Source organism: Salinimicrobium aquimaris (genome assembly GCF_035607535.1).
In the GTDB taxonomy this organism is placed as follows: domain Bacteria; phylum Bacteroidota; class Bacteroidia; order Flavobacteriales; family Flavobacteriaceae; genus Salinimicrobium.
The window spans coordinates 57,672-115,342 of the sequence record NZ_JAYDZX010000001.1; the positions used below are offsets into that span (position 1 = coordinate 57,672).

Annotated in this window: 56 protein-coding genes (2 of these 56 cut by a window edge); 38 read left to right on the forward strand and 18 right to left on the reverse strand. The window is 42.1% G+C overall.

Translation table 11 applies throughout. The features are described 5' to 3' along the window. From hisD to hisIE, 7 genes are all read left to right on the forward strand, one after another. Positions 1-1,070, forward strand: the 3' portion of a protein-coding gene (hisD, locus tag VR862_RS00280) for a histidinol dehydrogenase (protein ID WP_324718930.1). 229 nt of this gene lie to the left of the window's left edge; 1,070 of the gene's 1,299 nt are visible here — the last part of the coding sequence; its start codon lies beyond the left edge, outside the window; the stop codon is at positions 1,068-1,070. Further along, a complete protein-coding gene (gene hisC, locus VR862_RS00285; protein WP_324718931.1) occupies positions 1,063-2,115 on the forward strand; it encodes a histidinol-phosphate transaminase in 1,053 nt (350 codons plus the stop codon). Before hisD ends, hisC begins: the two co-directional genes overlap by 8 nt. Further along, positions 2,112-3,248, forward strand: coding sequence for a bifunctional histidinol-phosphatase/imidazoleglycerol-phosphate dehydratase HisB (hisB, locus tag VR862_RS00290; protein ID WP_324718932.1), 1,137 nt, complete (start codon positions 2,112-2,114; stop codon positions 3,246-3,248). Before hisC ends, hisB begins: the two co-directional genes overlap by 4 nt. A gap of 72 nt (positions 3,249-3,320) precedes the next feature. Then, positions 3,321-3,905, forward strand: a complete 585-nt coding sequence (gene hisH, locus VR862_RS00295; protein WP_324718933.1) for an imidazole glycerol phosphate synthase subunit HisH — start codon at positions 3,321-3,323, stop codon at positions 3,903-3,905. A gap of 106 nt (positions 3,906-4,011) precedes the next feature. Continuing rightward, the gene (gene hisA / locus VR862_RS00300; RefSeq protein WP_324718934.1) at positions 4,012-4,731 is read left to right on the forward strand and encodes a 1-(5-phosphoribosyl)-5-[(5-phosphoribosylamino)methylideneamino]imidazole-4-carboxamide isomerase; all 720 of its coding nucleotides are present in this window, start codon (positions 4,012-4,014) and stop codon (positions 4,729-4,731) included. A 165-nt stretch (positions 4,732-4,896) separates the two neighbouring features. Continuing rightward, positions 4,897-5,652 (forward strand): imidazole glycerol phosphate synthase subunit HisF, encoded by a 756-nt coding sequence (hisF, locus tag VR862_RS00305; RefSeq protein WP_324718935.1) that lies wholly within the window; start codon positions 4,897-4,899, stop codon positions 5,650-5,652. 237 nt (positions 5,653-5,889) lie between these two features. Next, positions 5,890-6,495, forward strand: coding sequence for a bifunctional phosphoribosyl-AMP cyclohydrolase/phosphoribosyl-ATP diphosphatase HisIE (gene hisIE, locus VR862_RS00310; protein WP_324718936.1), 606 nt, complete (start codon positions 5,890-5,892; stop codon positions 6,493-6,495). A 156-nt stretch (positions 6,496-6,651) separates the two neighbouring features. On the opposite strand, the gene VR862_RS00315 is transcribed toward hisIE, so the two are convergent. Next, positions 6,652-9,213 (reverse strand): ATP-dependent Clp protease ATP-binding subunit, encoded by a 2,562-nt coding sequence (locus VR862_RS00315; RefSeq protein WP_324718937.1) that lies wholly within the window; start codon positions 9,211-9,213, stop codon positions 6,652-6,654. A 258-nt stretch (positions 9,214-9,471) separates the two neighbouring features. Here VR862_RS00315 and gyrA point away from each other — a divergent pair, with 258 nt between their 5' ends. Further along, positions 9,472-12,027, forward strand: coding sequence for a DNA gyrase subunit A (gene gyrA / locus VR862_RS00320; protein WP_324718938.1), 2,556 nt, complete (start codon positions 9,472-9,474; stop codon positions 12,025-12,027). Between the two features lie 21 nt (positions 12,028-12,048). Further along, positions 12,049-13,323: a tetratricopeptide repeat protein gene (locus VR862_RS00325; protein ID WP_324718939.1), complete on the forward strand. Its 1,275-nt coding sequence runs from the start codon at positions 12,049-12,051 to the stop codon at positions 13,321-13,323. A 52-nt stretch (positions 13,324-13,375) separates the two neighbouring features. Here VR862_RS00325 and VR862_RS00330 read toward each other — a convergent pair whose 3' ends face one another. Together VR862_RS00330 and VR862_RS00335 are read right to left on the reverse strand one after the other, a co-directional pair. Next, a complete protein-coding gene (locus VR862_RS00330) occupies positions 13,376-14,122 on the reverse strand; it encodes a C40 family peptidase (protein WP_324718940.1) in 747 nt (248 codons plus the stop codon). A gap of 26 nt (positions 14,123-14,148) precedes the next feature. Beyond that, the gene (locus tag VR862_RS00335) at positions 14,149-15,327 is read right to left on the reverse strand and encodes an acetyl-CoA C-acyltransferase (protein ID WP_324718941.1); all 1,179 of its coding nucleotides are present in this window, start codon (positions 15,325-15,327) and stop codon (positions 14,149-14,151) included. Positions 15,328-15,440: 113 nt separating this feature from the next. On the opposite strand from VR862_RS00335, the gene VR862_RS00340 reads away from it, so the two are divergent. After that, positions 15,441-17,486 (forward strand): HD family phosphohydrolase, encoded by a 2,046-nt coding sequence (locus tag VR862_RS00340; protein WP_324718942.1) that lies wholly within the window; start codon positions 15,441-15,443, stop codon positions 17,484-17,486. A gap of 2 nt (positions 17,487-17,488) precedes the next feature. Here VR862_RS00340 and VR862_RS00345 read toward each other — a convergent pair whose 3' ends face one another. Then, on the reverse strand, positions 17,489-17,941 hold the full coding sequence (locus VR862_RS00345) for a transcription elongation factor (RefSeq protein ID WP_324718943.1): 453 nt from the start codon (positions 17,939-17,941) through the stop codon (positions 17,489-17,491). A gap of 91 nt (positions 17,942-18,032) precedes the next feature. Continuing rightward, the gene (locus tag VR862_RS00350; RefSeq protein ID WP_324718944.1) at positions 18,033-18,440 is read right to left on the reverse strand and encodes a glyoxalase; all 408 of its coding nucleotides are present in this window, start codon (positions 18,438-18,440) and stop codon (positions 18,033-18,035) included. 158 nt (positions 18,441-18,598) lie between these two features. On the opposite strand from VR862_RS00350, the gene VR862_RS00355 reads away from it, so the two are divergent. Genes VR862_RS00355 through VR862_RS00365 form a run of 3 tightly spaced genes read left to right on the forward strand, consistent with a single transcriptional unit; the run spans position 18,599 to position 20,789 of the window. Then, positions 18,599-19,951, forward strand: coding sequence for an NAD-dependent succinate-semialdehyde dehydrogenase (locus tag VR862_RS00355; RefSeq protein WP_324718945.1), 1,353 nt, complete (start codon positions 18,599-18,601; stop codon positions 19,949-19,951). 7 nt (positions 19,952-19,958) lie between these two features. Next, complete coding sequence (locus VR862_RS00360) at positions 19,959-20,387, forward strand: NUDIX domain-containing protein (protein WP_324718946.1); 429 nt, start codon at positions 19,959-19,961, stop codon at positions 20,385-20,387. Positions 20,388-20,399: 12 nt separating this feature from the next. Next, complete coding sequence (locus VR862_RS00365; protein WP_324718947.1) at positions 20,400-20,789, forward strand: acyl-CoA thioesterase; 390 nt, start codon at positions 20,400-20,402, stop codon at positions 20,787-20,789. Here the strand turns inward: VR862_RS00365 and VR862_RS00370 are convergent, their stop codons facing one another. The 3 genes from VR862_RS00370 to VR862_RS00380 form a co-directional block, all read right to left on the reverse strand. Beyond that, on the reverse strand, positions 20,790-21,887 hold the full coding sequence (locus VR862_RS00370) for an endonuclease/exonuclease/phosphatase family protein (protein ID WP_324718948.1): 1,098 nt from the start codon (positions 21,885-21,887) through the stop codon (positions 20,790-20,792). 130 nt (positions 21,888-22,017) lie between these two features. Beyond that, entirely contained in the window at positions 22,018-23,298 is a 1,281-nt protein-coding gene (locus tag VR862_RS00375) for a mechanosensitive ion channel family protein (RefSeq protein WP_324718949.1), read from the reverse strand. A gap of 3 nt (positions 23,299-23,301) precedes the next feature. Beyond that, positions 23,302-23,586 carry a DUF3817 domain-containing protein gene (locus tag VR862_RS00380; RefSeq protein WP_324718950.1) on the reverse strand — a complete coding sequence of 95 codons (285 nt, stop codon included), beginning with the start codon at positions 23,584-23,586 and terminating at the stop codon, positions 23,302-23,304. A 217-nt stretch (positions 23,587-23,803) separates the two neighbouring features. Here VR862_RS00380 and galE point away from each other — a divergent pair, with 217 nt between their 5' ends. Then, complete coding sequence (gene galE / locus VR862_RS00385) at positions 23,804-24,841, forward strand: UDP-glucose 4-epimerase GalE (protein ID WP_324718951.1); 1,038 nt, start codon at positions 23,804-23,806, stop codon at positions 24,839-24,841. Between the two features lie 138 nt (positions 24,842-24,979). Here the strand turns inward: galE and VR862_RS00390 are convergent, their stop codons facing one another. Further along, complete coding sequence (locus VR862_RS00390) at positions 24,980-25,123, reverse strand: YqaE/Pmp3 family membrane protein (RefSeq protein WP_093112854.1); 144 nt, start codon at positions 25,121-25,123, stop codon at positions 24,980-24,982. Positions 25,124-25,334: 211 nt separating this feature from the next. Here VR862_RS00390 and VR862_RS00395 point away from each other — a divergent pair, with 211 nt between their 5' ends. Next, on the forward strand, positions 25,335-26,447 hold the full coding sequence (locus tag VR862_RS00395; protein ID WP_324719627.1) for a DEAD/DEAH box helicase: 1,113 nt from the start codon (positions 25,335-25,337) through the stop codon (positions 26,445-26,447). Between the two features lie 4 nt (positions 26,448-26,451). Here VR862_RS00395 and VR862_RS00400 read toward each other — a convergent pair whose 3' ends face one another. The 3 genes from VR862_RS00400 to VR862_RS00410 all read right to left on the reverse strand — a co-directional run bounded on the left by VR862_RS00400 (position 26,452) and on the right by VR862_RS00410 (position 28,472). After that, positions 26,452-27,342 (reverse strand): cation diffusion facilitator family transporter, encoded by an 891-nt coding sequence (locus VR862_RS00400; RefSeq protein WP_324718952.1) that lies wholly within the window; start codon positions 27,340-27,342, stop codon positions 26,452-26,454. 56 nt (positions 27,343-27,398) lie between these two features. Then, positions 27,399-28,025: a YqaA family protein gene (locus tag VR862_RS00405; protein ID WP_324718953.1), complete on the reverse strand. Its 627-nt coding sequence runs from the start codon at positions 28,023-28,025 to the stop codon at positions 27,399-27,401. Positions 28,026-28,094: 69 nt separating this feature from the next. Then, a complete protein-coding gene (locus VR862_RS00410; RefSeq protein ID WP_324718954.1) occupies positions 28,095-28,472 on the reverse strand; it encodes a hypothetical protein in 378 nt (125 codons plus the stop codon). 250 nt (positions 28,473-28,722) lie between these two features. On the opposite strand from VR862_RS00410, the gene VR862_RS00415 reads away from it, so the two are divergent. After that, complete coding sequence (locus VR862_RS00415; protein ID WP_324718955.1) at positions 28,723-29,442, forward strand: SDR family oxidoreductase; 720 nt, start codon at positions 28,723-28,725, stop codon at positions 29,440-29,442. A gap of 38 nt (positions 29,443-29,480) precedes the next feature. Here VR862_RS00415 and VR862_RS00420 read toward each other — a convergent pair whose 3' ends face one another. Both VR862_RS00420 and VR862_RS00425 read right to left on the reverse strand, forming a co-directional pair. Then, entirely contained in the window at positions 29,481-30,389 is a 909-nt protein-coding gene (locus tag VR862_RS00420; RefSeq protein WP_324718956.1) for an alpha/beta fold hydrolase, read from the reverse strand. A gap of 12 nt (positions 30,390-30,401) precedes the next feature. Beyond that, positions 30,402-31,079 (reverse strand): type 1 glutamine amidotransferase domain-containing protein, encoded by a 678-nt coding sequence (locus tag VR862_RS00425; RefSeq protein ID WP_324718957.1) that lies wholly within the window; start codon positions 31,077-31,079, stop codon positions 30,402-30,404. Between the two features lie 144 nt (positions 31,080-31,223). Here VR862_RS00425 and VR862_RS00430 point away from each other — a divergent pair, with 144 nt between their 5' ends. From VR862_RS00430 to cysM, 3 genes are all read left to right on the forward strand, one after another. Then, positions 31,224-33,515 carry an FUSC family protein gene (locus VR862_RS00430; protein ID WP_324718958.1) on the forward strand — a complete coding sequence of 764 codons (2,292 nt, stop codon included), beginning with the start codon at positions 31,224-31,226 and terminating at the stop codon, positions 33,513-33,515. Positions 33,516-33,819: 304 nt separating this feature from the next. Continuing rightward, positions 33,820-34,608 carry a serine O-acetyltransferase EpsC gene (gene epsC, locus VR862_RS00435; protein ID WP_324718959.1) on the forward strand — a complete coding sequence of 263 codons (789 nt, stop codon included), beginning with the start codon at positions 33,820-33,822 and terminating at the stop codon, positions 34,606-34,608. Next, a complete protein-coding gene (gene cysM / locus VR862_RS00440; protein ID WP_324718960.1) occupies positions 34,605-35,495 on the forward strand; it encodes a cysteine synthase CysM in 891 nt (296 codons plus the stop codon). Before epsC ends, cysM begins: the two co-directional genes overlap by 4 nt. A gap of 124 nt (positions 35,496-35,619) precedes the next feature. On the opposite strand, the gene VR862_RS00445 is transcribed toward cysM, so the two are convergent. Both VR862_RS00445 and VR862_RS00450 read right to left on the reverse strand, forming a co-directional pair. Next, positions 35,620-36,165 carry a hypothetical protein gene (locus VR862_RS00445; protein ID WP_324718961.1) on the reverse strand — a complete coding sequence of 182 codons (546 nt, stop codon included), beginning with the start codon at positions 36,163-36,165 and terminating at the stop codon, positions 35,620-35,622. Positions 36,166-36,252: 87 nt separating this feature from the next. Further along, the gene (locus VR862_RS00450; protein ID WP_324718962.1) at positions 36,253-36,966 is read right to left on the reverse strand and encodes a Crp/Fnr family transcriptional regulator; all 714 of its coding nucleotides are present in this window, start codon (positions 36,964-36,966) and stop codon (positions 36,253-36,255) included. A 183-nt stretch (positions 36,967-37,149) separates the two neighbouring features. Here VR862_RS00450 and VR862_RS00455 point away from each other — a divergent pair, with 183 nt between their 5' ends. After that, positions 37,150-38,667, forward strand: coding sequence for a DEAD/DEAH box helicase (locus tag VR862_RS00455; RefSeq protein WP_324718963.1), 1,518 nt, complete (start codon positions 37,150-37,152; stop codon positions 38,665-38,667). 221 nt (positions 38,668-38,888) lie between these two features. Here the strand turns inward: VR862_RS00455 and VR862_RS00460 are convergent, their stop codons facing one another. After that, a complete protein-coding gene (locus VR862_RS00460; protein WP_324718964.1) occupies positions 38,889-41,180 on the reverse strand; it encodes a transglycosylase domain-containing protein in 2,292 nt (763 codons plus the stop codon). A 165-nt stretch (positions 41,181-41,345) separates the two neighbouring features. On the opposite strand from VR862_RS00460, the gene VR862_RS00465 reads away from it, so the two are divergent. The 3 genes from VR862_RS00465 (at position 41,346) to VR862_RS00475 (ending at position 43,597) form a co-directional block, all read left to right on the forward strand. Beyond that, a complete protein-coding gene (locus tag VR862_RS00465) occupies positions 41,346-42,203 on the forward strand; it encodes an SdiA-regulated domain-containing protein (protein WP_324718965.1) in 858 nt (285 codons plus the stop codon). A 4-nt stretch (positions 42,204-42,207) separates the two neighbouring features. Continuing rightward, complete coding sequence (locus tag VR862_RS00470) at positions 42,208-42,918, forward strand: TVP38/TMEM64 family protein (RefSeq protein WP_324718966.1); 711 nt, start codon at positions 42,208-42,210, stop codon at positions 42,916-42,918. A gap of 256 nt (positions 42,919-43,174) precedes the next feature. Next, complete coding sequence (locus VR862_RS00475) at positions 43,175-43,597, forward strand: hypothetical protein (protein WP_324718967.1); 423 nt, start codon at positions 43,175-43,177, stop codon at positions 43,595-43,597. 62 nt (positions 43,598-43,659) lie between these two features. Here VR862_RS00475 and VR862_RS00480 read toward each other — a convergent pair whose 3' ends face one another. Further along, positions 43,660-44,946, reverse strand: coding sequence for a dipeptidase (locus VR862_RS00480; RefSeq protein WP_324719628.1), 1,287 nt, complete (start codon positions 44,944-44,946; stop codon positions 43,660-43,662). 202 nt (positions 44,947-45,148) lie between these two features. On the opposite strand from VR862_RS00480, the gene VR862_RS00485 reads away from it, so the two are divergent. The 15 genes from VR862_RS00485 to VR862_RS00550 form a co-directional block, all read left to right on the forward strand. After that, a complete protein-coding gene (locus tag VR862_RS00485) occupies positions 45,149-45,547 on the forward strand; it encodes a hypothetical protein (protein ID WP_324718968.1) in 399 nt (132 codons plus the stop codon). Positions 45,548-45,550: 3 nt separating this feature from the next. After that, complete coding sequence (locus VR862_RS15600; RefSeq protein ID WP_416384484.1) at positions 45,551-45,787, forward strand: PLD nuclease N-terminal domain-containing protein; 237 nt, start codon at positions 45,551-45,553, stop codon at positions 45,785-45,787. A 42-nt stretch (positions 45,788-45,829) separates the two neighbouring features. Then, entirely contained in the window at positions 45,830-46,360 is a 531-nt protein-coding gene (locus VR862_RS00490) for a GNAT family N-acetyltransferase (RefSeq protein ID WP_324718969.1), read from the forward strand. A gap of 109 nt (positions 46,361-46,469) precedes the next feature. Next, the gene (locus tag VR862_RS00495) at positions 46,470-48,356 is read left to right on the forward strand and encodes a S9 family peptidase (protein WP_324718970.1); all 1,887 of its coding nucleotides are present in this window, start codon (positions 46,470-46,472) and stop codon (positions 48,354-48,356) included. 112 nt (positions 48,357-48,468) lie between these two features. Further along, on the forward strand, positions 48,469-48,813 hold the full coding sequence (locus VR862_RS00500) for a hypothetical protein (RefSeq protein ID WP_324718971.1): 345 nt from the start codon (positions 48,469-48,471) through the stop codon (positions 48,811-48,813). Between the two features lie 111 nt (positions 48,814-48,924). After that, positions 48,925-49,401 carry a hypothetical protein gene (locus tag VR862_RS00505; RefSeq protein ID WP_324718972.1) on the forward strand — a complete coding sequence of 159 codons (477 nt, stop codon included), beginning with the start codon at positions 48,925-48,927 and terminating at the stop codon, positions 49,399-49,401. A gap of 30 nt (positions 49,402-49,431) precedes the next feature. Next, positions 49,432-49,911, forward strand: coding sequence for a CD225/dispanin family protein (locus VR862_RS00510; RefSeq protein WP_324718973.1), 480 nt, complete (start codon positions 49,432-49,434; stop codon positions 49,909-49,911). Beyond that, the gene (locus VR862_RS00515; RefSeq protein ID WP_324718974.1) at positions 49,901-50,281 is read left to right on the forward strand and encodes a DUF2752 domain-containing protein; all 381 of its coding nucleotides are present in this window, start codon (positions 49,901-49,903) and stop codon (positions 50,279-50,281) included. The genes VR862_RS00510 and VR862_RS00515 overlap by 11 nt, the downstream gene beginning before the upstream one ends. A gap of 56 nt (positions 50,282-50,337) precedes the next feature. Further along, positions 50,338-51,105 (forward strand): alpha/beta hydrolase, encoded by a 768-nt coding sequence (locus VR862_RS00520; protein WP_324718975.1) that lies wholly within the window; start codon positions 50,338-50,340, stop codon positions 51,103-51,105. 62 nt (positions 51,106-51,167) lie between these two features. Beyond that, positions 51,168-53,000, forward strand: coding sequence for an ABC transporter ATP-binding protein (locus VR862_RS00525; protein WP_324718976.1), 1,833 nt, complete (start codon positions 51,168-51,170; stop codon positions 52,998-53,000). Positions 53,001-53,155: 155 nt separating this feature from the next. Further along, a complete protein-coding gene (locus VR862_RS00530) occupies positions 53,156-53,626 on the forward strand; it encodes a hypothetical protein (RefSeq protein ID WP_324718977.1) in 471 nt (156 codons plus the stop codon). A gap of 11 nt (positions 53,627-53,637) precedes the next feature. Further along, positions 53,638-54,192, forward strand: coding sequence for a 2'-5' RNA ligase family protein (locus VR862_RS00535; RefSeq protein WP_324718978.1), 555 nt, complete (start codon positions 53,638-53,640; stop codon positions 54,190-54,192). Positions 54,193-54,298: 106 nt separating this feature from the next. Continuing rightward, on the forward strand, positions 54,299-55,438 hold the full coding sequence (locus tag VR862_RS00540; protein WP_416384485.1) for a putative porin: 1,140 nt from the start codon (positions 54,299-54,301) through the stop codon (positions 55,436-55,438). A 29-nt stretch (positions 55,439-55,467) separates the two neighbouring features. Continuing rightward, positions 55,468-57,090, forward strand: coding sequence for a BCCT family transporter (locus tag VR862_RS00545; RefSeq protein WP_324718979.1), 1,623 nt, complete (start codon positions 55,468-55,470; stop codon positions 57,088-57,090). 10 nt (positions 57,091-57,100) lie between these two features. Next, positions 57,101-57,671, forward strand: partial view of a universal stress protein gene (locus tag VR862_RS00550; RefSeq protein WP_324718980.1) — the 5' portion only. 287 nt of this gene lie beyond the right edge of the window; only the first 571 of its 858 coding nucleotides appear in the window; the start codon lies at positions 57,101-57,103; the stop codon falls past the right edge of the window.

Genomic DNA, 57,671 nt, shown 5'->3' on the forward strand with positions numbered 1-57,671 from the left:
AGCTTAAAGCTGCTATAGCTCTTGCTAAAGAGAACATCGGGAAATTCCACGCGGTTCAGAAAACGGAAAAAGTTTCCGTAGAAACTGTAGCCGGAGTCCAATGCTGGCAGGAAAAACGACCTATTCAAAAAGTAGGGCTGTATATCCCCGGCGGTACTGCGCCTCTGTTTTCAACCATTTTAATGCTTGCTGTCCCTGCACAAATTGCAGGATGTAAGGAAGTGATCCTATGTACACCCCCGGCTAAAGACGGTTCTGTTAATCCTGCGATCCTTTACACTGCAAAACTTTGTGGTATAGACAAGATATACAAGGTTGGAGGAATCCAGGCGGTTGCCGCCATGACCTTTGGAACCGAAACTATTGAAAAGGTCTCCAAGATCTTTGGACCGGGAAACCAGTATGTCACGGTTGCAAAGCAAATGGCCACCAAATACAATGTTGCTATCGACATGCCTGCAGGTCCTTCTGAACTACTTGTTGTAGCCGATGATACTGCCGATGCTGCCTTTGTAGCTTCCGATCTGCTTTCCCAAGCCGAACATGGTGTTGATAGTCAGGTGGTGCTGGTCTCCCTTTCAAAGCAATTGCTGGAAGATGTGGAGACCGAAATTCACGCTCAGATAAAGGAGCTTCCCCGAAAAGAGATCGCAGAGGCGGCAATAGAAAATTCCCGGTTTATCTATATGAGTTCTGCGGAAAAAGCTCTGGATCTCATCAATGAATATGCCCCGGAGCACTTTATTGTATGTACCTCCAAAAATGACTTTTTTGTGCAGAATATCATGAATGCGGGATCTGTGTTTATAGGGAATTATACTCCCGAAAGTGCCGGAGATTATGCATCGGGCACCAACCACACCTTACCCACAAATGGATATGCCAAACAATATAGCGGCGTGAATCTAGATAGTTTTACCAAGGCCATCACTTTTCAGGAGATCTCTTCTGAAGGAATCCGGAATATTGGGAAATCCATTGAGCTCATGGCCGAAGCTGAAGGTTTACAGGCTCACAAGAATGCCGTTACTTTAAGATTAAACAAGCTGAAATCTTCGGGAAATGAATAAGAATTTTGATCTGGAGCGCCTGGTGCGACCGAATGTCCTTCAAATGAAGCCGTATTCTTCGGCAAGGGACGAGTACAAAACAGACGGCCGAAAAATGACATTTTTGGATGCCAATGAAAATCCGTTCGAAAACGGAGTGAACCGCTATCCAGACCCGCAGCAGGGAAAAGTGAAGCAGGTGCTTGCCTCTCAAAAAGGGGTTTCTGAAACAAAAATATTGTTGGGTAACGGCAGTGACGAAGTCCTTGACTTGATCTATCGCGCATTTTGCCGGCCGCAGGTTGATAATGTCATTACGCTGCCGCCAACCTATGGAATGTACAAGGTACTGGCAGGTCTTAATGAGGTGGAAGACCGGGAAGTAGTTTTGAAGTCAAACTTTCAACCAGATGTGGAGGCAATTCTGGCGGAAGTGAATGAGCAGACAAAGATCATCTTTCTTTGCTCTCCTAATAATCCTACAGGGAATTCATTTTCAGAAGCTTCCGTAGAAAAGATACTAAAAGACTTCAGCGGATTGGTAGTAATTGACGAAGCCTACATCGATTTTTCGGCTGAAAATAGCTGGCTGGAGCGGCTTGAAGAATTCCCAAATCTGGTGATCACCCAAACGCTTTCCAAGGCTTATGGCATGGCAGGGATCAGGTTAGGGATCTGTTATGCTTCCGAAGAAATTATTGCGGTTCTCAATAAGATCAAGCCGCCCTACAATGTGAATGAGCTTACGCAGCAAAGAGCTTTGGAGCGGCTTTCAAAACCGGAGGAGGTGAACAGGGAAGTGCAGCTTATCCTTGAGGAAAGGGATCTGCTCGCAGCTAACCTCTCAAAAATGGCATTTGTGAAGGAGATTTTTCCATCAGACGCAAATTTTCTTTTAGCTAGAGTTGAGAATGCCGGCGAAAAATATGAGCAGCTAATCAAGGCCGGCGTGGTGGTACGAAATCGCAGCAATCAACAGCTGTGTGAGAACACTTTGAGGTTTACGGTAGGTACGCCCACAGAAAATCAGGAATTATTAAAGAAATTAAAAGAACTTGAAGCATGAAAAAGGTTTTATTCATAGATCGTGATGGTACAATAGTATTAGAGCCGGAAGATTTTCAACTTGATCATTTTGACAAGCTGGAATTTTATCCTGAAGTTTTTCAATACCTCTCAAAAATTGCACGGGAACTGGATTATGAGCTGGTGATGGTCACAAATCAGGATGGATTGGGAACAGATTCTTTTCCGGAAGATACTTTTTGGCCCGTGCAAAACTTTGTGCTGAAAGCCTTGGAAAATGAAGGAGTGAAATTTTCGGAAGTGGTTATTGACCGCACTTTTCCGGAAGACAATGCACCTACCCGAAAACCGGGCACAGGTCTGCTAAAGGCCTACTTTGATTCAGAAAAATATGATCTTCAAAACTCATTCGTGCTTGGCGACCGACTCACCGATATGGAGCTGGCAAAGAATCTTGGAGCGAAGGGAATATTTATTACCGGGCATGAAGAGCTGGGGAGTAATGAACTTTCAGTCAGGAAAGAGGAGCTTGAAAAATGTATAAAACTGGAGACTAACAGCTGGAAGGATATCTATGAATTCCTGAAACTGGAGGAGCGCACTGCTTCCATAAACAGGAAAACTAATGAAACAGATATTTCTATCGCTTTGAACCTCGATGGCACCGGGAAAAGCAAGATCGATACAGGAATTAAATTCTTTGATCACATGCTGGACCAGATCGCCCGTCACGGACAAATGGACCTGGAGATTAAAGTTAAGGGTGACCTTGAGGTTGATGAGCACCACACCATTGAAGATACTGCGATCGCCCTCGGAGAAGTTTTTTCAAAAGCTTTTGGAAATAAACTCGGAATTGAACGCTATGGATTTGCACTACCAATGGATGATTGCCTGGCACAGGTAGCCATTGATTTCGGCGGAAGGAACTGGCTGGTTTGGGAAGCCGATTTTAAAAGGGAGATGATTGGAGCAATGCCCACAGAAATGTTCTACCACTTCTTCAAATCCTTCACAGACGGAGCAAGAGCCAATTTGAACGTTAAAGCCGAAGGCACTAATGAACACCATAAGATAGAAGCCATTTTTAAAGCTTTTGCAAAAGCTATAAAAGTTGCGGTAAAAAGAGATCCCGATAAAATGATCCTGCCGTCAACCAAGGGAATGTTGTAGTAGACATTAGACATTAGACGGTAGACGGTAGACGGTGGACGGGAGACTTTAAATTTTAGACAAAGTTTAAACATGAAAATTGTAATTATAGATTACGGAGCGGGGAATATCCAAAGCATCAAATTTGCCCTGGAACGACTTGGCTACACGGGAATTTTAAGTAGCGATGCAGAAGAAATAAAGGCTGCCGATAAGGTCATTTTTCCGGGAGTGGGAGAGGCTAGTTCGGCGATGCGGAAGTTGAGAAGTACAGGATTGGATAAAGTAATTCCGCAGTTGAAGCAGCCGGTTCTGGGAATTTGCCTGGGAATGCAGTTAATGTGCAACTGGTCTGAAGAAGGGGATACTAAAGGATTGGGAATCTTTGATGTCGATGTGATCCATTTTGAAAAGACACTCAAAGTGCCGCATATCGGCTGGAACCGAATAAAGGACCTGAAAACTGACCTTTTTGAAGGGATAGCTGAAAGTGAGTTTGTTTACCTGGTGCACAGTTTTTACGCGCCCGTTTGTTCTGAGACCATAGCCAAATGTGACTACGGAGTGAATTATTCATCTGCCCTGCAAAAAGATAATTTCTACGGAGTTCAGTTTCATCCGGAGAAAAGCAGTGAAGCCGGGGAGAATATTCTGGGAAATTTTTTGAAGATTGGATAATTTGAAGATTTGGAAATTTGAAGATTTGAAGATGTAAATTAAGGACCTCTCGACTCCGCTCGAGGTGACAAATTGCACTATAACAATTAACAACTAACAAATAACAATGCGTATAATTCCGGCAATAGACATCATCGACGGGAAGTGTGTAAGGCTTTCCCAGGGCGATTATAATTCAAAGAAAATTTACAATGAAAATCCGTTGGAGGTGGCGAAGCAATTTGAGGATCATGGGATAAAGTATTTACACCTGGTAGATTTGGACGGAGCCAAGTCAAAGCACATTGTGAATTATAAAGTTCTGGAACAGATCGCTTCAGGCACCGATCTCCGGATCGATTTTGGCGGCGGACTGAAATCTGACAAGGATCTGGAAATCGCTTTTAACAGCGGAGCTGCCCAGATCACCGGCGGAAGTATAGCGGTAAAGGATAGGGAAACTTTTCTTTCGTGGCTCGAGAAATATGGCAGCGAAAAGATCATTTTAGGAGCCGATGCAAAGGATGAAAAAGTAGCGGTAAGTGGCTGGCTGGAGGACTCGAAGGAAGAACTGCTACCGTTTATAAAGAATTATTCTGAGAACGGAATAAGTTATGTGATCTGCACAGACATTGCTAAAGACGGCATGTTAGAAGGTCCGTCTTTTGACCTGTATCAAAAGATACTTGAGGAACTGCCAGATGTGAAACTGATAGCCTCCGGAGGAATTGCAGAATTTGATGATCTTCCGAAGCTTCAGGAAATTGGATGTGAAGGAGCCATTTTAGGAAAGGCGATCTATGAGAATAAGATTAGCTTAAAGCAGCTGGAGAAATTTGTTTTTTGAGAGACAAGAACCAAGAGCCAAGAGCCAAGACTATAAAAGCACCAAATCCCAAGCACCAAATTCCAATGATAACAAGCACCAAATTTCAATAATTAAATGAGAAGATGTATTAGCAAAAAGAATCCCACATCTCACATCTCACATCTCAAGTCTAATATCTAAATAATGCTGACAAAAAGAATAATTCCCTGTCTGGATATCAAAGACGGAAGAACAGTGAAAGGAGTCAATTTTGTGAGTCTGCGGGATGCAGGTGATCCTGTGGAGCTGGCGGAGATCTACTCAAAGTCGGGCGCAGATGAGCTGGTGTTCCTGGATATTTCGGCTACCGAAGAAAAGAGGAAAACCCTTGCAGAACTTGTGCGAAGGGTGGCAGCTACAATAAATATCCCATTTACGGTAGGGGGAGGAGTCTCCTCTGTGGAAGATGTGGATGTACTGCTTCAAAATGGTGCCGATAAAGTGGCTATTAATTCTTCTGCCGTAAAGAATCCGGAATTGATCAATGAATTGGCAGCCAAGTTTGGAAGGCAGTGTATCGTCGTGGCAATAGATGCGAAACAAGTAAGAAATAAATGGCTGGTGCACTTGGTAGGTGGAAAAGTCCCCACAGAAATCGACCTTTTTGACTGGGTAGTGGAAGTAGAAAAACGTGGAGCAGGAGAGATCCTTTTCACCTCTATGGATCACGACGGAACTAAAGCCGGATTTGCGAATGAGGCTTTGGAGAAAATTTCAAAACTGGTGAGAATACCTGTTATTGCTTCGGGCGGTGCGGGAAATAAAGAACATTTTTGCGAGGCCTTTAAGAAAGGGAAAGCGGATGCTGCCTTGGCTGCAAGTGTTTTTCATTTCAAGGAAATAGAAATAAAAGACCTGAAACAGGAGATGAAGGAGCAGGGAATTGAAGTACGGATCTAGTGTTCAGTGGTAGGTGGTCAGTGATCAGTGGTCAGTGGTCAGTGATCAGTGATCAGTGATGTTTAATTTGAAATCTGCGAAGATCTGCGGCATCTGCGGGAAATATTATTGGAGGTTGGGTTAATTAGGACTCGCATTTAGTAAGGTCCGGATCTTTATGAGAAGTATGTCCAACCAGACCACCACGCAGTTAATATCACTTGACAAAAATTGAAATTAAATGTAAAAAACAGGAGTATGAAGATAGATTTTAGTAAAGATAGGGACGGATTAGTTCCGGCGATAATACAGGATGCAGAGACAAAGAATGTTCTTATGCTGGGCTATATGAATGAAGAGGCATTCAGGAAAACGCAGGAGACCCGAAAAGTGACCTTTTTCAGCAGGAGCAAGCAGAGGCTTTGGACCAAAGGAGAGGAAAGTGGTAATTTTCTTCACCTTGAGGACATGAAGATAGATTGCGATAATGATACGCTGTTGGTCTTCGTGAATCCTGAAGGACCTACCTGTCATAAAGGAACTGACACCTGCTGGGGAGAAAAAAATGATTCAGAAATGTCATTTTTGACACAGCTGGAAACGGTGATCTCCGATAGAAAAATTAACCTGGAGAATGAAAAAAGTTATGTGGCCTCTCTGTTTAGAAGCGGAATCAATAAAGTGGCTCAAAAAGTAGGTGAGGAGGCTGTTGAAGTGGTCATAGAGTCCAAGGATGACAACGATGACCTTTTTCTAAATGAAAGCGCTGATCTTTTATTTCACTATTTGATCCTGTTGCAGGCCAAAGGCTTTAAGTTGGCAGATGTTACAAAGATCCTGGAGTCCAGGCACAGCACAAAATAAAAAAGAGCCTGTCTGAAAAGTGCATTTCGTCAAGCTGAACTTGTTTCAGCTTCCAATTTATTTTTCTTTTAAATTGGTTTTGATCCTGAAATAAATTCAAGATGACGTATTACATGCTTTTCAGACAGACTCTTTACAAATCTAATCTTCAAATTATTATTTAGAATCTTCGGAATTGGTTTCCTTTTTGGCCTTTTCAACCTTGATGGTCAATTCCTTCTTCTCTTCATCCAGATCCATGAAAACCTTGTCTCCTTCAGAAATATGGGAGGTGATAATCTCTTCGGCGAGAGCATCCTCGATATATTTCTGGATTGCTCTGTTCAAAGGTCTTGCACCGTACTGCTTGTCGAAGCCTTTTTCAGCTATATAATCTTTTGCTTTTTTGCTCAATTCAAGATCATAACCAAGAGCTCCAATTCTTCCGAAGAGTTTTTCCAGCTCGATATCGATGATCTTGTGAATATCTTCCTGCTCAAGCGGATTAAAGATCACAACGTCATCAACACGGTTCAGGAATTCTGGTGCGAAGGCTTTTTTCAATGCACTTTCTATCACTCCGCGGGCATTCTCGTCCATCTGGTTCTTTCTTGCAGAAGTTCCAAATCCAACTCCCTGTCCAAAATCCTTTAGTTTTCTCGCTCCAATATTGGAGGTCATAATGATGATGGTATTTCTGAAATCGATCTTGCGACCTAAACTATCTGTCAAATATCCGTCATCAAGGACTTGAAGCAGCATGTTGAAAACATCCGGGTGCGCCTTCTCAACCTCGTCCAGCAGGATCACCGCGTAAGGCTTTCTGCGGACTTTCTCGGTCAGCTGTCCGCCCTCTTCATAGCCTACGTATCCCGGAGGTGCTCCTATCAACCTGCTCACCGCAAATTTTTCCATGTATTCGCTCATGTCAATGCGTATCAACGCATCTTCATTGTCGAACAGCTCACGGGAAAGGATCTTCGCCAGCTGAGTCTTACCAACCCCGGTTTGCCCCAGGAAGATAAAGGAACCAATTGGTTTGTTCGGATCTTTAAGTCCGGCACGATTTCGCTGGATTGCCTTCACAACCTTGCCGACAGCTTCATCCTGGCCAATCACTTTGCCTTTGATCAATTCTGGCAGAAGAGCTAGTTTGTTGATTTCAGTTTGTGCAATTCTGTTAACAGGAACTCCTGTCATCATTGACACAACATCGGCAACATTATCCTCTGTGACCGTTTCACGGTGCATTTTGCTTTCTTCTTCCCAACGGGCCTGTGCCTGGGCAAGATCTTTCTCAATATTCTTCTCGTCATCACGAAGTTTTGCAGCCTCTTCGTATTTCTGCTTTTTGACCACAGTATTTTTAAGCTCCCTTACTTCCTCCAGTTTTCGCTCGAGTTCAAGGATCTGCTTAGGTACATCGATGTTCGTGATGTGCACCCTGGATCCTGCTTCATCAAGGGCATCGATAGCCTTGTCTGGCAGGAACCTGTCGGTCATATATCTGCTGGTAAGCTTAACACAAGCCTGAATGGCTTCATCTGTATAGGTAACGTTGTGGTGTTCTTCGTATTTGTCCTTTATATTGTTTAAGATCTCGATAGTTTCCTCAATCGAAGTTGGTTCGACAATCACTTTTTGGAAACGTCTTTCCAAAGCTCCGTCCTTTTCAATGTATTGCCTGTACTCGTCAAGCGTGGTAGCACCAATACATTGAATTTCACCCCTTGCAAGGGCTGGTTTGAACATGTTACTTGCGTCCAGACTTCCTGTTGCACCACCGGCACCAACGATTGTGTGGATCTCATCGATGAAAAGGATGATATCATCATTCTTTTCCAGCTCGTTCATGACGGCTTTCATACGCTCCTCGAACTGTCCGCGGTACTTTGTTCCTGCCACTAAACTGGCAAGATCAAGAGTGACGACACGCTTATCAAAAAGAATCCTTGATACTTTACGCTTTACAATTCTAAGGGCAAGACCTTCAGCAATTGCAGATTTACCAACACCCGGTTCCCCGATAAGAAGCGGATTGTTCTTTTTTCTTCGGCTTAAGATTTGCGAAACGCGCTCGATTTCTTTCTCACGCCCAACAACAGGATCAAGCTTATCGAGCTCTGCCAGGGCAGTTAGATCCCTTCCGAAGTTATCCAGAACGGGAGTCTTCGACTTCTTGGTGGATTTTCCGGGAGTACCGGCAAAAGGATTGCTTTTTCCGGAGTCATCCGAACTGGAATCCTCATCTGAAAATGATTCAGATGTTGGAGAGTCGATATAATCGTCGTCGTTAGTGATCATATATTTGAACTGATCTTTTACCCCATCATAGTCTACCTTCAGCTTATTTAGAAGCTTGGTAGTGGGGTCATTCTCATTTCTCAATATACACAACAGCAGGTGTGCTGTGTTAATGGAAGTACTTTGAAAAAGCTTGGCTTCCAAAAATGTCGTCTTCAAAGCTCTTTCTGCCTGTCTTGTTAAATGCAGGTTCCTTTTTTCATTAGATTCTACAGCTACATTGGGATTGGCGGGGCTTAGGATCTCGACCTTTCTTCTCAAATGAGTGAGGTCCACATCCAGGGCATTAAGTATATTAATGGCTTTACCATCACCATCTCTTAGAAGACCAAGCATTAAATGCTCGGTACCAATAAAGTCATGGCCAAGCCTTAGTGCTTCTTCCTTGCTATAGGCAATCACGTCTTTTACTCTTGGTGAAAAATTATCATCCATGTTAATTCCTTTCTCTCTTGTTATTTATGTACAGGTTTCAAAAACCGTACCCGATTCTCTGAACTGTGTTTATCTGAAGTAAAGCTAATTGACGAATTTGTGTCAATAAAACAAAGCAGAATGTAATGAACTTATTAACCAAGCACAACTAAAAATTTGTTAATAAAATACAAGAAAACCTCAATGTAGAGTGCCTGTAGGTGGGCTAAAATGCGTAAATTGGCACGTTAGATTTTTGAACCAAAATAATAGATATTTATGGCTGAAGGAGAAAAGTTAATTCCTATCAATATTGAAGATGAGATGAAGTCGGCTTACATTGATTATTCAATGTCGGTCATTGTGTCACGTGCCCTGCCAGACGTGCGTGACGGATTAAAACCGGTACACCGCCGGGTATTATATGGAATGTACGAGCTTGGAGTTCTTTCCAACAGGGCTCATAAAAAATCTGCAAGAATTGTAGGGGAAGTTTTAGGTAAGTTTCACCCTCACGGAGATTCTTCCGTTTATGACACTATGGTGCGTATGGCCCAGGAGTGGAGTTTACGTTATATGCTCGTTGACGGCCAGGGTAACTTTGGTTCTATTGATGGGGACAGTCCTGCAGCAATGCGTTACACCGAGGCCAGAATGCGCAAGATCAGTGAAGATATGTTGGCAGATATCGATAAGGAAACAGTCGATATGCAGCTTAACTTCGATGATACTATTCATGAACCTACTGTATTACCAACGCGTATTCCTAACCTTCTCGTCAACGGGGCAAGTGGGATCGCAGTAGGTATGGCTACGAATATGCCGCCTCACAACCTTTCCGAAGTTATTGACGGAGTTGTAGCTTATATCGACAACCACGACATAGAAATAGATGAACTTATTGAACATGTAAAAGCTCCCGATTTTCCTACCGGAGGTATCATTTACGGTTATGACGGAGTTCGTGAAGCCTTCAAAACTGGCCGCGGAAGGATTGTAATGAGAGCAAAGGCACAGACTGAAGAAGTGGCCGGAAAAGAAGCTATAGTTGTTACTGAAATTCCTTACCAGGTCAACAAAGCCGAAATGATCAAGAAAACCGCCGATCTTGTTAATGAGAAGAAGATCGAAGGTATTTCTCTTATCAGGGATGAATCTGACCGTAATGGAATGCGCATCGTGTATATTCTTAAAAGAGATGCTATTCCAAATATCGTATTGAATTTATTGTACAAGCACACTGCGCTGCAAAGTTCTTTTAGTGTCAATAATATTGCACTTGTAAATGGTCGTCCTCAAATGCTGAATTTGAAGGATATGATCTACCACTTTGTAGAGCATCGTCATGAGGTGGTGGTTCGCCGAACCGAATATGAGCTAAGAAAAGCTGAAGAACGTGCACATATTTTAGAAGGACTTATCATTGCTTCAGATAATATTGATGAGGTCATTGCACTGATAAGAGCTTCCGGCAATGCTGATGAAGCCCGCGTGAAGTTGATCGAACGCTTCGAGCTTTCTGAAATACAGGCCAAGGCAATTGTAGAAATGCGATTAAGACAACTTACAGGTCTTGAGCAGGATAAACTACGTGCCGAGTTTGAAGAGATCATGAAGACCATCGAAGATCTTAAAGATATTCTTGCACGCAAGGAGAGAAGAATGCAGGTGATCAAAGATGAGATGCTTGAGATCAAAGAGAAATACGGTGATGAAAGACGCTCCACAATTGAATATTCGGGTGGCGATCTCAGTATGGAAGATATGATCCCAGATGAGCAGGTAGTGATCACTATTTCACATGCCGGTTATATTAAGAGAACATCTCTTACAGAATATAAAACCCAGAACAGGGGAGGAGTAGGCCAAAAAGGATCTACAACAAGGAACGAAGATTTCCTTGAGAACCTCTTTATCGGTACCAACCACCAGTATATGTTATTCTTTACTGAAAAAGGTAAGTGTTTCTGGATGAGAGTGTTCGAGATACCGGAAGGAAGTAAAACTTCAAAAGGAAGAGCGATCCAGAACCTGATAAATCTGGAGCCGGATGATAAGCTTAAAGCCTTTATATGTACCAAGGACCTTAAGGACGAGGAGTACATCAACAGTCACTATGTCATGATGGCTACCAAGAAAGGTCAGGTCAAGAAGACTTCGTTGGAGCAGTACTCCAGACCAAGAACCAATGGAATTAATGCAATCACCATTCGCGAGGGGGATGAACTACTGGAAGCAAGGTTGACAACTGGTGAAAGCCAGGTAATGCTTGCACTAAAAAGCGGAAAAGCAATTCGTTTCGACGAAAGCAAGACCCGTCCTATGGGTAGAAATGCTTCCGGGGTGAGAGGTATTACTTTAGCAGATGACAAGGACGAAGTGGTAGGAATGATCACCATAGAAAATCCTATGGAAGAAACTGTGCTTGTAGTTTCTGAGAATGGATATGGAAAACGTACCTATATTGATGACCCCGAAGATGGGGAACCAATCTACAGGATCACCAACCGTGGAGGTAAAGGTGTGAAAACCATATCTATTACATCTAAAACAGGAAGTTTAGTTTCTATAAAAAGTGTGACCGATCTTGATGACCTTATGATCATCAATAAATCTGGTCTTGCAATTAGAACATCTGTTTCTAATTTACGTGTAATGGGACGTGCAACTCAAGGGGTGAGGTTGATAAACCTAAAGAATAATGACTCTATTGCTGCTGTGGCGAAAGTGATCAATGAAGAAGAGGATGTAGAGGACGTGGCAGGAGATGCAACCCCCGAGATCACTGATCAAAACCAGGATGGCACAACTATTGCAAACGATAGTGAGGAATAATTTTAATCAAAACCACAAAAGATGAAAACCAGAATTTTAACGGCAGCATTAGCTATGTTTTCTGTCGTATCATTTGCTCAAAAGAAGGAAATAAAACGAGCCGGAAAAGCGGTTGATAAAGGAGAATATCAGGAGGCTAAGAATTACCTTCAGCAAGCAGAAGCAAAATTGGCTAACGCCGATGAAGATGAAAAGGCCGACTACTACCTTTATAAGGGATATGCATTGGTAGGAACCGGAGAAAACGTACCAACCGCCGATCTTATGGCTGCGGCCGAGGCTATGAAAAAAGCCAAGGAGCTGGGGCATGATGAAGTTCAGCAGGGAATGGACGCTGTGAGTAATGCACTTGTTAATTCGGCAATTGCAGACCAGAATGCACAAAAATTTGGTGAAGCTTCTCAAAAACTGGAAGCCAGTTATAGAATGAACAACAGGGATACTGTTTATCTTTACTATGCAGCTTCAAACGCAGTAAATTCTCAGAATTATGATGAAGCTCTAAGATATTACACCGAGCTTCAGGATCTTGGTTTTACCGGGGAGGAGACTCTTTACCTTGCTGTGAATAAGGAAACAGGTGAGGAAGAGAGAATGGCTTCAAAAGAGCAGAGAGATCTTTTTGTAAAGTCAGGTTCTTACACTAATCCACGAGATGAAAAGGCTGAATCCAAAGAAGGGGAAATCGCCAAGAACATTGCTTTGATCTACATCGAAAAAGGTGAGAATGAGAAGGCAGTTGCTGCAATGGAGAGAGCTAAAGAAGCAAACCCAAACGATGCCAGCCTAATGCAGGCTGAGGCCGACATGTACTACCGTATGGGAGACATGAACAAGTATCGTGAAATTCTTGAAGAAGTTGTAAGGCAAAATCCTAATGATGCTACCTTGTATTATAACATGGGAGTAAGCTCTGCTCAACTTGGTGAGAACGATCGTGCAATAGAGTACTATAAGAAAGCTATTGAGCTTGATCCTGAAATGCACAATGCAAGAATCAATATCGCCTTTGTAATTCTTTCTAAAGAGGCACCTCTTGTAGAGGAAATGAACAAGCTTGGAATGAGCAAAGCAGATCAAAAGAAGTATGATGAACTTGCAGAAGAGCGTCAGGGAATCTATAGAGAAGCCTTACCACACCTTGAAAAAGTGATGGTTAACGATCCCGACAATGTTGAAGCTGCAAGAACGATGATGAACATCTACTACCAGTTGAACAACACTGCCAAGGCAGAGGAAATGAAAGAAAAAGTAGCTCAACTTGAAGCTAATGCTTCAGCTACTCCTAAGCAGTAAAGATTAGGAAATTGAAAATAAATTTAAGCCCGCTCATTTGAGCGGGCTTTTTTTATATCACTTTTTTGATAACTCTTAACTGGTGAGTATGACGCCTGAGTTCAGAATTGTAAATGCCGGAATGATCAATCCGGTCTAAACGGACCTTCCCGTCGGCATGCAGAATGTAATTGTCTCTCATCATTATTCCCACATGGTTTATTACTCCGTCGGGACCATCAAAGAATGCCAGGTCGCCGGGTTCACTTTCTTCAATAAAGCTCAGAGATTCTCCCTGCCGGGCCTGCTCTGCAGCATTTCTTGCCAGTTTATAGCCGTTGAGCTTATAAACCATTTGTGTAAAGCCACTGGCATCGATGCCCATTGGTGTTTTTCCACCCCACATATACGGAGCATTAAGGTAGAGGAAAGCAGTTTCAATGAGTTTTTCCTTTGGCTGATTTCCTCTTGCGGTAGTTCCTGAATGCTTATGAGCCAGGAGGGCTACTCCCTGTATTTCTGAACCCAGTGGAATTGGGATAAGTTGTTCTCCCGCTGTCACGAATTCCATAAGATCTGCAGCAAGTACTGATTGGCTCATTTGCAGATTCTCATATTCTGATTCAGAGATCTTGAAGATCTGGTTATTTTCTACCCATGCTTCCAGGGCATCAAATGAAGTCCGGATCCTGGACCATTTTGCTCTTGCCTCGAGGATCTTATAGGATTCGCCATAGAGCAACTGGCTTACCATTTCTGCGGTATGTGCAGGTTCTGCTCTTAATGGGACAACTCCCATGTTACAAATGGCATATTGCATTTAAAAAGGGGCTTACAAACCAGGTTTTATGGACGTTCTATGATCATTGCAGAAGCTCCTCCGCCACCGTTACAAACCGCAGCTGCACCTATCTTCCCGTTATTTTGTTTAAGTACATTGAGCAAAGTCACAATAATACGTGCGCCTGAACATCCCAGCGGGTGTCCAAGAGAAACGGCACCTCCGTTCACGTTGACATTCCTGTCCTCAAGACCCAATATCTTCATGTTTACCAATCCTACTACAGAAAAGGCTTCGTTAAACTCGAAGTAATCTACTTTGTCAATAGAAAGTCCGGCTTTATCCAAAGCTTTAGGCAAGGCCCTGGCAGGAGCTGTGGTGAACCAAATAGGTTCTGTGGCAGCATCTGCAAAGCTCTTAATGCTGGCAAGAACTTCAAGTCCAAGTTCGTCGGCCTTTTCACGGCTCATTAAAACCAGGGCTGCAGCACCGTCGTTGATTGTAGAGGCATTTGCTGCAGTTACAGTACCATCCTTGCTGAAAGCGGGACGTAAAGAGGCTATTTTATCCATCTTTACGTTCTTGTATTCTTCATCTTCCTTTACAACAACAGGATCTCCTTTTCTCTGAGGCACCTCTACAGGTACTACTTCGTCATTGAATCTTCCTTCTTCCCAGGCTTTTCTGGATCTTTCATAAGACTGAACAGCAAATTTATCCTGTTCTTCCCTGGAATAGTTGTGCTCTTTTGCACAATGATCTGCAGCGACTCCCATGGCATTGTGATCATAGGCATCTACAAGACCGTCCTTTTGCATACCGTCTTCCATTTGAGCCGGTCCGAATTTTTGTCCGTTTCTAAGGTGTAAGTAATGAGGGATAAGACTCATATTTTCCATACCCCCGGCTACAACAATGTTGGCATCCCCAAGAGCAATAGCCTGTGCTGCCTGCATGACAGCCTTCATTCCACTCGCACATACCTTGTTTACAGTGGTACAGGGAACACTTGTCGGGATTCCTGCACCCAGGGCCGCCTGTCTTGCAGGAGCCTGTCCTACACCGGCCTGTACCACATTTCCCATGAGAACTTCATCTACCATTTCGGGTTTGAGATCAATTTTATCAAGAGCTCCTTTTATTGCTATTGATCCCAGCCTGGTAGCGGGAACAGACGATAAGCTGCCCAAGAAACTTCCTATTGGAGTTCTTACTGCGCTTACTATAACTACTTCCTTATTCATGGTTTTGCGGATTTAAATTTCACTTTCGCGAATTTAATCATTTTATGAGGAAGAAACCAACGACTTCTCGACAGCCGGCTTTTTTTAGTACTTTTGAAAAGAATAGTCCCTGTATGAAATCTTTTATCAACAGCCTTTATAAAAATCAGGATCTCTTTTATAAGGTTTTTTTATTTCTCCTTACCACTTTTATAATAGTCTATTTGTTCCCTAAAGGAGGTAAGTTCAAGTATGAAATCCCTAAAGGAAAGCCCTGGCAATATGAAAACCTTTATGCCCCCTTTGATTTTGCCATTTTAAAGACCCCTGAAGAACTGGCTGCCGAAAAAGAGGAGATCAATAAGACTCACGTTCCATATTATGATTATAATCCGGAGGTTGTTCAGGATGTGGAAGCAGCTCTTGAGGAGCAATATGTCAGCATTTTTCCCGATACGCTTTCCCGCAGGGACAACAACAGGCTCAAAGCTTTTATAGCAGATACATTTGAGGAGATCTATGACGCCGGAGTGCTTCAGGAGATAGTACCGCTAAGCCCCGATCAACTGGTATATCTTAGAGAAGGAAATGAGGTGACAGAGGTAACCTATAAAAGTATTCTGAAACAGAATCAGCTGCGCGATTTTCTCAATCGCAGAATTGATCAGGCGCAGCTTCAAAATTACAGGGAAGAACTTATCAGTCTTTTTTTTGATACTGTAAAAACGAACGTTACCTATAATGAGGCCTTGACCCAAAGCGATCTGGAAAGCAAATACAACCAGATCTCCTACACCCGCGGGAATGTGGAAAGAGGTACTATCATTGTCGCCAAAGGAGAGGTAGTGGAGGGAGATAAACTCCAGATCCTCAATTCTCTCAAAGCCGAATATGAATCTCAGGTTTGGAGTGAGGCCAATTATAACTGGGTCATAGTAGGTTATGCATTACTCGTCTTCCTGGCCCTGTTAATGCTAATGCTCTTTATAAGGAAGTACAGGTATGACATTTTTCAGAACAATATAAAGGTGACCTTTATTTTCTTTAATGTCACTCTTATGGTGCTGCTCACAGTGCTTGTAATAAGATTTAATGTTGAATACGTTTACGTTGTACCGCTGTGTATCCTTCCGCTTACCATAAAAGGATTCTTTGATTCCCGGTTGGGTCTTTTTACCCATGTGATCACTGTCTTGCTGCTCGGGTTCATTGTGCCGGATAGCTATGAATATATGTTCCTGCAGATCATCGCCGGTATTGTTACCATCCTCACGGTTTCAGAACTCTATAAAAGAGCAAATTTGTTTATCACTGTTGGGCAAATAACTCTTGTTTATATAGTATCTTATTTTGCTTTTACCGTGATCCAGGAAGGATCGATTTACGAAGTGGAACCCGAAATATTTCTCATGTTCCTCCTGGGTGGACTGGCAACTCTTTTCGTACAGCCACTTATTTATGCTTACGAAAAGATCTTTGGTCTAATTTCCGACATGTCCCTGCTGGAACTTTCGGATACCAATACCAAGCTTCTTAAAGAGCTTTCAGATAAAGCCCCCGGTACTTTTCACCATTCTCTCAATGTGGCCAACCTGGCCGAGGCCGCAGCAAATGAGATTGGTGCGAATGCAATGCTGGTAAGGGTGGGAGCTCTTTATCACGACATTGGAAAAATGAGGAATCCTACCTATTTCACCGAAAACCAGACCACCTCTGTCAACTCTCACGACGAACTCTCACCAAAAGAAAGCGCAGATATAATTATCGAGCATGTAATTAACGGAATAGAAATAGCCAAGAAACGGAACCTGCCCGATCGAGTTATCGACTTTATACGCACCCACCATGGTACCACCACGGTTTACTATTTTCTCAAAAAAGCCATGGAAAATGACAGCGATGTCAATGAAGATGATTTTCGCTATCCCGGGCCCATGCCTTTTAGCAAGGAAACAGCTATTCTTATGATGTGTGATAGTGTGGAGGCGGCGAGCAGGAGTATAAAAGAACCTACCGCCAAAACAATTGATGAATTTGTCGAAAAGATCATCAGCAAACAAATGGAGGATGGGCAATTCCTCAATTCCAACATTACTTTTATGGAAATTCAGCAGGTCAAAAAGATCCTGAAGCGCAAGCTAAAGAACATTTATCACCTTAGGATCGAATATCCCGAATAGTGCTAGTGCACCTTAACTATGTCCACTTTTCCATCTCTGAAATTAAAGGAATCTCCGGCTTTTTTACCTTCCATTTCCTTGTAAATAGGAGCATCTGTTGAAATAGCATAGACCTTACTTCCGCTTTCCATATCTACTTCCCCTAAAGGGACAGAAACAAAATAGTAGCCATTTTCGGTTTCTACAACACTACCCGCTCGCACCACTTCACTTCGATGTTCAATATCAAGATTTGCCAGTGTTTCTTTCATGCTGCGCACCCTGTCAAGATAGGTGGCATTCTTTTCATACTCAGTAAGCATTTCTCCTTTATTACCGTACTCATCAAAGTCTGGATGGAATTTATGCTGCTCATTCTGGCCGCTGATGGTATCCATTTTTTCATTGTACTGGTCAATTCTATCGTTGACCATATCAAGACATTTGTTGAATAATTCTTCTTTGTTAATGCTCATTTTTTTTGCGTTTTCCTTAAAATTAGCCAACGCAGGATTCATAAAAGAACAATTAGCAAAAGTTTAATAAATACGAGGTTTTAACGCTGAATCAGACCGCCGGAAGGGAGTCCAGAAGCTGAATATTGCTCTGCAGTCTTTCCTTTACCAGGTTCATCATTCTTTTGTTCAAAGCCGAAGAATTCGTGATATAGTAAGTGTACTCTTCAATGGTGAACTGGCCAATGACCATTCCTTTAAGGCTGTTGCGGAATTTAATATCCTTCTGAATAGAATTTTCTATATAGGCCATTCTTTTTTCGATGCTCATTTCGTAGAAAACATTCTTATGTTTTTGCACGTAGTTCCTGAAGGCTTCCAGTAAAAGATCATTTTGAAGAAGTATTACAGGGCGTAGCGTTCGGTTTTGGAACTGCTCATCGGGAAGGGTCGAAGCATTGACTGTAGCAGATTCTATTTGCGGCCGTAAATCGAGGAGGAATTGATCGCGATCTTTCATAACGGGGGTTTTATTTAAATATACAAAAAGAAAGATCAATTCAGCTTTAGGTGTTCAGGACTTATAAACGTCTTGTGAACAACCTTACTTCAGTTAAAATCCTTTTAATAATTTCACCTGCTTATGAGTTCTTTTTACCTTTAAAAAAAGCCAATTTTATGATTGTTTCCAAAAATCCCTATTCCGGAGAGACCCTTCAGGAACATAGGGAATCATCCTCTGAAGATATTGACCAGGCCCTCGAAAAAGCAACAGCCGTTTTTAAGGAATGGAGAACCACGTCGTTTTCTTTTAGATCTCAACTTATGCTAAAAGCTGCGGAAGAGCTTCAAAAGAACAAGCAGGAATATGCCACAGTCATAACCCGGGAAATGGGTAAGCCTATACAGCAATCTATTGCTGAAGTAGAAAAGTGTGCATGGGTTTGTGAATACTATGCAGAAAATGCAGAGGAACATTTAGCTTCTGAAGAGATCAAAACAGATGCAGGAAAAAGCTATGTCAACTATGCTCCACTTGGGGTGGTCATGGCCATCATGCCCTGGAATTACCCTTTTTGGCAGGTATTCCGCTTTGCTGCTCCTGCGTTGATGGCAGGGAACGTTGGGGTTTTAAAGCATGCGAGCAACGTGATGATGTGCGGAAAAAACCTGGAAAAGGTTTTCATAAGAGCCGGCTTTCCTGAAGGTTGTTTTCAGAACCTGGTCATTGGTAGTAAAAAGGTTGAGGAGGTAGTAAAGGACGACAGAGTCAAGGCAGTTACTCTTACCGGAAGTGAGGGAGCAGGAAGCGCGGTAGCTGCAACAGCCGGTAAGGAAATCAAAAAATCTGTTCTGGAGTTGGGGGGAAGCAATGCTTTGGTGGTTTTCGATGATGCAGATATGGAAGAGACAGTAAAAACCTGCGTGCAGGCCCGGTTCCAAAATACAGGACAAAGTTGTATTGCCGGAAAAAGGCTATTGTTGCACCAAAACATTGCAGAAGAGTTCACTCAAAAATTTGTTGACAAAGTGAGGGAATTGAAATCTGGAGATCCTATGGATGAAAAAACATTTATAGGAGTGCAGGCACGCGAAGACCTGGCCGAGGATCTCGAGAAACAGGTGAAAAAATCGGTGGAAATGGGAGCTAAGATCTTAATAGGAGCGGAGCGAAAAAAGGCATTTTACGCACCTACTGTATTAGCCGACGTGACGCCGGAAATGCCCATGTTCAGGGAGGAAACCTTTGGGCCTGCTATTGGAATTACAACTTTTAGGTCCTATGATGAGGCCATTGAACTCATCAATGGTACCAAGTTCGGTCTCGGGGTTTCTCTGTTTACTAAAGATGCACAAAAAGCTCAAAAATTGATCCCACGAATAGAAGACGGAGCTGTTTTCGTGAACGAACTGGTAAAAAGCGACCCTCGGCTACCGTTCGGTGGTACAAAGAGATCGGGTTACGGAAGGGAATTGTCTAAGTTCGGCATCAGGGAATTTGTAAATATTCAGACAGTGTATTTTAAGTAGAGCATTTATGGCGAAACAAAATATTTCAGTAACTACAGATTGTGTGATATTTTTCGAAAATGAGAATAAGCCTAAAATATTACTGGTAAAGCGAAAAAAAGATCCTTATAAAGATCAATGGGCGCTACCCGGTGGCTTTCTGGAAGAGGATGAGCCACTGGAAGCAGGGGCAAAAAGAGAGCTGCAGGAAGAAACAGGTTTACGGGTAGAGAGGCTGGAACAATTACACACTTTTGGCACTCCGGGAAGAGATCCACGGGGCAGGACCATTAGCATTACCTATTGGGGAAAGGTGGACAGGCAGGAAGAGGTTAAGGGCAATGACGATGCAGCAGAAGCCTCCTGGTTTGAACTGAACGATTTGCCGGAGCTTGCTTTTGATCATTCAGAAATTATTCAGCTGGCTCAAAAAGTGTATTTTTCGAAACATCCTTAGAAAATAAATTTTATGAGATTTCATACCCGAAAATGGATTAAACCCCAGGACCTTAATCCAAACAGGACCTTATTTGGTGGCCGACTATTAGAATGGATCGATGAAGAAGCTGCTCTCTATGCTATCATTCAGCTGGAGAATCCCAGAACGGTGACCAAGTACATTAGCGAAATAGATTTTAAAAGCTCGGCAAAGGAAGGGGATATTGTGGAGATTGGAATGGATGTAGTGAAATTTGGAACCGCCTCTATTACCCTGCGCTGCGAAGTGCGGAATAAAATGACCCGGGAAGTCATCATTAGTATTGAGAAGATCGTGATGGTGTCTCTGGATGAAAATGGAAAGGCAAAGCCCCATGGAAAAACTCAAATAGAATTTGTAAAGGACCGGCTTAAGGATTGATTATTCCTTACCTTCAGCTTTTTCTTTCTTGTCCTTTTTGTCCTCTTTTTCTATCTGTTTTTCTGCTTCCTTCAACTCTTTTTCACTGGCAGGTTTAGCAGTCTGGACTGCTCTTACACCCGGCTCCAGGCTTAATTTTGCATAAAGAGGAAAGTGATCGGATTCTACGTCATCCCCCACTTCCATGGTTACCAGGCGGAATTCATCTGAAACAAATAAATGGTCCAGGGGCCATCTCATTAACCAGCTGTTAGCATTATAGGTGTTATAGAAGCCTCTCCCAATACGCGGATCCAGGAGCCCGCTTACATCCTTGAAGAGTTGGGTAGTCTCAGACCAGGCCACATCATTGAAATCTCCGGCAACTACTACAGGTAATTTGGATTCTTTTGCCATTTTAGCAACTATCATCATTTGAGCATCCCTGTCTGTTGAAGACGCGTCGTGTGGAGGCATGGGAGGTGTGGGGTGTATAACGTGTAGTTGAACAAGCTCTCTTGAGGGCATCACCAGCTTTGCGTGCATGGATGGAATACTATCTTCTAATAAAAACTTTATTTTAGGATTAAGTAGTTCCAACTTCGAGTACACCAGCATTCCGTAAGTGTTATCGAGCGGCATTTCCATCCGGTAATTGTAGTCATACTTTTTGAGCCGCTCTCGGAGTTCGTTTTGCCATACCGTATTTGTTTCAGTAAAAATGAGAAGATCGGGATCATATTTAAAGATCTCCCCAACCACCTTATCATACTCCTCATTCTTCTGCAACACATTCGTGGCAAGTATGCTCAACCCTTGCTGTGGATTGGCAGCAGTATGATACCTCACTTCAATCTCTGCAAAAGGAGTATAAGGGTAGATCTTTGAGAGCTGGAGGAGAAAACACACAGCCAGAACAATAACAAAGGTATAGTCTCTCCAGTTACGCAGGTCGAACCTAAAGAAATATACCAACAATGCTACAAGGGTGAGAACGGTGAGCTGTACGTGGGGAAAATCGAACATTCTAATCCACCAGTAATCGGCAGCCACAAATGGGAAAAGTGAGAGAATTACAGCAATGATCCCAAATGCCTGAAGAAATCCTTTAAGTTTCATTTAATTTACCTCAAATTGATCGTCTAAATTAGGCTTTTCAGGATTAACAGGAGCCACAGATTACAATTTTGCTTTTCCCTCGGTCCTTTGAGATTATCTTCCAAAAAAGTCATTTTTTGAACCTCTTTGTTCAATTCAATTGTAGTGGCTTAAGAGCTTTTATGATGTCGTCACCCGAGGGGGATTCGAACAGTTGCAGGTCAAAATAGGGAACTGCGGCTATGAGGTGATCAAATATATCTGCAGTTATAGCTTCGTAGAATTCCCACCGTTTGTCTGCGCTAAAGCAGTAGATTTCGATAGGAATACCTTGTGTGGTTGGAGCGAGATGGCGTACCATCATGGTCATTTCCTGGTGGATCTTTGGGTGAGATTTCAAATAGGAAAGTGCATACTGCCGGAAGACCCCCAGGTTGGTTTGATGTCTCCCATTGATAAGGTGTTTTTTATTTATTCCTAATTTCTGGTTATAGGTATTGATTTCTTCCTGCCGTTCCTTGATGTAAGGCGCAATTAAACCGAATTCTTCAAATTTCTCAATATCCTCATCATTGACAAACCTAATAGAATTCTGCTTGATATTGAGGGAACGCTTTATACGTCTCCCCGGAGATTCCTGCATTCCGCGCCAGTTGTGGAATGAATCTGAAATAAGATTATAGGTGGGAATAGTGGTGTAAGTGTTGTCCCAATTCTGAACTCTTACTGTCGCCAGATTGATTTCAGTTACAAACCCGTCGGCTCCATATTTGCTGAAGGTGATCCAGTCACCTATGCGTACGATGTCATTTACTGAAACCTGAATGGAGGCTACAAAGCCCAGGATCGTATCTTTAAAGATCAACAGTATAACTGCTGAAGCTGCTCCCAGGGTAAACAGAAATCCAACAATAGACCTTCCTGTAATTTCTGAAAAAATGAACATGAAACCTATTGCCCAGAAGACGATCATCAAAACCTGGGTATAGCTCTCGATTGGTTTATCGTGATAGCGCTCATGCCTCTTCATATACTCGGTAGTAGTACGCAGAAGGCTTCGGCAGATGAATACTATAAGAACAATAATGTAGATATCTACCAGCTTTTCAAAAATATTGAGCAGTTTGGGGTAATCCTCAAATACTACCGGAATGGTAAGGATGAGAAGGAGTAGCGGCAGAATATTGCTTACGTAACGTGGAAAATTACTTTTGACCAGGTAATCGTCAAAAGTAGTTTTTGTTTTATTAGTAAAGTTTTGAAACGAAGTGAGAACAAGCTTCTTAGTGATGTAGTGAATGACATACCACAGTACAGAGACCACGGCAATGTTGATGAGCATGTTGAGGAAATGGGCAAGATCCACGTCCATTCCCTGCTCAATGAAATAATTAGCTAAATAACCTCCCAGATCCCTTATCTGTTCTCTCATGGTCTAGAGATATTTTTTCTCTACATAAAATGGTCCTAAAGGCAAAACCGAACTTAAACATACAATAGCCAAAGTTTTGGTTTTCCATTTTAAAGGTTTGAATAAGTAAAAAGCTCCGAATATATAAGCTACAAACAACCAGCCATGAGCCATACCTACAATTCGTACCATTTCGGGCGCGTCCCAGATGTATTTTAACGGCATTGCGATCAGTAATAGTACGAGGAAAGATATTCCCTCAAAAATGCTGATCCATCTAAAGATTTTTACCTGTAATTCCAGTGACATATTCTTCTTTTTTCTGGGTGCAAATATACTTCAAAAGCAACCAAATACAGGTGGGATTACCATGAAATTTTGCTAGAAATATAATCCCTAATTCAGCTTAAATGATGAGTATGAGTACTATACCTTAAGCAAGTAATCATCTGCCATAAATTGCGGTAAACTCCCTTTTTACTCAATGTTAATTTCTTAAATTGCGGAAGATTCAGAAAAAAAGAAAATGAGCAAGAAAATACTGGTCACAGGCGGCCTGGGATATATTGGATCTCATACCGTGGTGGCACTTCAGGAGAAGGGTTTCGAGGTAGTAATTATTGATAATCTTTCTAACTCTTCTATAGAGGTATTGGGTGGGATCACAAAAATTACCCGTATCTCTCCACAATTTGAAAATTTTGATCTCAGGGATAAACAGGCTGTAAAGCAATTTTTCGAGAAATATCCCGAAATTGAAGGAGTGATCCATTTTGCGGCATCAAAGGCAGTGGGTGAGAGTGTTGAGAATCCTTTATTATACTACGAGAACAACCTGAATACGCTTATTTATTTACTGCAACAGTTGAAGGAGAAAGAAGCTCCAAAGTTCATTTTTAGCTCTTCCTGTACGGTATACGGACAGGCAGATGAATTGCCAATTACCGAAAATGCCCCGGTTAAAAAAGCAGAATCTCCCTATGGAAATACAAAACAGATAGGGGAAGAGATCATTTTTGACACCTGTAAAGTAGTACCCAATTTAAAAGCTATCTCTCTTCGGTATTTTAATCCAATTGGAGCACATCCTTCTGCCAATATTGGGGAATTGCCAATAGGTACTCCGCAGAACCTGGTGCCATTCATTACCCAGACAGCTGCAGGCAAAAGAGAAAAGTTATCGGTTTGGGGTAATGATTATCCCACTCCCGATGGTACCTGTATAAGAGATTATATTCATGTAATGGATCTTGCTAGGGCTCACGTGGTAGCTCTTGAACGATTGCTTGACAATGAGCAGTCCGGTAATTATGAAGTATTCAATCTTGGTACCGGAGAAGGTAATTCGGTTCTTGAAGCGATAAAAGCTTTTGAAAAAGTTTCAGGCAAAGAGCTTCCATATAGTTTTGCCGATCGAAGGGAAGGGGATGTCATAGCTGCTTATGCCGATACTACTAAAGCTAACGAAGTACTTAAGTGGAAGGCCGAGTACAACATTGAAGATGCTTTAGAAAGTGCATGGAAGTGGCAACAAAAGCTTGAAGAAAAGACAGAGGAAGAATAAATAAAAAACTGTCTAAAATATAAGCTTAAAGGCTAATTCAAACTTAGTGGATACCTTCTCGGAGAGAAGGTCGATGCTTCCAATTTCTCACCTTGGAAACATTGAGGGGATTTACATTTTAGACAGTTTTTACTTCTACTAGTTCACTATAAACGCATGGATCACTCCAGGCAACCAACCAATTAATGTAAGGATTATGCTTATCAACAGTGTGGTTCCTACTCCGTGGTTTAGATATACGGCTAAAGGTGGTAATAGGATATTCAAAATGATAGTCAGCATGTTTCTTTTTTTAGTGGTTATACAACCAAATTAATGATAAATTCTCAATTTTTTATATTGATATATTTGCTTTAGCTTCAATTTAACATGCAGATTATTAATCTCTTAAGAGCTTTGTAATTTGAGGCAAGAACGGGCGCGGCTTTGGGATATCTTTGACGTTCCCAAAGGCTGTTAATGATTATACCTTATCTTCGCAAAAAATTTGATGATGACATTTAAAGAGTTGGGAGTATCTGAAGACCTGATCAAAGGCTTAAAAGAAATGGGGATAATCAATCCCACAAAGATCCAGGAGGCGGCCATTCCCGTGCTAACGGAAGGAGGTGTTGACTTTGTAGGTCAGGCCCAGACAGGTACCGGAAAAACTGCGGCTTTTGGTCTTCCTATTCTCGCACAAATTGATCCTGCGAAAGACGAAGTGCAGGCTTTGATCCTTGCTCCAACCAGAGAGCTTGGACAGCAAATAGCAAAACAGCTTTTTAAATTCACAAAATACACCGACAAGGTATTTACAGAAGCAGTTTATGGTGGAGAAAAGATCGACATACAGATCGCCCGACTCAACAGGCCAACCCAGATCATTGTGGCTACTCCGGGTAGATTGATCGACCTAATGAAGCGTAAAGCTGTGGATATTAGAAGTATAAAAACCCTGGTGCTCGATGAGGCAGATGAAATGTTGAGCATGGGCTTCAAACAGGATCTAACAAACATTCTTGAAGCTACTGCTTCCAAAGAAAGGAATGTCTGGTTGTTCTCTGCCACCATTCCGCAGGAACTTAATGAGATCATTAATAAGTATGTCAACAAAGGAGCCCGACGGGTTAGTATAGATAAACAGGACGCAGTAAATACCGGGATCCAGCATCAGTTCGTTTCAGGAGATGACAACAGTAAACTAGATACCCTCGCCTACTTCCTGAAGAGTCAGGGAAAGAAACGTGGTATTATTTTTACGAAAACCAAGACAGCTGCACGAACTTTGGCCAAGCAGCTCATCGCCAAGAATCACGAAGTAGGCCTGTTGGAAGGGGATATGCTCCAAAAGGATCGCGATAAAGTGATGAGAGCTTTTAAGAGTAAGAAGCTGCGACTTCTGGTTTCTACAGATGTTGCTGCCAGAGGTATCGATGTGGCCAATTTAGCTTTTGTAGTTCACTACCAGTTACCAGACCAAACAGAGTACTACACTCACAGGAGTGGCCGTACAGCAAGAGCGGGTAATACAGGATTGTCTCTTGCTCTTGTCAACCAGTATGAGTTGAAAAAGCTTCGTCAAATTGAAAGGGAACTAAATATTAGGTTCAGCCAGATCCGTTGATCTTTTACAGGAGATCACAGGATTCTTCATCAAGTTCGGTTTCGATTGTATAGTGGTCGAACCTGTACTCCTGCAGTACATTCTTTACAGAACGCTTTACATCCAGCAACTGCTGGAAGTGGGTAATGTTCTTTAGCTTAATATGAGTGGTGAAAACGTGGTCTGTCCCTTCAAGGGACCATAAATGGGTGTGATGAAGGGAGGTAATTTCAGGAATGGCCTTTAATTTTTGCTCAATCTCCTCGAGATTGATTTCCTTAGGAACTCCCTGTAAAAATATGAACAGGGTTTCGTTAAGGCGCTTAAAAACATTGTACAGAATGTAAAGGGTGATCAACAGGGATAGTGCGGGATCAAGGTAAGGAGTGCTGTAAAAATGCAGTACGATAGCGACAATTAATACTGCCACCCAGCCAAGTACATCCTCAATGAGGTGCCAGGACACTACTTTTTCGTTTATTGAAGTTCCTTTTGATAGCTTCCATGCTGCAAAGCCATTTACGGCTACTCCAACAAGAGCGAATATGAGCATTCCCCCGGCATCAGAATATTCAGGTTCAACAAGCCGGCTAATGGCTTCGCTGATCACATATACCGAACCCGCCAAAAGAACCAGGCTATTGATCAAAGCCCCGAGCAGGGAAAATCTTTTGTAACCAAAACTGAATTTATAATTTCTGCCTTTTCGGGATTTATTCTGCAGGTACCATGAAGTGCCCAGAGATAATGTATCTCCCAGGTCGTGAACTGCATCTGAAATTATTGCGACACTATTGACATAAAATCCGCCGATGATCTCGAAAACGGTAAAGGCAGCATTGAGGAAAAAAGCAAGTTTAAGGTTGTTACTTGTTCCGTGGTGATGATGGTGATCATGGCCCATAAAAAATCCCATATTTAAGGTCTCTCAAAAATACGGGATTTCTTACTATTTGTAGTAGTTACTACAAATTATACGATCTTGAATATGACCAGGGCGTATCCATAGAACCTGATAAACCTTAAAAGTCCGAAAAGTAAATAGTATCTGAATCTGTAATTAATGATTCCGGCTGCTACACTTGTAATTGAAAAGGGAATTGGTAAAAGAGCACCTACAACAATTAAAAATCCACCCCATTTTTGGGTGTTCTTAATGTGTTTGGCCATCTTAGTCTCCATAGCATCATGTACAGCAGGGATCTTTGTAATTGCTTTTCCCATCCAGTATGAAATAATTCCACCAAGGTAGGATGCAAGGGCGAGCAGGCTTAAATAACCTACCGGCATGGCAGATTTACCTGCCCAGGCTATAAAAAGTTCGGGTGGAACAATTCCGAGGAAAATGGATTCCGAAGCAAGAAAAACAGCAAGAATACCAAAAGGAGAATAAGTCTCAGTTACAGTTACCAGAATGCTGTTGATATTGATTACATACTCGTTAATGGCAACGATAGCTGCAATAAAAAGAACAATGGGCAAGATGGCCTTTTTGACACTCTTACCTACAAATTTGTAAAATCCTGTGTAGTTATAATATTGGTGAAGTAATTTCCAGCGGGGTTTTTTATTCAAGACAACCTCATTTTTCTTTTTCATATTCTTTTCCTTCATTAAAAGCTTGCAATAATATATTCAATTATTGAGCCACTCCAGCAAAACAAAAGGTTAATTCTCTTCGGCGTAGGCAATAAGGCTGTTGCTATACTCTCTTAATTCGAGAGCATTGATCTTGTTCTTGGCTTCTGCCATTAGTGAAAGAAGATAATCAAGACTTTCTGCAGGATCGAAATCGTTGTTTTCTTCTGTTTCTTCTTCAAATCCCTCAACAGGCTCATCTTCAGGAATTGGAATATCAAAGGTTTGGTAAGTTTCGATGTGCTCATATGTGAGCCTTATTACCTTTGCGAGTAAAGGACTTTTTTCCTCTACGGCATATGGCCTTAACTCCTTCAAATCTTCTACTATGGTATTAGTGATAATGCCATTACGCATTAGATCGCGTTGTATTTTATTCAGAAGTTTTTGTGCCTTAGGATTTTCCAATGTGTTGAATGTTTTTTAAAAGATTAAACCAAAACTTCCTGAAAAGCCTCACATTTAGCTCTTTTTGGAAGGTGGGCAAAGATAATTGATTCTCTCTGTAATTTGTGTTAGTAATTTTAAAGATTTTCTCTACGGAAGTTAAAATTTTTCTGAAGACATCTGCTTCCGAAGAATTAACAATATCTTAAAAGGTTTCGATCGTCAATTGCATCACATAATTGGTAGCTTTAAATCTTAAAAATTATTACCAATGAAGAATTTAGAGAATAAAGTAGCCTTTGTTACCGGCGGAAGCAAAGGAATTGGATATGGGGTGGCAGCTGCCCTCTCTTCTATGGGAGTCAGGGTTGGGATCACCAGCAGGCATCGCAATGAGGCTGAAAAAGCGGCAAAGGAGATCACTGAAAACGGAAAAGGTGAGGTGATAGGAATCGAAGCCGATGTGCGCGATTTTGAAAGCCAGCAGGCTGCCATTAAACATTTAACCGATAAATGGGGGCAACTGGATGTGCTGGTGGCAAACGCAGGTGTCGGGCATTTTGGATCCATTGAAGAGCTTACCCCCGAACAATGGCAGCAAACTATTGACACCAATCTCACCGGCGTCTTTTACAGCTTAAAGGCAGCCATTCCCGAACTAAAGAAAAGTAAAGGTTATATTTTCACTATTTCCAGTTTGGCAGGTACAAATTTCTTTGCAGGAGGTTCTGCCTACAATGCCAGTAAATTTGGTGTGACAGGATTTACTCAGGCAGCTATGCTTGATCTGCGGAATTATGATATCAAAGTAACTACCATCATGCCGGGTTCTGTTGCCACCCATTTTAACGATCATACTCCCGGGGACGCCGATTCCTGGAAAATTCAGATCGAAGATATTGGAGAACTGGTGGTAGATCTTCTGAAAATGAATCAGCGGGCGCTGCCAAGTAAGATCGAGATCCGGCCAACAAAGCCACCTCAAAAATAATTTAATAATTAATAAATAGAGTGTCAAAAAGGAGGTTTTTAACCCTCCTTTTTTTGTGTCTTCAGGTGAACAGATTTGGCAAGATCCACAACTTTATCTGCTATACCCAACCAGGCCTCCTCCTGTAGGAAATGGCGTGATCTCAAGGTGTGGATCTCTTTTAACCCACCCACTTTTTTGATTTCCTCCCCATAGGTCTCCAGCTGTAGCGCAGGATCTTTGGCACCCCAAATGGCCTGTACCGGATAATCCTTACTCTGTATCGCTTTATAACATTCCTCCCGAAATTGAGGGGAATGATCAAAACTTCTCATGATCTTCAAAAATGCCTTTCCGTGGTCTTTTCTTTTTAGAAGGTCAACATAGGCATTGATCTCCGACAGACTGATTCGGGATGAGTTTTCCACACCCATTTGCTTGAACATAACCGGCCAGGTGAGGTGCGTGATCATTTTAAGTTCGGCTTCCCCGAGGACTTTCTTCTCAAATGGCCTCATTACAACAGGCTTTTTGAAATTCACTACATCTGCCCAGGTATTCAGAATAGTGAGTGACATAATCCTGTTCGCATGTCTTGCGGCTAGAGCAAAACCAATTGGGCCTCCCACATCGTGAACCACAAGATGGAACTTTTTTAATTTGAGTGCTTTGGCTGCTTTATAGAGAAAATCGGCCAGATTTGAGAAAGAGTAGTCAAAATCTTCAGGACGATCTGTAAGACCTAATCCGGGCATATCTATACTTACTCCTTTGTAGCCTTTTTTTTCCAGTGACCGCAGCACTTTTCGATACAAAAAGGAAGAGGTTGGCACCCCGTGCAGGCACAGGACGGTTTCTCCCCGGCCATACTTTAAGGCAAAGGTCTTTATTCCATCAACGTCAAAATAGGTGCCCGAAGCTTCATGTTCCTTTATCACCTGGGCTACAGATCTTTCTTTTTCGGCCATATAAACAGGTGGTTACTTTTGAAGTAAACGGAGCAATTCTCTTGCTGCCTTTTCAGAAGAGGCAGGATTTTGTCCGGTAATTAATTTTCCATCAACCAGAACATAAGAGCTCCAGTCTTCTCCTTTGCTATAATTTGCTCCCAATTGATTCATCTTATCTTCAACAAGGAATGGAACAACATTGGTCAAGCCTACAGCGTCTTCTTCAGAATTTGCAAATCCCGTAACGTTTTTGCCTCTAACCAGTGGTTCCTTGTGATCTTCAACATTGGCCAGTACCCCCGGAGCGTGACACACAAATGCCATGGGTTTCATTTGGCTATTGAACTTCTCTATGAGGGAAATTGATTTGAGGTCATTTGCCAGATCCCAAAGCGGACCATGGCCACCCGGATAAAATACCCCATCATAATCTGAAGCATCTGTTTCCTCAAGTTTTATAGTGTTTGCCAGCTTTTTCTTCAACTCTTCATCTTTGTCAAATCTTTTGGTGGCTTCAGTTTGAGCATCTTCTGTGGTACTTGAAGGGTCGATAGGGGGTTGCCCTCCTTTAGGAGAAGCCAGAGTAATCTCGGCACCTGCATCTGAAAGGACATAGTATGGAGCGGCAAATTCTTCAACCCAAAATCCGGTTTTTTTCCCGGTATCTCCCAGTTTATCATGAGAGGTGAGAACCATTAATATTTTCATAGTCATTTTATTTATTTAATGTTCCAAAGGCCTGTTGCTACAGGTCTTTTCGTAAAACTTAAAATTACAACCAGAAGAGGGGCTCACCAAAGTTGAGATACTAATTAAAGGTTAAATTCTCTTGAAGGGAATAATTTTTCTAACATGGAACTGCCATTACTCGTTGAAGCCGTTAACTTTGTGAGAAAATTACTTTCATTGTATTTATACCGGCAACTACTATCCTTTTATGAACTTTTAAAGACTGCCGAGTTCTCTAAAGGTCTTCGTTTTGCAGGGGCTGCCATTATTCCGCTTGGCATTACAGGTTTTCTGGAGCGTATAGACATTGGGATAGCCATGGCCGTGGGAGTATTATTGACCTCTCCCAGTGATGTTCCGGGGAGCCTGCGGCGAAGAGTCATCGGGATCGGCTTTTCAATTGTAATAGCTGTTCTCGCGACTGTAATAACCGGTTTTGCACTTATAGATCCAATTCTCTTTGTGCCTGTGTTGATCCTCCAAATTTTTCACATTTCCATGATCTCGGTATTTGGCTTTAGGGCCTCCCTTATTTCCTTTTCAGGCTTACTTGCTGTGGTTTTGAGTATGGCCCAGGTCGCTTCTGATGGTGGTATTATTGTGCACGCTTTATGGATAGGTGTGGGAGGTGTTTGGTTCCTGCTATTTACGCTTCTGCTGCATTATCTTTTTCAAAGACGTGAGACAGATGCTCTCTTAGCTGAAACTTTTGAGCTCACAGCAAGATATCTGGAAATAAAGTCTCAGCTTCTCGGTCCTGAACACCATCAGAGGGAAGAGAGGGAAAAGGAATTGTTTGAGCTCCAGACAACACTCAATGAAAAACACGAAATAATACGGGAGCTGGTGATTAATCGCAGGAAGAATTTTGGAAGGTCTGGAATGGTTAGAAAGAGGCTCCTGATATTTATGGAGCTGGTGGATATTCTGGAATTAGGCATGGCCAACCCTCTCAATTATCCTGAGATGCAGAAGCTTTTTGATGATCATGAGCGAAAGATACACCTTATTCAGGAATGGAATAAAATAATGGCTGCCCATCTCAGAGCAATTGGAGAAAGCCTGTTGCATAAAACTCATCACTTAGATAAAACAGATCTCAGCGAAAAAAGAGAGGAAGCTCTGAGGTACTTAAAAGAATATGAATTGTCTAAAGGGATAGATACTGAAAAGGATGTGCTCCCGGTTTTGATCAACTTATTTAACTTTAAAGATAAACAGCATCAAAAGGTACTATCCCTTGACAGGTTGATGAAGGAATGGGAGGGAAGTGAAGACCTGAAGCTAAGATTAAAAGATGCTACCCGGTTTTTAACTACCCCAGATTATAACTTCAAAACCTTACAGGACAATCTGGATTTCAAATCTCCCATTTTCAGGCATTCCTTGAGATTAACGGCTGTCATGGTCTTGGGATTCGCAGCAGGGGAATTCTTTTCTATGCAGAATGCCTACTGGATCCTTCTTACTACGGTTGTCATCATGCGACCCGGCTATGCTCTTACCCGCGACAGGTTTAAACAAAGGCTTTATGGCACACTCATAGGTGGGGCGGTGGCAGTTGTGCTGGTCCTTCTCATTCGAAACCCGATTTTTTACGGAATTTTGGCAGTGATCTTCCTGGTTTTAGCCCACTCCATGATCCAGAGAAATTATAAAACGGCAGCTGCTTTTATTACTTTAAATGTGGTTTTTGTCTATAGCCTCTTACGATCTGATGTGCTTGAGGTAATAGAGTACCGGGTATTGGATACGGTTATTGGTGCAGGTCTGGCTTTTCTTGGTACTAAATTCCTTTGGCCTACCTGGGAGTACTATACTATAGAGAATTTCCTTAAGAAAAGTATAGAGGCTAATGCCAACTTTTTAAAGGAAGTAGAATCGTTTTATTACAGTAAGGCCACCTTACCCGTTTCCTACAGGCTGGCCCGTAAAAAGGCATTTTTGGCTATTGGAGATCTCAATGCAGCTTTCCAAAGGATGGCACAGGAGCCGAAGACGAACAAAGTAATGTTGGAAAAATATTTCAGGCTTGTCTCGCTTAATCAGGAGTTTTTGTCGGCCACAGCTTCGCTAGGTACCTTCATAAGATCACATCCTACAACAAAGCCATCAGAACATTTTCAGAATTATATGTATAATATTCAGGCTAATCTTTCCGCTTTATCAAATGTAGAAGCAAGAATTGGTGTTGATGGTAAAAACATTAAAGAAGCTACTCTCTTTTACGAAAATCTCTATCGGGAACTTCTGGACCTGCACTCCGGGAGAGACAATGAAAAAGAAAATGTCAAGGAGAGGTTACAGGAAGTTCAGATCATAAGGGACCGACTCAAGTGGCTGCTTGAAATCACTGAAGGACTGAAACGAATAATGCTCAGGAATGAAAAAAGCCACCCTTTTGAGGTGGCCTGAAAACATACTAAAATGTAATATTTAGACAACTTACTTTTTAGTCTGTTGTCTTCCTTTTTGATCTGATTTTTGATCTTGCTTCTTAGCAGAATCCTGCTTTTGGTTCGATTTTTTTTGGTCTTGAGCCATGATAATAAGTTTTTGATTAATAACAATTTAAATTTACAACACCTTGAAAAACAACGGCTTTAAGAAGGGCATTTTTAACCTTTCTTTTATAGTTAAAGTTTTTAATACGAAATAGACTTTAAACATCGGTCTGCTTGAGATCCTATTTATTAATTTTACGAAAGAAGCTACGTGTATGGATCATTTGGAAATTATCAAACAAATTGAAGCCCAAAAGCAACATCTCAATTTAAGGTTTAAGATCAGGGAAAAAGCAGAAGCTTTTACTCAGAAATTATTTTACACCCTTTTTGATAAAGATTCTCCTGTCGAGGGAAATCTTGAAAGATTAAAAGTGGACTTTAAAGAATTGGGAGACCTGGTTTGCTGGGAGCCCGGAAAATCCTGTTCAGAGATATGGGAGGAATATTGCGCTAAACTTCCAGATCTTTTACAAAGGATCAATCTTGATGCTGTAGCTATAGCAAATAATGATCCTGCAGCTAACTCGGTTGAAGAGGTTTATCTTTCATACCCGGGATTTTTTGCTATTGCGGTTTACCGGCTTAGCCATGAGTTCTATAAAATGAACCTGCCCCTGGTTCCCCGGCTAATGACAGAATGTGCTCATAAACTGACGGGAACAGATATAAATCCCGGGGCGCGAATTGGGGATTCATTTTTTATTGATCATGCTACCGGGGTGGTGATAGGAGAAACAACCGTAATAAGGAACAATGTCAAGATTTATCAGGGGGTAACCCTGGGAGCATTATATGTGGAACGTGGCCTGCGGAATAAAAAACGACACCCTACCATTGAGGATAATGTCACAATTTACGCCAACGCCACCATTCTGGGAGGAGAAACAGTGATTGGAGCAAACAGCATCATTGGCGGGAATGCATGGCTCACGAGCTCAGTTCCGCCGAATTCTTTTGTTACGCATGACCCGGTGATCAAAATAAAAAATCTTCAAAAATGAATCAAACAGTACTAGATCTAATAGGTAACACCCCTCTGGTGAGAGCTCAAAACCTCGTAGAAAATTCGCAGGTCGAATTATATTTGAAGCTGGAAGGTCAAAATCCGGGAGGAAGTGTAAAAGACCGGCCCGCTTACAACATGATCAAAAATGCGCTGGAAAGAGGAGAGATCACCCGGGAGACAAAATTAATTGAAGCTACCAGTGGGAACACAGGTATAGCATTGGCGATGGTGGCGAGGCTGCTAAAACTCGATATTGAGCTTATAATGCCCGAAAACTCAACTGCAGAAAGGGTACAGACCATGAGGGCCTATGGTGCCAAAGTTATTCTCACAAGTGCAGAGGGTGGAATTGAAGGTTCCAGGGATTTTGCCGCTGCCAGAGTTCAAGAAGGGAATTATTTTATGCTCAATCAGTTTGGAAACGATGATAACTGGAAGGCTCACTATAATTCAACCGGCCCGGAAATATGGAAAGACACAAATAAAAAGATCACTCACTTTGTTTCTTCAATGGGTACTACAGGTACCATCATGGGCACTTCTACCTTTTTGAAAGAACAGAATCCCGATGTACAGATCGTAGGTGTACAGCCAGATGATGAGGCGCGTATTCCCGGCATCAGGAAGTGGCCACAGGAGTATTTGCCCACCATTTTTGACAGAAACAAGGTTGACAGGATCCTGGAGGTGACAGAGGCCGAAGCTCGTGCCATGACCGCAAGATTGGCCGAAGAAGAGGGGATTTTTGCAGGAATGAGTAGCGGTGGTGCAACCGCAGCTGCGGTAAGATTGTGTAATGAATTGGAAAAAGGGGTAGTGGTGAGTATAATCTGCGACAGAGGAGACCGTTATCTATCGTCAGACCTGTTTACAAAAAGATAGGGACAACCTATGACTACTTTTTTATTTCAGCTTTTGGATCTTTTAAACAAACCGATAAGTTTAAAGTTACCAAAGTCTCCAAAAAGTAATCTTAGGTGTCCCTTTGCCTTTTAAGACAGTAACCTCACAGACCAGCTATAGAGAGGCGGTCGTTCTTTCTATCGATACGAACTCTTCTGGTTCTTTCACCGTCATCCAGTTTTATTCTGTAATATTCTTTGTCAATAACCCATCCTTTAGAATGCGCAAATGATTTTGTTCCCAATACAGTAGCTCCATTGTAGAGCTGGGCTATTTCTAATTGGACATCATGAGGTAATCTCATATTTTTAAACTTCTGCTGAGAAGAAATAAGATCGCCATCTTTATTGAATCTTGCGGTCAAATGTCCTTTATCGCTAAGGAAATTCACTTGAAATTCAGCATAATCTTGATCTGCATTATCTTTTACGAATGATTCAATGTCAAAATTATTTTTCATGAAAACCAATGCGTCGTTCCCAAATTCTCCCACTTTTTTTTCCGGAATCTGAATAACCAGAGTCTGAGTTGCGGGATCCAGTTTCATAGAAGCTTTTTTGTACTCTACTTTAGCCTCATCTAATAAGATCTGTGAATTACCTGTTGCAATAAAAGCTAGCAGGAAAACTCCAACAATTAATTTTTTCATAGCACATGTATTTTAGATTAATATATGGTAAAGTTACTATGAGAAAATAATTTAAAATACTACCCAGGTAGCATATCGTGTTAAATGCTAATGTGCTGAAGCCCCGTTATTGTTGGCTTTAGAGAGCAACAGGTCCAGATCTTTGATCTCAACCTTATTCCTTCCCAGGCTTATAATGCCATCATTTTTGAACTCCTGTAAGTGACGGTTCACTACGGCCCTGGTAGATCCTATTAGATTTGCCAGCTCTTCGTTGGAGAGGTCATTGATCAATTCAAGTTCCTGAGATTCTGCATTGATATTGCTTAAGATCAATCTGGCCAGTCTGGTGGAAATATCTATTAGTGTTACGTTGGAAGCATAGGTTTCCAACGTTCTCATTTGATTACTTAGGTAAGGCAGCAGATTTTTGTTGATTTGAGGATGTTCCTGAACCCAGCTTTTCATTCTGTTCATTGGAAGGGAAAGAAGGACCACCCGGTCGAGGGTCTCATAGTATACATCATGCTCGTTGCCGTCCAGGAGACAAAGCGTGTCAAAGGCATCGTTTTTCTTCAGCAGGAAAAAAGTAAACTCCCTGCCGCTGTGCAGATCGATCTGATAAACCTTCAACCGGCCCGAAATTATGAAATGAAAAAAATTGGACGTCCGCTGTTTATAAATATTACAGGTGCTCTTTGGCCAAATGACCTCTTCGAGTTCATCTAAAAGTTTCAACAACTCATTTTCAGGAAGATCTTTAAGCAATTTGTTGCCGGCGAGATTACCTGCATATTTCCTCCTTTTTCTTTCAGTCAACATACTTCCAACTTTTATTCAAATCTGGTAAAAGGGGGTGGTATACAGCTTTCACAAAGTTAACTATTTTAAAATCAGCTGATTGTTAAAAGTCCAATTTTGTTTTTTTTCATTTTCTGATGGTTTATTTTGCTTCAACCTTTATTTCAGCTATTTTTGCAAAATTGCAATCGAAAGAAAAATTGAATGGCGCAGGATACATTTGGGATAGTTGAGAAGAAAATAGATAAGGAACTTTATGAGTACCAGCAACAGGATATCAATAAGATATTCAAGGTGCTTGAGGCACACCCGGAACGTTACAACCTCCTTTACCAGTTGCCCACCGGTGGCGGTAAAACAGTAATCTTTTCCCAGATCGTTCGCGAATACATTCAGCGTACCAATAAAAAGGTGCTTATTCTTACCCACCGTATAGAATTGTGCAAGCAAACCTCCCGCATGCTTACCGGCTTTGGGGTCCACAACAAGATCATAAATTCCAGCATCAAGGAGCTTCCAGATCAAAACGAGTATATGTGCTTTGTTGCGATGGTTGAAACCCTGAACAACCGCCTCAATGATGAAAAGGTGGAGCTTGAAAACCTGGGGATGGTGATCATAGATGAAGCCCATTATAACTCCTTTAGGAAGCTGTTCAAGTTCTTCAACAAGTGTTTTATTCTAGGAGTTACGGCTACGCCTCTTAGCTCTAACATCAAGCTTCCTATGAAAGACAATTACAGGGAACTTATTGTGGGAGATTCTATTTCCAGTCTTATTTCCAAGGGATTTCTTGCAAAAGCGAATACCTACAGTTTCGATGTTGGGTTATCTACCCTGAAGGTGGGGATCAATGGAGATTATACCGTAAAGTCTTCAGAAGAGTTGTATTCCAACTTTAGTATGCAGGAAAAACTCCTGGACGCTTATATGGAAAAGTCCCAGGGTAAGAAGACGCTTATCTTTAATAATGGGATCAATACTTCAAGGGAGGTCTATGAAACCTTTCGCAATGCCGGACTCGAAATAAGGCATCTGGACAATACCACCAGTAAGCAGGACCGAAAAGATATTTTGCGCTGGTTCAAGAAAAAACCCGATGCCATTCTCACTTCAGTGAGTATCCTTACCACAGGATTTGATGAACCCACTGTTGAATCCATTATTCTCAACCGTGCCACCAAGTCCCTTACGCTTTACTATCAAATGATTGGGCGGGGCTCCAGGGTACTGCCGGGAAAAACGGAATTCACTGTCATTGACCTGGGTAACAACGCAGCCCGCTTTGGATTATGGAGTGCACCAATCGACTGGAAACAGATCTTCAGGTCTCCAGATTACTTCCTGGAGAATCTTATTAGTGATGAAGAAATTGAGCAGAACTTTCAGTACGAAATGCCGAAAGAGCTGCGGAAAAAATTTTCCAAAACCAAAGATGTGTCTTTTAACGTTGATGATGAATACGACGATATCATCAAAAAAGGACTTAAATCAAAAACTGTTTTAGAACGCTCCCTCGAGCAGCATGCCCGCATGTGTGTGGAAAACAGTGAAGATGTATTTGATGCAAGATTACTGGCAAAGGAGCTGGAGGAGGATATCGCCTACAGAATAAGAAAATACTCTTACTGTATTAGTAACAGTACCAAGAACTACAGGGATTGGCTTAAGGAAGACTACATGCGTAAGCTAAGGCTGAAGATCAACCAGGCAGACTTTTAACTTAAAGAAACATTTGGTATAGTACTTCTCTAAAAGGACATTTTTGAGACCCCTTCTGTAATTCTGGAGGATTATTTATACGTCTTACAGTTCTACCTTCGTACTTCTACCTTCGTACTTCTACCTTCGTACTTCTACCTTCGTACTTCTACCTTCGTACTTCTACTTTCGTACTTCTAATTTCGTACTTCTAATTTCGTACCTCTACCTTCGTACTTCCCTCAATTTTTCTTTTTAAAAAGTCCTTTGATCTTTTTAAAGAGCCCTTTCTTTTCCTCTTTTTGGCTCCTCTTGGGTGAATCGGCTTTTGTAAATAACCGCTCGAGAAAATTATCCCTTTTTTCGGGTTCACAGTCGAGCATCATTTGAACAGTAGGGGAGGGAGCGGGAAATCGAGCCTCTGTGATCTCACTGAACTGAGGGTCTGCATTCATTTTTTGCATTAGTAGCGCAAAGGCCGGTAAAGCTGAATTCGCTCCCTGGCCTATATAGGTAGATGGGAACCCAATCCTGGCGTCATCGGCACCTGCCCAGGTGACAGAGACAAGGTTTGGAGTAATTCCCACAAACCACCCATCCCGGTTGTTCTGAGTTGTTCCGGTCTTCCCGGCGATATCATTTGGAAGTTGATATTTATATCTCAACCTGGCAGCTGTGCCATAATCGACAGTACCCTTCATCATTTCGATCATTACCTGGGCAGTGGTATTGGAAAAAGCAGGTTGGGCAGCGATTTCAGGTTTGAACTCGGCAATTACATTTCCGTGTTTATCTTCTATCCTGGTTAGATAATAGGGTTTTGCAGCTTTTCCCTTGTTCAAATAACTCGAAAAAGAGGAGGCCAGTTCTGAGGCGCTCATTTCGGCTGTGCCTAAAGCAATTGAAGGGTAGGCAGGAAGATCTTCAGGAAACATCATCTTTTTCGCCTGGGAAAGTACATTCCCCAGCCCTACATCAAAAAGGACCTTTACCGCTATAGTGTTAATTGAATTTGCAAGAGCATAGGCCATAGAATAATTCATGTAAGGATCCTCTTCTTCACTGCCGGAGTTTGAAGGTGTCCACCCGCCTTCGTAGGTAACTTCCCTAACAGAATAATAGGTGCAGGGATCAATACCTGCTTCTACAGCTGCAGTGTATACTATAGGCTTAAAGGTAGAACCTATTTGTCTTCGGCTCTGGGCGACGTGATCATATTTAAAATACTTATGATTTATGCCTCCTACCCAGGATTTCACAGCACCGGTTGACGGTTCCATGTTGATCATGCCCATGTTCAGGAACTTCATGTAATGCTGAAGGCTATCGGCTATACTTGCCTGAGTCAATTTTTTCTGTCCCCAGTCAAAAAGTTCCATATCAGTTTTTCGGTGCAGGGAATCCATTATTTTTTCCCTGCTCCAACCGGCAGCTGATAAGGTTTTGTATTGCTCGCTTTTTTCCAGTGCCTCATTTAGCAGGTCATCTCTGTGCCAGGGAGCTCCTTTCCCATAAGCTTTCTCAAACTGCTTTTGCAGGCTGCTCATATGTTCCTCCATAGCTTCCTCCGCCAGTTCCTGCATTTCATAGTCTATGGTCGTATGAAGTTGCAGTCCATCCCGATAAAGGTTATAAGGTTGTCCATCGGGGTTTTTAAGGGTGTCAAGTATCTTTTCAACCTCTTTCTTTAAATGGGACCGGAAATATGGAGCGACGCCTCCATTGTTGCTGAAATACTGATATTCCAGATCCAGGGGTTTTGACCGGTATTTTACATATTCTTCGGAAGGCAAGTAGCCGTATTTGTTCATTTGTGACAACACCACGTTGCGGCGCTGCAGGCTCCTTTCAGGGAAGAGTCGGGGGTTGTAATAATGATTCGCTTTTAACGATCCAACAAGGGTTGCCGCTTCCTCCAGCTCAAGATCTTTGGCCGGAGTGCTGAAGAATTTCATAGCAGCACTTTCTATTCCGTAGGTATTGTCGCTAAAGGGTACTGTGTTGAAGTAAAGACCAATGATCTCTTCTTTGGTATAAATGTCCTCCAGGCGTTGTGCAATTACTGCCTCTCTCAGTTTGTTTACAACAATACTCAAATGCCCGTAGTCCTTTCTACCAAAAAGATTCTTGGCAAGTTGCAAGGTAATGGTGCTTCCGCCTCCCGAAGATTCATCTCCCATTAAAATGGTCTTAAAGAAAACCCGTAGCAAGCTTCTGTTATCAATGCCTGAATGTTCGTAGAATCTTACATCTTCAGTAGCAATTAAGGCATCAATTAAATGTTGAGGTAGTTCATCATAAAGAACCGGTTGCCTGTCAAAAATGTAATATTTACCTATGAGCTTGCCTTCAGAAGAAAATACTTCTGTAGCTTCGTTTTGCTGTAAGTCCTTTAATTCCGTGCTGCTTGGGATCTTTCCCCACCATCCCCAGTAAATACTCAGGTAAAAAGCCCCGAAGAAGAGAAATATTCCTAAAAGCGCACCCAACACCCATTTTTTGACAGGTGTCAATTTCACGTTTTTCAATTTCATAGGTTAAGTGTCTGCCAAAGAAACGAAGACTTGCAAAAAATATTCCTGAAGTTTTAAAAACTTTAGGAATTCATACTTCATAAATCCCTGCTAATGTTTTTGAAGGAAAGTTTAAATCTTTTTGGCAGCCGCCCAAATTCCCTAATTTTAAAGAAAATGAAAAGGATGAGCCATAAAAAGGTCGTTTTCTTAATTACCGGTGGATTAGTACTGGTAGTCCTGGTCTTCATTTACACCTTTGTGGGTGAGGCTGAAAAATACCGGTCTACCATCTCATCTTCGGTTACAATTGAAAAGACCTGGAAATTGCCTTCGGTTCTAAAAGAGGTTTCAGGAATTGCATTTTTGCCACCCAATAGACTCGCCTGTATCCAGGACGAAAGGGGAAGCATCTTTATATACAATCTCGATAACTCCAGTCTTGAACGTGAGATTGGGTTTGGTGGCCGCGGGGATTACGAGGGAATCAGTATAAAGGGAAGTACAGCTTATGTTCTGGAGAGCAACGGGACTTTATATCGAGTTACTAATTTTATGGAAAATGCCCGAACAGAGAAATTTGAAACCTTTTTATCTTCCAAAAATGACACAGAGGGATTGTTTTACGAGGCAGGAAAAAACAGGCTTTTAGTTGCGGTTAAAGCCGAAGACCCTCATTCTAATGATCAAAAGGGGATCTATGCAGTAGAGCTGCCTTCCATGAAAATGGACGAGACTCCGGTCTTTAGTTTGACCTTCAAAGAGAAAATATTTGATGAAATAAGGAAAAAGGATGTGGAAAACACCTTTTTTCCTTCGGAAATTGCCGTAGATCCTTCAAGCCGGGATATCCTGATTCTTGAGGCACGGGAACCCAAACTTCTTGTGCTGACCCCCGAAGGAAAAGCAAAAGCCTTACACGTTCTTAGCAGGGAGTTATTTCCCCAGCCCGAGGGTCTTACTTTTGATTCCTCGGGACGGCTATATATTTCCAATGAAGGAAGACCTGCAACGGTTCACCGTGTAACTCTAAACCACAAATAGTTCTATGCCAGATCCTGTTGAAACACCCTCTGTCAAACAAAGTAAAGCTCCACTTTATATCTCCCTTTTTATTATTGCTGCTTTGGTGCTGAGCTATTTTTTTATTCCGCAGGTGCAGGAATTCCTTAATAATGGCTGGAATGCCCTTACCAGTGGCGATGAACAGCGTACAAGACAATGGGTCTCACAGTTTGGATGGTTTGGACCGGTGGTCATTGTGATCACCATGGTCCTGCAGATGTTTTTAATTGTAATTCCCACGCCTGTCCTAATGGTAGTAACGGTTCTCGCTTACGGCCCCTGGATAGGAGCTGCCATTTTGTTTGTAGCCGTTTTTGTGGCTTCCAGTATAGGTTACTTTATAGGCCGGTACTTTGGCCCCGTAATCGTTGAAAAACTGATAGGTCATAAAAATGAGAAAAAGATCTCTGAATTTATTGAGGACTACGGCTTCTGGACAGTGATTGTAGTAAGATTGAGTCCTTTTCTTTCTAACGATGCAATAAGCTTTGTAGGTGGGGTGCTAAAAATGGGATACTGGAAATTTATTGGCGCGACGATGATCGGGATTTCTCCCTTGATCCTCTTCATAGCCTATCTCGGTGGAGACTATGAGCGCCTCAAAACCGGACTCATCTGGGCTTCAGTGATTAGTTTAATCTTATTCATCGCTTTCGTGTGGTGGGATAAGAAAGTAAGGTCTGCTAAAAGCTAATTCCATTTCACTCTTTCAGGAACCTGCTCTTGATAATATCATTGTTTTTCAGTTAAAACGATATTTTAAAATTGACTTTCCTGTGAGTTTATTCCGATTAATTCATGATGGAACGTTTTTTTTGCTTTAATTTTATATTTCAATTCTTTTCTTTCCCCTAAGAACCTTGCTCCGGCAAGTACTTCCCTGTTCTGAAGAATTGCTCCTTCCCCGGGTTATTGTCAGAGTGTTTATTAATCACTTAAATTTTTATATCATGAAGAGATTTCAACTAAGACTGGTTCCGGTAATTCTTTCAGTTTTTATTTTTTCCCTTTACAGCTGCAATGTTTATCATACCGCACCTGGAACAATTAGCGAAGCTGTAGAGTCTCAAAACAGGGTGAAAGTGGTAACGAAAGATAATAAGTCTTTTGAGCTGAAAGGGCTTTACAAGGAAGGGAATGAATTAGTAGGCATTGCCGGAAAGAATTCTGATGCTGTGAAAATATTGAATGGACGTTCACAGGAACCCGATGGACAGAATGTAAAGATAAGATTTCAAAAAGATGAGATCCTTGCTGTATATTTAAAGAATAGAAAGGCTTCCAGATTAGTGAATTATGGCGTTCCAGTAATAGGAGCAGCAGGATTGATCACTGTCACCTCAAGTGACTTTAAACCAGACGTGGGATATTAGAACATTTAAAAAAAGAGGGTCATATTGATGAACCCTCTTTTTATACGCAAAAGGAAAGCCGATCATTGCTTTTCCTGAAACTGTTGTGCCACAGCCTGAACTTCATCGAGTACCCTCAATAAATTCTCGCCCCAAAGTTTTGCAATTTCTTCTTTGGTATAGCCTCTTTTTACCAGCTCCAATGTTACATTGAAAGTTTGTGAAGCATCACTCCAGCCTTCAACACCGCCACCTCCATCAAAATCTGAACTAATTCCTACGTGATCTATTCCAATTTTCTTCACCAAATAATCTATGTGGTCAACGAAATCCTGAACATCAACGGGAGGTACTTTATCCTTTAACTTCTGGACCTTTGGCTGTGCCAGTTTTCTTACCCTCCTGTATTCTTCATAGTAAGCTTCCTGTTGCTCGGGATTCATTTTTCTTACTTCATCCCGGGGAAGGATCTTAAAGCCGATTCTCTGTCCTACCTCCCGGTATATCTTATTCACTGCTTCGTCATAAGCATTGTGCTTTTCTGTATTGAGATAAGAATCAAAGGCTACAGTTTGTACTACACCGCCATTCTGTTTTAGCCATTCCAGTTGTTGGTCATCAAGATTGCGACTGTGGTCACAAAGAGCCCGCGCAGATGAGTGAGAGGCGATCAAGGGAGCTCTGGATATTTCGATCATTTGTCTCATTGATTCCTTGGAAGGGTGGGAAATATCGATCATCATTCCCAGGCGGTTCATTTCTTTAACCACCCGTTTCCCCAGTTCACTCAAACCTCCATGTAACCATTGATCACCCGCTTCACCGGTATTGGAATCACAGAGCTGGCTGTGCCCGTTATGAGAGAGTGACATGTATCTTGCTCCGAGATCATAAAACTTCTTCACGTTGGCAATATCGGTGCCTATGGGATAACCATTTTCAACTCCAATCATTGCTACTTTTTTTCCTTCGGCAACTAATTGCCGTACCTCTTCACTTGTTGTAGCCAGTCCTATTTCACCGGGAGCAATTTCTTTCACAAGCCGGTGAATTGCCTCAAACTTTGTCATAGCCTGCTCATGCGCAGCTTTAAATCCTGCAGGAGTAAGTTCTCCCTGCCCTGTATAAACTATGAGCCAGGTAACATCTACACCACCTTTTTCCATTTTTGGCAGGTTTACCTGGGTCTCAAGGTCCTGGGTGTAATTTCTGTTAGTAGTAAAGTTCTTGGTATTGATATCATTGTGAGTATCAATGGTAATGACTTCATCGTGGATTTGACGGGCTTTTTCCATGATTTCTTTGTCTACAGACTGGGAATTTGCGGCAAAGGCGGTGAAAAAAATAAGCAGGTATCGTTTTGAAAACATATAATGAGATGGTTTTAAGTCGCTCAAAATAGCAATTATTTTTTATTTCTTCTTAAAGGGCTGGAATGGGAGTTGAAGATTTTTTACGTCCAGGGGGAAGCAGGTTTTCTCCATTTCATTCGGTTATTTATTTTCTTCTTTATACCTTGTTAAAAATTTAACACGATTTGTTTAGTTAAAGTTTCACTTAAACAGGCAGCTCATGAAAATTAAATATTGCAGAAGTCTCATCAGGAATAATTACGGCTATGGTCTTACAATGATCATTCTCGGAATATTTGCCGTGTATATTAACAGTAGTTCCATCTTTAGCTATTTGTGGATCTTTTTGGGAATTCTTCAGGCAGAGACATCCTATTATCGTCAAACCTACCAATACCTAACCATACAGGAAGATAAACTTATAAGACATAGTCTTATTCCTAAGAGTATCGCTGTTGCCGATATAAAACGGGTGAAGAAATATGTGAATAGTTATAAGATCGAAACCAATAACCAGTCCATGCGCATTGAAAAAGATTTTATTGACAGAGAGTCCCTTAAGAGACTAAATCTATTCCTGGAGAGATTACAGCCTCAAATTTCCGGAACTCTGGGATAAGCTGTGGAAACTTTCTTCCTATTAGATTTTGTTCTCATCTTTATCGCTTTCTGGGGGTGGGCATTACTGGATCTAATCTTTTCAAACTTCAGAAGGAGCAGATGGAAGATTGCATGGTTTCTTGTGATCGTCTTCTTTCCGGTAGTGGGTTCCATGCTCTATTTTTTGTTGAGAAAAGACTTTCAATTGAAAAGAGGGAGAATCTTTCAGCCCTATTTCAGGCCCGGCGCTAAAAAATAATTTACATTTATATCCTTAAGCAATAGTTCTGCTTCCTTTATTATGATTTCAGAAAAGGTTCTCGAAACTGAACGTCTCTACCTGCGTCCTACAGGTATTGAAGATGCTGCTTTCATCTTTGAGATATTCAACACTCCAAAATGGCTCAAGTACATTGGAAACAGAAATCTTACCTGCGTAAAAGATGCTGAAGATTATATTGTAAAGAGAATGCTTCCGCAGCTGGAACGACTGGGGTTTTCAAACAATACTGTTATAAGAAAAGCGGACGGAGCAAAGATTGGCACCTGCGGACTTTACGACAGGGAAGGGGTTGAAGGCCTAGATATCGGTTTTGCTTTTCTCCCTCAATATGAAAGGCAGGGTTACGCTTATGAAGCCGCAAACAGACTGCTGAAAATGGCACGGGAAGATCTCAAGATTTACGACATGGCAGGAATAACTTCAAAAGATAATACTGCTTCCCAGAACCTTCTTAAGAAGCTTGGGCTTCGGTTATCAGGTGAAATTCGTCTTCCCAATGAAGAGGAGGATATTCTTTTGTTTAGAATCCCGGTAACTCCAGATAAATAAGAATTTTTCAGCTAAAAATCTTAGGTATTTTCTAAATTTAGCAGAGGTTTCAAAAATGACATTTTTTGAACCTATTAAAAAATATACCACTCTTTAAAAATATCAGTTCATGACCAGATTTCTGTTCCTTTCGTTTTTTTTATACATCAGTTTTTCTTCAACTGCACAAGTCATGACTCCCGAAAAGCTGTGGTCTCTCAAAAGAGTTTCGGCAGTTGGGCTCACTTCCGATGGAGAAAAGGTAATCTACCAAACCCGGTCTTATGATGTGGAGGAGAATACGGGAACCTCCAAAACATTTATCATCCCGGTAAAAGGTGGCGAAGCGGTACAGATAAACAATGTGGATAGCATTTTTAGTGACGGAAAAACTTCAGCTTCAGGAAAATGGCGAATAAATCCAAAAGAAGTGAAAGTAGAGCCGGTGACAGGTGAAGATTTTTATCCTGACCTGGAAAAATCTGATGTCTACATCTATGATGACTTAAATTACCGGCATTGGGACACCTGGGAAGATGGAAAGTACAGCCATTTGTTTCTTAAGGATCTTTCGACTGGGGAAGAGCGGGACATTATGAAAGGAGAGCCACACGATACGCCATTACAACCTTTTGGCGGGCCCGAAGATTATATATGGAACAATGAAGGCACTAAGGTCTATTATGTATCAAAGAAAGTGAAGGGAAAGGAATATGCTGTAAGTACTAATACAGATATTTATGTGTATGATCTTGCTACAAAGACTACCTCAAATCTTACCGAAGCCAATGAGGGTTATGATACACAACCTGCTTTTTCAAAAAAAGGTGTGCTTGCATATCTTCAAATGGATGAGCCGGGCTATGAGGCCGATAAGAATGATATCATTATTCTACAGAATGGTAAAAAGACCAACCATACGAAGGCCTGGGACGGCACTGTTAGTAGCTTCATTTGGAGCAATAATGGTGAGAAGATCTACTTTGTGGCGCCGGTAATGGGAACAAAACAGCTTTTCGAGCTAAATCCTTTCGGTAAAAAGAATTCCGAAGTTAAACAACTTACACAGGGGCAATTCGATATCACAGGAATTGTGGGGCAGTCCGGCAATAAAGTGGTGATCTCAAGAACAGATATGAACCATGCGGCTGAGATCTATACTGTGGACCTAAAGTCCGGAAAGCTTATCCAACTTACCCATGTCAATGATGACTTTTATGATGGTATTGAGTTAAGCAAAGTAGAAAAAAGAATGATTCCCACTACAGATGGGAAGGAGATGCTTACCTGGGTGATCTATCCACCAAACTTTGATCCAAACCAAAAGTATCCAACGCTCCTGTATTTACAGGGAGGACCTCAATCCCCTCTGTCACAGTTCTATTCCTTTAGATGGAACTTTCAATTAATGGCCGCAAACGGTTATATTGTGGTGGCGCCAAACAGGAGAGGAATGCCGGGTCATGGCGTGGAGTGGAATGAACAAATAAGCGGGGACTGGGGAGGACAGAATATCCGGGACTACTTATCGGCTATTGATGCTGTAAGTGAGGAGCCATTTGTGGACAAGGAAAGAATAGGCGCCGTAGGTGCCAGTTATGGAGGTTATTCGGTGTTTTTTCTTGCGGGCAAACACGAAGGACGATTTAAAACTTTTATTGCTCATGACGGGATCTTCAATACCCGAAGCATGTATGGGACAACAGAAGAACTTTTCTTTGTAAATAAAGACCTGGGAGGACCTTACTGGCAGGTTCCTGTTCCAAAAGCTTATACCGAATTCAACCCTATCAATTTTGTGGAGCAATGGGATACTCCTATAATGATCGTACAGGGAGGAAAAGATTTTCGCGTTCCTGTAGGCCAGGGATTGGAAGCTTTTCAGGCTGCACAGCTCAAGGGACTAAAGAGCAAGCTGCTTTATTTCCCTATGGAAAACCACTGGATCTTAACGCCGCAGAACGCTCTGGTATGGCAAAAGGAATTCTTCAAATGGCTGGAGGAAACCCTTAAGTAGGTGCTCCTGGAAATGCTCCCGACAAAAACAGAAAGGGATTTTTTTCTGAAAAACTTTTCTTTGAAGGTTAAAATTTTAACTAATTTTAACCTTCAAATAAATTGTTGAATTAATGAAAGTAAGGACCTGCCCAAACTGCGGTTATAAATATTCATTTTGGCTACATCTTCGGAAGCACTTTTTTCAGAACGTTTTTTCTGCCTGGGAATGCCGGAATTGTGGTGTGAAATTGACTGTAGATGCCCGAAGAAGGATCCTTTTGGCCGTGGTGGGGATTTTTCCTATTGGTGCATTGCCTATAATGACAGATTTTTTAATGGGTTATTACCTGGGCCGGCCGGTGAGCTATACTGTCTCGGTGATCCTGGTAATAATATGGGCAACTTTTATCTTTAGCCTGGATCATTTCCATTTGGCAGAAGGGGAGACCATCAATGGAAAAAAAGAAAAAGCCTGATCTTTCCCAGGATTAAAGTTTAGTATCAGGGAAAGAGTCTTATGACCTTAAACTCTAAACATTAGACCTTAGACCTTAATCCTTAATCCTTAACCCTTAATCCTTTATAGAATGGATTATTTTACACTGGCCCGCGTTCTACATGTTCTGGCTGTAGTGCTCTGGATAGGAGGAGTCGCGATGGTTACTACGGTAATTATTCCCGCTGTCAAAAGAATGAGATCTGTAGAAGAGCAGATGGAAACTTTTGAAAAGATCGAAGGGCGTTTTTCCTTACAGGCCAAAATTACCACCTTAATAACAGCGATAACAGGATTTTACATGCTCCACCTTTATGGGTGGGACAGACTGTTCTACTTAAGGTTTTGGTGGATCCACGCAATGATCCTGGTTTGGCTAATATTTTCTATTGTTCTTTTTATCCTGGAACCTATCGTGTTGCATAAATTGTTCAAAAAATATGCAGCAAAAGATGCAGGAAGAGCTTTCAGGATAATTCATCGCGCTCATTGGGTGTTGTTGATCCTGAGTCTTATTACAGTGTTCGGGGCAGTTGCAGGTAGTCATGGCTGGTATATTATCAATTAATTAACTAAATTGGAGGATAATTTTAACCGGATGACACAATACTATTACTCCGACGGGCTTGAAAAGCACGGGCCTTTTTCACTGGAAGAACTAAAGGCTAAGCGTTTAAATCGAAAAACTCTGGTGTGGCACCACCCGCGGGAAAAATGGATCCCGGCTTCCGATTATCCCGAATTAGCAGACACTTTGAGTGAGGATCCACCTCCAACAGAACCGGGAGCTTTTACTTCCTCATCCCGAGCCGATTCTTATGCCGAAGACAGAAAGCTTCCCCGCACCTGGCTTGTAGAATCAATCCTGGTAACACTTTTCTGTTGTTTGCCTTTTGGAATTGTAGGTATTGTAAATGCAGCCAGGGTAGAGACCCGCTATAGCTGTGGAGATTTTGAAGGTGCGGTAAGAAGCTCTAAAGAAGCCGGTAAGTGGACACAAATCGGGTTCTGGATTGGAGTTGCTGTAATAGTCATTTATGCTGTTGTAATGGTATTTGCCATCGCCCTTGATTCTTAGAAAAAAAATACGATATGGAGCTTTTGCCCTGTTCTTCATTGGGCTGGCAATGATTTATGCCATTTTTGATCCTGCCCTGACAAATATTTTTCCTTCCTGCCCATTTCGTTCCCTTACCGGGTTCTTGTGTCCCGGCTGTGGATCGCAGCGGGCCTTGCATCACCTGCTCAACCTGCAAATACAAACTGCTTATTCTTACAATCCTTTGCTTATCATTTCCCTGCCTTACGTGATGGCAGGTGCTTTCCTGGACCGCTCACCTGTTTCTTCTAAAAAACTTAAAAACCTGAGACAATTTTTAATTGGGAAAAATGCTATACTCGTAATATTGTTCATCATCACTTCTTTTTGGATCTTAAGAAATCTCTAGTTATGCCTTTCAAAAATGTCATTTTTTTACTTTTTTTTTCTGTGACCTTTCCACTAATGGCACAGCATCCTGATACTCCAAAACTCGAAATCTTTGAAATAGTAGCACCGGGACTTGATAGTTTAAGAACGGTACGGGTACATCTTCCTGAAGATTATAAAGAGAAAAAGAAGCATTACCCGGTTCTCTACATGCACGATGCCCAGAATTTATTTGATACCGCCACCGCATTTGGAGGTGAATGGCAGGTAGATGAATTCATGCAGGCTCAAAAAGGGCAAAAAGTGATCGTGGTAGGTATTGACCATGGCAACGAAAAAAGAATTTCTGAACTCACCCCATTTCCCAATGAAAAGTATGGTGGAGGGGAAGGAGCAGCATATGTCGATTTCCTGGTAAAAACTTTAAAACCTCATATTGACAGTACTTACCGCACCCTTCCCGAAGCTGAAACCACCGCTGTTGCAGGGTCCTCCCTTGGCGGCCTTATATCATTTTATGCTGCACTCACTTATCCTGAAATATTCGGGAAAGTCGGAGTCTTTTCACCCTCTTTCTGGTTCAGTGAAAAGATCTTTGATTTAGCTGAAGCGGCTAACATTCCCGAAACCACCCGATTCTATTTTGTAGGCGGGACAGCAGAAAGTGAAGAAATGGTGGCAGACCTAATGAAGATGAAACAGATCCTGTTAAGGCAAGGTGTCCTGGAAGAAAACCTGAAGGTGAAGCTTGTACGCGACGGGCAGCACAATGAAGCCTTCTGGAGCAGGGAATTTCCTGAAGCTTTTCAATGGCTTTTTTCAGAAAGGGAAGGTCAAAAATAATCTGTCCCAAAAAAGCTATTTTTGAAGGTGCATGAATTGTGCATCATCAAATCTGAAATATTTTGCCTAGACCACAAAGATCGCTTGAACCTAACAGGTACAAATTTAGAGAAAGCTTTATCTCCCTTAAGTTTGTTCCCAGATTTTTCGGGGAGATCAGGAAAGTAAATCCGGGTCTGTTCTATATCACTTTACTTTGCCGCCTGGTGAATGCAATTTTGCCCGTACTCATGCTTTGGGTGGGGAAATTAATCATCGATGAGGTGGTGCTGCAAATAGCAGCCGATGTAAAAGATCTCGACAGGCTCTGGGCTCTCGTTGCCGCCGAATTTGCCCTGGCTGTTCTCTCCGATCTTCTTAGCCGTGCCATTAGCCTGAGTGACGCCTTGCTGGGGGATCAATATTCTATAGATACTTCGGTAAGGATCATCAAGAAAACTTCCGAAGTGAACCTTGACGAGCTGGAGGATTCGGAATTTTATGACAAGCTGGAAAGAGCGCGGCAGCAAACTACAGGCAGGGTGGGTCTTATGTCAAACATTCTCACCCAGGCCGAGGATATTATTGTCATCGCTTCCCTGCTGGCCGGAGTTGTGGCTTTTGAACCCTGGCTCATAATTTTACTGGTGGTTTCCATTATTCCCACTATGATCAATGAGATAAAATTCAGTGGGACCAGTTATTCTCTTGCCCGCAGCTGGACACAGGAAAGGCGGGAGCTTGATTATTTGAGGTATGCAGGGGCCAGCGACGTGACAGCAAAAGAGGTGAAGCTTTTTGGGCTGTCGGGTTACCTGGCCAATAGGTTTAAAGGACTGTCAGATCAATATTACCATCAGAGCAAAAAGCTGGCAAAGCAGCGTGCGGGATGGGGCTCTTTTTTTAATATTATAGGAACCTCAGCTTATTACGGAGCCTATGTTCTCATTATTTTCCGAACCGTACTGGGTGTATTTTCCCTTGGGGATCTCACCTTCCTTTCGGGCTCTTTTAACCGGCTAAGGCAAAAACTTCAGGGATTCTTTACCCGGTTCACCGTAATCACAGAAACTGCACTTTACCTTCAGGATTATTTTGATTTCCTCGATCTCACCTATCATGACCCGGCGGCGGGGGGATCAAAACCCCTTCCGGAGCAGATCCGGGAAGGATTCAGTTTTAAAAATGTTGGATTCAAATATCCGAAGTCTGAAAAGTGGGTGGTTAGAAACATCAACTTCAAATTAAGGGCCGGGGAGAAGCTTGCTTTTGTCGGGGAAAATGGTGCGGGAAAAACAACTTTAATAAAACTCCTGCTTCAGTTCTATGAACCCACCGAGGGAGAGATCCTTTTGGATGGAGTTCCTATTAAACAGTATGACAGGGCAGCATATCAAAGATATTTTGGGGTGATATTCCAGGATTTTGTGAAGTTCGAGCTCACACTACGGGAGAATATTGCCATGGGTGAGATCACACAAATTGAGGACCAGGACAGGATCGAAGGTGCAGCTCAAAAAAGCCTGGCAGACCAGGTGGTGCAGGACCTGCCGTTTGGCTATGACCAACAATTGGGAAAGAGGTTCAAACAGGGCAAGGATCTTTCAGGCGGGCAGTGGCAAAAGATCGCCATTGCAAGAGCTTATATGAAAGATGCAGAAGTCCTCATTCTTGACGAACCCACTTCGGCCCTGGACGCCCGTGCCGAAACGGAAGCCTTTGACAGGTTCATAAAACTTACCGAAGGAAAGACTGCAGTGATCATTTCTCACCGCTTTAGTACAGTGAGGATAGCTGATAGAATCATGGTGCTTAAAGATGGCGCTGTATTGGAAATTGGAACTCATGAGGAGCTAATGAATAACAACAAATTATATTCGGAGCTTTTTAACTTGCAGGCTGCAGGATATAAATAAGGTCTTGCTCACTGACGGGATATTTGTCACCCATCAGTTAAGAGCTCCCGAAACTCCCGAACCGGCAGCTTTTTGAAATTTTTTTAAAAAAAATGAAATTTCGGAGTAACATTTCCCCAAAAATGCGTCAAACAGTTAGGGTATTTTTCTAAAAAATGAAACTAGAAGAGGCCATTGAAAGGCTGGACCGCTCACTGGGACATCCTGGCACAAAAGATTCGGTCAAAATTAAGCAGCGGTTTAGTAATATTTTGCAGGAAGTAAAATATAAAGATCTTCCTCCGGAACAACTTGCTCTTCTTGAACATGAACTGGATTCCATATTTGCAGGTCTCGACCTCGAAGAAGAGAAAGCCACTCAATACCTCAAGAGCCACCTTAAAGATTTTTTAAAGTTTCTCCGTATCAATTTTGCCCTGTTGCCCGAGGGCTATTGCGCATGGTATGGAATGAGGCTGGGATTGGCATTTGGAACCCTTCTAATGCTCATCCTCATAATTTATACCCAATCTACTTACAAATTTTACGCTCCTCTTGGTGGTCTTCTTCTTGGGGTAATGATAGGTTCTGTTTTTGATCGAAGACAAAAAGCCAGGGGCAGAGCCCTGCTTACACGTATGGTCTAAAGCTCCCAAAAATGGTAAAGTCAAAGACACTTTTTTTTGCAGCCCTGGTCCCACCACAGGTAGTGAAAGAGAAAGTGAGGAATTTGAAACTGGAGATAAGGGAAAAAGTCGGGGCTGCTCACGCCCTAAAACTTCCTGCACATATAACTCTAATCCCTCCTTTTTGGCTTCAAAACAGTCAGGAAAAAGAATTCCTTGAAGTTCTAAGAGTAGTAGGTGACAAGCAAAAATCGTTTCCGGTGGAGCTGAAGGATTTTGGACGATTTGATCAACGGGTGATCTTTTTAAATGTTGTAGATCATGCCCCTATCCAGGAGCTACATAAGATTCTGTCCCAGGCCTTAGAAGAAATCCTGTCGCCAGCGAAAGAAAAAAAGCTGCATCCCCACGTAACTCTTGCCGCCCGTGACCTTCCGCGAAGCCAATTCAAAGTGGCATGGGAAAGGCTCAGGGAGCGAAAAATCCATCTTTCCTTTGAAGCTAAATCGATCACAGTTTTCAGGCACAATGGGAAGACCTGGGATGTCCTGGAGGAAATATTTTTTAATAATGAGAACTACAGTTGATATACCGTAGTAGAGAATCGAAAGCTATCTTAACATAATTTTATAGCTACCCAATCGTACTTCCCTGCTATTAAACTTAATTTAGAGGATCAATTAAGCGACATCTGTGAAAAATCCTCTACACAATTTATGGCTGTTCCTTTTCTTGTGCAGCATTTCCTTAGCAATCCCTTTACAGGCACAGGAATCTCCCGAAGTAGATATAGGAGGAGCCTTGCGTTTCAACTATAATCTTTCTTCCTGGAAGCCCGAACAAAAGAAAAGAGGTGGAGATTTTGGCTATGATATGTTCAGGATCAACGCCGTTGCTGCCTACCGCGGGATCTATGTCAATGCCGAATACCGCCATTATTCCGAAGCATTTGGAGGAGGAATGCTAAAGCAGGGATGGTTTGGCTATAAGTTCAATGAAAATGAGGAACTGCAGGTGGGGCTTACCCAGGTGCCTTTCGGGATCCAACAGTATAATTCCCACAACTGGTTCTTTAATCTGGGCTATTATGTGGGCCTGGAGGATGATCATGATATGGGCGTGAAGTATATGAATCTTGGAGATACCTGGGAATATCAATTGGCTTACTTTAAAAATGCTGAAGAACTCAGTTTTGGGAATACTTCTGCAGTATCTCCCAGCAGGTATTCTTATGATGTGGCGGGAAATAATAAAGAGGTACACCAGGCAAACGCAAAGCTCCTGTACAAATGGGGAGATAGTTTACAGTCGCAACTGGGGGTTTCGGGCCAGTATGGCGGGTTATATAATATTGTAACCAGGGAATTGGGAGACCATTATGCCCTGGCGGTGCACTACGAAGCAAATTATAAGCTGTGGAATCTGAAGACAGAAGCAATGGTGGTTTCTCACAATCCCGAAAACGCTGAAGGTAATTCCGAAGAAGTAATTACCATGGCTGCTTATGGTGCTCCTTACGAGGTCGCGGCCGATTTCAACCTGTACACCATCGCTATCTCGCGGGATGTCCCGGTGAACTGGGGCCCTGTGTCTAATCTGCAGTTTTATAATGACTTCGGTTTCATGCAAAAGGAACAGAACTCATTTGAAGACTCTTACATGAATGTGACCGGTATCCTGGTGACGGCAGGGAACCTATATACATATATAGATTATGCTGCCGGTTATAATCATTCCTGGCTGGGCGGAAATTTTGTAAACGATTTTGCTGAAGGAATTCCCGATGCGAAATGGGAGGCGAGGTTCAATATTAACTTCGGGTATTACTTTTAATAACCGAATCGAATTCTAAATAGGAGACCATGACAAAAAAGATCGTAAGAAGTGACGAACGAAAATCTATTATGGGGCTCAACGTGAACGGTCCGGTATTTTTTAGTTCTTCAATTATCATCATTATAAGTATTGCTCTAACCCTCATTTTTGAGGAGCAGGCTGAAGGTTATTTTAATGATATACAGGCTTTTGTGTCCAATAATGGCGGCTGGTTCTTTGTGCTGTGTGTCAATATCTTTCTCATCTTTGTCCTCTATCTCGCCTTCAGTAAATTCGGAAATATCCGGATAGGAGGAAAGGACGCCAAACCTGAATTCAAGACCATCTCCTGGTTTGCCATGCTTTTTAGCGCAGGAATGGGGATTGGATTGCTCTTTTGGAGTATAGCCGAACCGGTGACACATTTTATGAATCCGCCGCTTACCGCGGGTGGAACTCCTGAAGCTGCCCAGGAAGCCATGAATTTTACTTTTTTGCACTGGGGCTTCCATGCCTGGGGGATCTATGCTCTGGTAGGCCTTTCCCTTGCTTATTTTACATATTCTCACGGATTACCGCTCACCATTCGATCGGTTTTCTATCCCGTTCTGGGTGATAAGATCTACGGAAAGAGAGGAGATCTTATAGATATTTTCGCAGTTCTGGCTACTTTGTTCGGTTTAGCGACCTCGCTGGGATTAGGAGTGCAGCAAATAGCTGCAGGACTGGCCCATGTCTTTGGAGTTGACAGCGGAATTGTTACTCAGGTGAGCCTTATTGCCGGGATTACTGCTATAGCAACAATATCGGTAGTATTGGGCGTAGACAAAGGGGTGAAATTTTTGAGTGAGTGGAACATGAGAATAGCCGTGTTGCTGTTGCTCCTGGTAGTAGTATTGGGCCCCACAATCTTTATTTTCCAGTCCTTTGTGCAGAACACCGGGAACTATTTGTACAGCTTTCTGGAGATCTCTTCCTGGACAGAGAGCTATACGGGCAATAACTGGCAGAATGCATGGACCGTGTTCTATTGGGGCTGGTGGATCGCCTGGTCTCCTTTCGTGGGGATGTTCATCGCCCGTATCTCCAAAGGAAGAAGCATAAGGGAGTTCATCTTAGGCGTTCTCATTGTGCCCTCGATCATTACCTTTTTCTGGATCTCTGCCTTTGGAAGTACTTCAATCCAGCAGGCTTTATTGGGAGATGAAACAATCATAAACGCTGTAGATGACAACGTGGCCACGGCCTTGTTTGTTTTTCTTGAGGATTTTCCATTCGCGGTGGTCTTGAACATTATTGGGGTAGTATTGATCGCCGGCTTTTTTGTTACCTCTTCAGATTCCGGTTCATTAGTGGTTGACAGCCTTACCTCTGGCGGGAAAATTGATGCCCCTGTGGGCCAGCGTATCTTCTGGGCAGTAGCCGAGGGTGCTATTGCGGCCGTTCTTTTGATAGGAGGAGGATTACAGGCATTACAAACAGCTTCCATAGTTACAGGCTTACCTTTTGCATTTATCCTCCTATTCATGTGCTATTCCCTCTACACCGGCGTTCGGGATGAATATTTAAAGGCCGAAGAGAAAAAGGCCCAGAAGGAACTGGAGAGCTATGAAGAAGTGATCTCTAATATTATCAAGAAAAGGGGAAAAAACAAAAAAGAAAATCTTTAACTAAACTGTCATGAAAAAGATCAAAAATATTCTTGTCGCCCTGGATCTTTCGGCTATTGATCAAAAGCTTATCACTTATGCTTCTTTTATTGCTGAAAGACTTCAGGCAGAGAATGTCTATTTTGTGCATAACATCAAAAAATACGAGATTTCTGAGCTTTTTGAAGAACACCTGAAGGATGTGAACCTGGATGAGGTCATAGGTGATGAATTAAATGAGAAGGTAAAATCCCATTTTTCGGCATCTGCAAACTGGGAGGTCCTTATTTCAGAAGATCCCTACAGCGAATCTCTCTTGAAGTACATCGTGGAAAAATATGGGATCGACCTGGCTATTGTAGGGAATAAGAAGCACGAAAAAGGCACCGGGGTAGTCAGTGGAAAGCTGCTGCGATTGCTAAGGTGTGATATTCTCGCGGTACCCGCAGCTGCAAAGGAAAAGCTGAACAGGATCTGGGCGGGAACAGATTTCTCCCATGATTCCCGAAAAGTTTTTAGGATCACTAAAGAACTTCAGGAAGGACAGGCAGTGGAGTTAAAAGTAGTTCATGTATACAGCGTGCCCGTACAGTTCTCTCCTT

Bases quoted from the DNA above. Each gene is read 5' to 3' on its own strand.
- hisC (WP_324718931.1), top strand. From the start codon at position 1,063: ATGAATAAGAATTTTGATCTGGAGCGCCTGGTGCGACCGAATGTCCTT.
- hisB (WP_324718932.1), top strand. From the start codon at position 2,112: ATGAAAAAGGTTTTATTCATAGATCGTGATGGTACAATAGTATTAGAG.
- hisH (WP_324718933.1), top strand. From the start codon at position 3,321: ATGAAAATTGTAATTATAGATTACGGAGCGGGGAATATCCAAAGCATC.
- hisA (WP_324718934.1), top strand. From the start codon at position 4,012: ATGCGTATAATTCCGGCAATAGACATCATCGACGGGAAGTGTGTAAGG.
- hisF (WP_324718935.1), top strand. From the start codon at position 4,897: ATGCTGACAAAAAGAATAATTCCCTGTCTGGATATCAAAGACGGAAGA.
- hisIE (WP_324718936.1), top strand. From the start codon at position 5,890: ATGAAGATAGATTTTAGTAAAGATAGGGACGGATTAGTTCCGGCGATA.
- VR862_RS00315 (WP_324718937.1), bottom strand. From the start codon at position 9,213: ATGGATGATAATTTTTCACCAAGAGTAAAAGACGTGATTGCCTATAGC.
- gyrA (WP_324718938.1), top strand. From the start codon at position 9,472: ATGGCTGAAGGAGAAAAGTTAATTCCTATCAATATTGAAGATGAGATG.
- VR862_RS00325 (WP_324718939.1), top strand. From the start codon at position 12,049: ATGAAAACCAGAATTTTAACGGCAGCATTAGCTATGTTTTCTGTCGTA.
- VR862_RS00330 (WP_324718940.1), bottom strand. From the start codon at position 14,122: ATGCAATATGCCATTTGTAACATGGGAGTTGTCCCATTAAGAGCAGAA.
- VR862_RS00335 (WP_324718941.1), bottom strand. From the start codon at position 15,327: ATGAATAAGGAAGTAGTTATAGTAAGCGCAGTAAGAACTCCAATAGGA.
- VR862_RS00340 (WP_324718942.1), top strand. From the start codon at position 15,441: ATGAAATCTTTTATCAACAGCCTTTATAAAAATCAGGATCTCTTTTAT.
- VR862_RS00345 (WP_324718943.1), bottom strand. From the start codon at position 17,941: ATGAGCATTAACAAAGAAGAATTATTCAACAAATGTCTTGATATGGTC.
- VR862_RS00350 (WP_324718944.1), bottom strand. From the start codon at position 18,440: ATGAAAGATCGCGATCAATTCCTCCTCGATTTACGGCCGCAAATAGAA.
- VR862_RS00355 (WP_324718945.1), top strand. From the start codon at position 18,599: ATGATTGTTTCCAAAAATCCCTATTCCGGAGAGACCCTTCAGGAACAT.
- VR862_RS00360 (WP_324718946.1), top strand. From the start codon at position 19,959: ATGGCGAAACAAAATATTTCAGTAACTACAGATTGTGTGATATTTTTC.
- VR862_RS00365 (WP_324718947.1), top strand. From the start codon at position 20,400: ATGAGATTTCATACCCGAAAATGGATTAAACCCCAGGACCTTAATCCA.
- VR862_RS00370 (WP_324718948.1), bottom strand. From the start codon at position 21,887: ATGAAACTTAAAGGATTTCTTCAGGCATTTGGGATCATTGCTGTAATT.
- VR862_RS00375 (WP_324718949.1), bottom strand. From the start codon at position 23,298: ATGAGAGAACAGATAAGGGATCTGGGAGGTTATTTAGCTAATTATTTC.
- VR862_RS00380 (WP_324718950.1), bottom strand. From the start codon at position 23,586: ATGTCACTGGAATTACAGGTAAAAATCTTTAGATGGATCAGCATTTTT.
- galE (WP_324718951.1), top strand. From the start codon at position 23,804: ATGAGCAAGAAAATACTGGTCACAGGCGGCCTGGGATATATTGGATCT.
- VR862_RS00390 (WP_093112854.1), bottom strand. From the start codon at position 25,123: ATGCTGACTATCATTTTGAATATCCTATTACCACCTTTAGCCGTATAT.
- VR862_RS00395 (WP_324719627.1), top strand. From the start codon at position 25,335: ATGACATTTAAAGAGTTGGGAGTATCTGAAGACCTGATCAAAGGCTTA.
- VR862_RS00400 (WP_324718952.1), bottom strand. From the start codon at position 27,342: ATGGGATTTTTTATGGGCCATGATCACCATCATCACCACGGAACAAGT.
- VR862_RS00405 (WP_324718953.1), bottom strand. From the start codon at position 28,025: ATGAAAAAGAAAAATGAGGTTGTCTTGAATAAAAAACCCCGCTGGAAA.
- VR862_RS00415 (WP_324718955.1), top strand. From the start codon at position 28,723: ATGAAGAATTTAGAGAATAAAGTAGCCTTTGTTACCGGCGGAAGCAAA.
- VR862_RS00420 (WP_324718956.1), bottom strand. From the start codon at position 30,389: ATGGCCGAAAAAGAAAGATCTGTAGCCCAGGTGATAAAGGAACATGAA.
- VR862_RS00425 (WP_324718957.1), bottom strand. From the start codon at position 31,079: ATGAAAATATTAATGGTTCTCACCTCTCATGATAAACTGGGAGATACC.
- VR862_RS00430 (WP_324718958.1), top strand. From the start codon at position 31,224: ATGGAACTGCCATTACTCGTTGAAGCCGTTAACTTTGTGAGAAAATTA.
- epsC (WP_324718959.1), top strand. From the start codon at position 33,820: ATGGATCATTTGGAAATTATCAAACAAATTGAAGCCCAAAAGCAACAT.
- cysM (WP_324718960.1), top strand. From the start codon at position 34,605: ATGAATCAAACAGTACTAGATCTAATAGGTAACACCCCTCTGGTGAGA.
- VR862_RS00445 (WP_324718961.1), bottom strand. From the start codon at position 36,165: ATGAAAAAATTAATTGTTGGAGTTTTCCTGCTAGCTTTTATTGCAACA.
- VR862_RS00450 (WP_324718962.1), bottom strand. From the start codon at position 36,966: ATGTTGACTGAAAGAAAAAGGAGGAAATATGCAGGTAATCTCGCCGGC.
- VR862_RS00455 (WP_324718963.1), top strand. From the start codon at position 37,150: ATGGCGCAGGATACATTTGGGATAGTTGAGAAGAAAATAGATAAGGAA.
- VR862_RS00460 (WP_324718964.1), bottom strand. From the start codon at position 41,180: ATGAAATTGAAAAACGTGAAATTGACACCTGTCAAAAAATGGGTGTTG.
- VR862_RS00465 (WP_324718965.1), top strand. From the start codon at position 41,346: ATGAGCCATAAAAAGGTCGTTTTCTTAATTACCGGTGGATTAGTACTG.
- VR862_RS00470 (WP_324718966.1), top strand. From the start codon at position 42,208: ATGCCAGATCCTGTTGAAACACCCTCTGTCAAACAAAGTAAAGCTCCA.
- VR862_RS00475 (WP_324718967.1), top strand. From the start codon at position 43,175: ATGAAGAGATTTCAACTAAGACTGGTTCCGGTAATTCTTTCAGTTTTT.
- VR862_RS00480 (WP_324719628.1), bottom strand. From the start codon at position 44,946: ATGTTTTCAAAACGATACCTGCTTATTTTTTTCACCGCCTTTGCCGCA.
- VR862_RS00485 (WP_324718968.1), top strand. From the start codon at position 45,149: ATGAAAATTAAATATTGCAGAAGTCTCATCAGGAATAATTACGGCTAT.
- VR862_RS00490 (WP_324718969.1), top strand. From the start codon at position 45,830: ATGATTTCAGAAAAGGTTCTCGAAACTGAACGTCTCTACCTGCGTCCT.
- VR862_RS00495 (WP_324718970.1), top strand. From the start codon at position 46,470: ATGACCAGATTTCTGTTCCTTTCGTTTTTTTTATACATCAGTTTTTCT.
- VR862_RS00500 (WP_324718971.1), top strand. From the start codon at position 48,469: ATGAAAGTAAGGACCTGCCCAAACTGCGGTTATAAATATTCATTTTGG.
- VR862_RS00505 (WP_324718972.1), top strand. From the start codon at position 48,925: ATGGATTATTTTACACTGGCCCGCGTTCTACATGTTCTGGCTGTAGTG.
- VR862_RS00510 (WP_324718973.1), top strand. From the start codon at position 49,432: ATGACACAATACTATTACTCCGACGGGCTTGAAAAGCACGGGCCTTTT.
- VR862_RS00520 (WP_324718975.1), top strand. From the start codon at position 50,338: ATGGCACAGCATCCTGATACTCCAAAACTCGAAATCTTTGAAATAGTA.
- VR862_RS00530 (WP_324718977.1), top strand. From the start codon at position 53,156: ATGAAACTAGAAGAGGCCATTGAAAGGCTGGACCGCTCACTGGGACAT.
- VR862_RS00535 (WP_324718978.1), top strand. From the start codon at position 53,638: ATGGTAAAGTCAAAGACACTTTTTTTTGCAGCCCTGGTCCCACCACAG.
- VR862_RS00545 (WP_324718979.1), top strand. From the start codon at position 55,468: ATGACAAAAAAGATCGTAAGAAGTGACGAACGAAAATCTATTATGGGG.